Source organism: Parabacteroides sp. An277, assembly GCF_002159645.1.
Classification (GTDB): domain Bacteria; phylum Bacteroidota; class Bacteroidia; order Bacteroidales; family Tannerellaceae; genus Parabacteroides.
In genome coordinates, this window is sequence record NZ_NFJB01000001.1 from 1 (window position 1) to 57,671 (window position 57,671).

Annotated in this window: 43 protein-coding genes and 1 riboswitch (1 of these 44 running past the window's edge); of the genes, 28 read left to right on the forward strand and 15 right to left on the reverse strand. The window is 49.5% G+C overall.

What is annotated here, in order from left to right; translation table 11 throughout:
• The first annotated feature begins 244 nt into the window (after positions 1-244).
• The 9 genes from B5F77_RS00005 to gdhA all read left to right on the forward strand — a co-directional run bounded on the left by B5F77_RS00005 (position 245) and on the right by gdhA (position 14,254).
• Positions 245-1,735: an aryl-sulfate sulfotransferase gene (locus tag B5F77_RS00005; protein WP_087325950.1), complete on the forward strand. Its 1,491-nt coding sequence runs from the start codon at positions 245-247 to the stop codon at positions 1,733-1,735.
• A gap of 8 nt (positions 1,736-1,743) precedes the next feature.
• The gene (chrA, locus tag B5F77_RS00010) at positions 1,744-2,913 is read left to right on the forward strand and encodes a chromate efflux transporter (RefSeq protein ID WP_087325952.1); all 1,170 of its coding nucleotides are present in this window, start codon (positions 1,744-1,746) and stop codon (positions 2,911-2,913) included.
• A 5-nt stretch (positions 2,914-2,918) separates the two neighbouring features.
• On the forward strand, positions 2,919-3,941 hold the full coding sequence (locus B5F77_RS00015) for a sulfotransferase (RefSeq protein WP_087325954.1): 1,023 nt from the start codon (positions 2,919-2,921) through the stop codon (positions 3,939-3,941).
• Positions 3,942-4,179: 238 nt separating this feature from the next.
• The gene (locus tag B5F77_RS00020; RefSeq protein ID WP_087325956.1) at positions 4,180-7,176 is read left to right on the forward strand and encodes a glycoside hydrolase domain-containing protein; all 2,997 of its coding nucleotides are present in this window, start codon (positions 4,180-4,182) and stop codon (positions 7,174-7,176) included.
• Positions 7,177-7,320: 144 nt separating this feature from the next.
• Complete coding sequence (locus tag B5F77_RS00025; protein ID WP_087325958.1) at positions 7,321-10,485, forward strand: DUF5107 domain-containing protein; 3,165 nt, start codon at positions 7,321-7,323, stop codon at positions 10,483-10,485.
• Between the two features lie 89 nt (positions 10,486-10,574).
• Entirely contained in the window at positions 10,575-11,828 is a 1,254-nt protein-coding gene (locus B5F77_RS00030; protein WP_087325960.1) for a putative DNA modification/repair radical SAM protein, read from the forward strand.
• Between the two features lie 5 nt (positions 11,829-11,833).
• Positions 11,834-12,604, forward strand: a complete 771-nt coding sequence (locus tag B5F77_RS00035; RefSeq protein WP_087325962.1) for a TIGR03915 family putative DNA repair protein — start codon at positions 11,834-11,836, stop codon at positions 12,602-12,604.
• A 47-nt stretch (positions 12,605-12,651) separates the two neighbouring features.
• On the forward strand, positions 12,652-12,828 hold the full coding sequence (locus B5F77_RS00040; RefSeq protein WP_087326244.1) for a DUF4250 domain-containing protein: 177 nt from the start codon (positions 12,652-12,654) through the stop codon (positions 12,826-12,828).
• A 91-nt stretch (positions 12,829-12,919) separates the two neighbouring features.
• On the forward strand, positions 12,920-14,254 hold the full coding sequence (gdhA, locus tag B5F77_RS00045; RefSeq protein ID WP_087326246.1) for an NADP-specific glutamate dehydrogenase: 1,335 nt from the start codon (positions 12,920-12,922) through the stop codon (positions 14,252-14,254).
• Between the two features lie 753 nt (positions 14,255-15,007).
• On the opposite strand, the gene B5F77_RS00050 is transcribed toward gdhA, so the two are convergent.
• A complete protein-coding gene (locus B5F77_RS00050; RefSeq protein ID WP_087325963.1) occupies positions 15,008-15,568 on the reverse strand; it encodes a flavin reductase family protein in 561 nt (186 codons plus the stop codon).
• Between the two features lie 21 nt (positions 15,569-15,589).
• The gene (locus tag B5F77_RS00055; protein WP_087325965.1) at positions 15,590-16,135 is read right to left on the reverse strand and encodes a flavodoxin; all 546 of its coding nucleotides are present in this window, start codon (positions 16,133-16,135) and stop codon (positions 15,590-15,592) included.
• 258 nt (positions 16,136-16,393) lie between these two features.
• Here B5F77_RS00055 and ileS point away from each other — a divergent pair, with 258 nt between their 5' ends.
• The 3 genes from ileS (at position 16,394) to B5F77_RS00070 (ending at position 21,649) form a co-directional block, all read left to right on the forward strand.
• Complete coding sequence (gene ileS / locus B5F77_RS00060; RefSeq protein ID WP_087325967.1) at positions 16,394-19,885, forward strand: isoleucine--tRNA ligase; 3,492 nt, start codon at positions 16,394-16,396, stop codon at positions 19,883-19,885.
• A gap of 88 nt (positions 19,886-19,973) precedes the next feature.
• On the forward strand, positions 19,974-20,165 hold the full coding sequence (locus tag B5F77_RS00065; protein ID WP_087325969.1) for a hypothetical protein: 192 nt from the start codon (positions 19,974-19,976) through the stop codon (positions 20,163-20,165).
• Positions 20,166-20,314: 149 nt separating this feature from the next.
• Positions 20,315-21,649: an NADP-specific glutamate dehydrogenase gene (locus B5F77_RS00070; RefSeq protein WP_087325971.1), complete on the forward strand. Its 1,335-nt coding sequence runs from the start codon at positions 20,315-20,317 to the stop codon at positions 21,647-21,649.
• 92 nt (positions 21,650-21,741) lie between these two features.
• Here B5F77_RS00070 and B5F77_RS00075 read toward each other — a convergent pair whose 3' ends face one another.
• Positions 21,742-22,230, reverse strand: coding sequence for a helix-turn-helix domain-containing protein (locus B5F77_RS00075; RefSeq protein WP_087325972.1), 489 nt, complete (start codon positions 22,228-22,230; stop codon positions 21,742-21,744).
• 560 nt (positions 22,231-22,790) lie between these two features.
• Here B5F77_RS00075 and B5F77_RS00080 point away from each other — a divergent pair.
• From B5F77_RS00080 to B5F77_RS00090, 3 genes are read left to right on the forward strand one after another with little or no spacing between them, the layout of a single operon-like run.
• On the forward strand, positions 22,791-24,224 hold the full coding sequence (locus B5F77_RS00080) for an RNase adapter RapZ (RefSeq protein ID WP_087325973.1): 1,434 nt from the start codon (positions 22,791-22,793) through the stop codon (positions 24,222-24,224).
• Positions 24,221-24,964: a nucleotidyltransferase family protein gene (locus B5F77_RS00085; RefSeq protein ID WP_087325975.1), complete on the forward strand. Its 744-nt coding sequence runs from the start codon at positions 24,221-24,223 to the stop codon at positions 24,962-24,964. Before B5F77_RS00080 ends, B5F77_RS00085 begins: the two co-directional genes overlap by 4 nt.
• Positions 24,965-25,023: 59 nt before the next feature.
• Positions 25,024-27,981, forward strand: a complete 2,958-nt coding sequence (locus B5F77_RS00090) for a PEP/pyruvate-binding domain-containing protein (RefSeq protein WP_087325976.1) — start codon at positions 25,024-25,026, stop codon at positions 27,979-27,981.
• 331 nt (positions 27,982-28,312) lie between these two features.
• Here the strand turns inward: B5F77_RS00090 and B5F77_RS00095 are convergent, their stop codons facing one another.
• Both B5F77_RS00095 and B5F77_RS00100 read right to left on the reverse strand, forming a co-directional pair.
• Entirely contained in the window at positions 28,313-28,738 is a 426-nt protein-coding gene (locus tag B5F77_RS00095) for an amino acid-binding protein (RefSeq protein WP_087325978.1), read from the reverse strand.
• Between the two features lie 17 nt (positions 28,739-28,755).
• Entirely contained in the window at positions 28,756-30,057 is a 1,302-nt protein-coding gene (locus tag B5F77_RS00100) for a phenylacetate--CoA ligase (RefSeq protein ID WP_087325980.1), read from the reverse strand.
• 532 nt (positions 30,058-30,589) lie between these two features.
• Between B5F77_RS00100 and B5F77_RS00110 the strand changes: the two genes are divergently transcribed.
• The 12 genes from B5F77_RS00110 (at position 30,590) to phnW (ending at position 43,548) form a co-directional block, all read left to right on the forward strand.
• Complete coding sequence (locus B5F77_RS00110) at positions 30,590-32,800, forward strand: GH92 family glycosyl hydrolase (RefSeq protein WP_087325983.1); 2,211 nt, start codon at positions 30,590-30,592, stop codon at positions 32,798-32,800.
• Between the two features lie 149 nt (positions 32,801-32,949).
• Entirely contained in the window at positions 32,950-33,822 is an 873-nt protein-coding gene (rfbA, locus tag B5F77_RS00115; RefSeq protein WP_087325985.1) for a glucose-1-phosphate thymidylyltransferase RfbA, read from the forward strand.
• 123 nt (positions 33,823-33,945) lie between these two features.
• Complete coding sequence (locus B5F77_RS00120) at positions 33,946-35,094, forward strand: OmpA family protein (protein WP_087325987.1); 1,149 nt, start codon at positions 33,946-33,948, stop codon at positions 35,092-35,094.
• A gap of 116 nt (positions 35,095-35,210) precedes the next feature.
• Positions 35,211-36,608, forward strand: a complete 1,398-nt coding sequence (locus B5F77_RS00125) for an undecaprenyl-phosphate glucose phosphotransferase (RefSeq protein ID WP_087325989.1) — start codon at positions 35,211-35,213, stop codon at positions 36,606-36,608.
• Positions 36,609-36,709: 101 nt separating this feature from the next.
• Positions 36,710-36,922, forward strand: a complete 213-nt coding sequence (locus B5F77_RS00130; RefSeq protein ID WP_140392777.1) for a hypothetical protein — start codon at positions 36,710-36,712, stop codon at positions 36,920-36,922.
• A 56-nt stretch (positions 36,923-36,978) separates the two neighbouring features.
• Positions 36,979-37,401, forward strand: a complete 423-nt coding sequence (gene ruvX, locus B5F77_RS00135) for a Holliday junction resolvase RuvX (protein WP_087325993.1) — start codon at positions 36,979-36,981, stop codon at positions 37,399-37,401.
• 4 nt (positions 37,402-37,405) lie between these two features.
• Entirely contained in the window at positions 37,406-37,963 is a 558-nt protein-coding gene (def, locus tag B5F77_RS00140; protein ID WP_087325995.1) for a peptide deformylase, read from the forward strand.
• 15 nt (positions 37,964-37,978) lie between these two features.
• Positions 37,979-39,526 carry an acyl-CoA carboxylase subunit beta gene (locus B5F77_RS00145; protein ID WP_087325997.1) on the forward strand — a complete coding sequence of 516 codons (1,548 nt, stop codon included), beginning with the start codon at positions 37,979-37,981 and terminating at the stop codon, positions 39,524-39,526.
• A 12-nt stretch (positions 39,527-39,538) separates the two neighbouring features.
• A complete protein-coding gene (locus B5F77_RS00150) occupies positions 39,539-39,865 on the forward strand; it encodes an acetyl-CoA carboxylase biotin carboxyl carrier protein subunit (RefSeq protein WP_087325999.1) in 327 nt (108 codons plus the stop codon).
• A 417-nt stretch (positions 39,866-40,282) separates the two neighbouring features.
• Entirely contained in the window at positions 40,283-41,578 is a 1,296-nt protein-coding gene (locus tag B5F77_RS00160) for a DUF5690 family protein (protein WP_087326003.1), read from the forward strand.
• Between the two features lie 66 nt (positions 41,579-41,644).
• Complete coding sequence (gene phnX, locus B5F77_RS00165; protein WP_087326248.1) at positions 41,645-42,424, forward strand: phosphonoacetaldehyde hydrolase; 780 nt, start codon at positions 41,645-41,647, stop codon at positions 42,422-42,424.
• Between the two features lie 32 nt (positions 42,425-42,456).
• Entirely contained in the window at positions 42,457-43,548 is a 1,092-nt protein-coding gene (gene phnW / locus B5F77_RS00170; RefSeq protein WP_087326005.1) for a 2-aminoethylphosphonate--pyruvate transaminase, read from the forward strand.
• A 247-nt stretch (positions 43,549-43,795) separates the two neighbouring features.
• On the opposite strand, the gene B5F77_RS00175 is transcribed toward phnW, so the two are convergent.
• From B5F77_RS00175 to B5F77_RS00215, 8 genes are all read right to left on the reverse strand, one after another.
• Entirely contained in the window at positions 43,796-44,494 is a 699-nt protein-coding gene (locus tag B5F77_RS00175; protein WP_087326007.1) for a HesA/MoeB/ThiF family protein, read from the reverse strand.
• Positions 44,491-45,624, reverse strand: coding sequence for a 2-iminoacetate synthase ThiH (gene thiH / locus B5F77_RS00180; RefSeq protein ID WP_087326009.1), 1,134 nt, complete (start codon positions 45,622-45,624; stop codon positions 44,491-44,493). The genes B5F77_RS00175 and thiH overlap by 4 nt, the downstream gene beginning before the upstream one ends.
• Positions 45,625-45,816: 192 nt before the next feature.
• Entirely contained in the window at positions 45,817-47,499 is a 1,683-nt protein-coding gene (gene thiC, locus B5F77_RS00185) for a phosphomethylpyrimidine synthase ThiC (protein WP_087326250.1), read from the reverse strand.
• A 19-nt stretch (positions 47,500-47,518) separates the two neighbouring features.
• Positions 47,519-48,295: a thiazole synthase gene (locus B5F77_RS00190; protein WP_087326011.1), complete on the reverse strand. Its 777-nt coding sequence runs from the start codon at positions 48,293-48,295 to the stop codon at positions 47,519-47,521.
• 63 nt (positions 48,296-48,358) lie between these two features.
• Positions 48,359-48,559: a sulfur carrier protein ThiS gene (gene thiS, locus B5F77_RS00195; protein WP_087326012.1), complete on the reverse strand. Its 201-nt coding sequence runs from the start codon at positions 48,557-48,559 to the stop codon at positions 48,359-48,361.
• An 86-nt stretch (positions 48,560-48,645) separates the two neighbouring features.
• Positions 48,646-48,746, reverse strand: a riboswitch (TPP riboswitch).
• Positions 48,747-49,070: 324 nt separating this feature from the next.
• Positions 49,071-50,666, reverse strand: a complete 1,596-nt coding sequence (locus tag B5F77_RS00205) for an MFS transporter (RefSeq protein WP_087326016.1) — start codon at positions 50,664-50,666, stop codon at positions 49,071-49,073.
• Positions 50,667-50,672: 6 nt separating this feature from the next.
• On the reverse strand, positions 50,673-51,734 hold the full coding sequence (locus tag B5F77_RS00210) for an HlyD family secretion protein (RefSeq protein WP_087326018.1): 1,062 nt from the start codon (positions 51,732-51,734) through the stop codon (positions 50,673-50,675).
• 74 nt (positions 51,735-51,808) lie between these two features.
• Positions 51,809-53,131 (reverse strand): TolC family protein, encoded by a 1,323-nt coding sequence (locus B5F77_RS00215; RefSeq protein ID WP_087326020.1) that lies wholly within the window; start codon positions 53,129-53,131, stop codon positions 51,809-51,811.
• 189 nt (positions 53,132-53,320) lie between these two features.
• Between B5F77_RS00215 and dinB the strand changes: the two genes are divergently transcribed.
• On the forward strand, positions 53,321-54,439 hold the full coding sequence (gene dinB / locus B5F77_RS00220; protein WP_087326022.1) for a DNA polymerase IV: 1,119 nt from the start codon (positions 53,321-53,323) through the stop codon (positions 54,437-54,439).
• Between the two features lie 349 nt (positions 54,440-54,788).
• Here the strand turns inward: dinB and B5F77_RS00225 are convergent, their stop codons facing one another.
• Together B5F77_RS00225 and B5F77_RS00230 are read right to left on the reverse strand one after the other, a co-directional pair.
• A complete protein-coding gene (locus B5F77_RS00225; RefSeq protein ID WP_087326024.1) occupies positions 54,789-57,257 on the reverse strand; it encodes a Smr/MutS family protein in 2,469 nt (822 codons plus the stop codon).
• A 21-nt stretch (positions 57,258-57,278) separates the two neighbouring features.
• Positions 57,279-57,671: the 3' portion of a PDZ domain-containing protein gene (locus tag B5F77_RS00230; RefSeq protein WP_204244932.1), read on the reverse strand. Its footprint extends 1,062 nt past the window's final position; the window shows 393 of its 1,455 coding nt (coding positions 1,063-1,455); its start codon lies off the right edge, out of view; it ends in the stop codon at positions 57,279-57,281.

A 57,671-nucleotide genomic window follows, 5' to 3' on the forward strand; every position in this document is an offset into this window, starting at 1 on the left:
GTTTGGATCGTCTGTGCGTTCACGGAAGCCTGAAACACGGCGTTTGGAGCGTTTGTGCGTTCACAGAAGCCTAAAACACGGCGTTTGGAGCGTTTGTGCGTTCACAGAAGCCTAAAACACGGCGTTTGGAGCGTTTGTGCGTTCACAGAAGCCTGAAACACGGCGTTTGGATCGTCTGTGTGTTCACAGAAGTAGAAAACAAGTTTTCAGCTATTAATTTTCAAAGAGTAAAAGGACATAAGATATGAAGCGTTTGATAATAGGTTTGGCCATCGTGGCAGGTACGGTTGTAGCGGGGCTTTATGTGGCGGAACGGAATCAATTGGTCTCCGTCACGCTTACCTCTCCGCACAATACGGCGATGTACAACCAAGTGGAAGTGGTGCTGAAAAAACCGGCGCCTGTATACATTGAATATGAAGAAAAGGAAACGGGGAAGGCGTTCCGGACGCGAACTTCTCCGGCCGATACGCTTCATCGCCTGGATTTGCTGCTGCTGAAGGCGGGGACGGAATACACCTACCGCATTGTGATTGATAACTGGTTCAAGCAGGAATCGAAGGAATTATCCTTCAAGACGCGCGAACAATCGCCCTGGTTGGTGAACCATTGGCTGGTCGACGAACGTCCGCATGACGGCGAAGCATTGGGCGACGATGGGTATATCCTCGTTTGTTTCGGGCGTTTGCCGGGCTATATGGCTTTAATCGATAAGCAGGGCGATATGCGCTGGTATTGGCAGATAGACGATATCGGCGTGCGGGCCGCCTCGATTACGCCGCGGGGAACCTTTCTGGCTATGCTCCGTCCGTTTGTGAAAGATTTTGTAGACGATAAACCCATGACGCCGGAAGAAGTACGTCAGGAAGAACATAAGAAACCCATGCGGCGCGGCTCGATAGGTTTTGCGGGCGGTACGGGCATGGCTGAAGTCTCGCTCACGGGCGATATGCTTTGGCGGTTGGATTTGGACAAGATAAAGGAAGAAAAGGAATATCAGGTCATCCACCACGACGTGTTGATGGACGAAAATCATCATCTATATACGTTGTATCGCCCGAAGAAGGTGGGCGAGGTGGAAATCGACGGACGGATGGTGCGCGACACGTTGGGGGGCGACGGTATCCTTGTGCTCGACACATTAGGAAACGTTTTGGATACTTGGTCGGCGTGGTCGGTATGGGATATCGCAAAAGACCCTTACATCACGCGTTATCAATACGATCGTTTCCATATGAACGCGCTTGCCTTCGACCGGGACAGCAACTACTTGGTTTCCGTCCCCATCGAAGACCAAATATGGAAAATCGACCGGAAAACGGGTCAATTGCTTTGGCGTTTTGGGCGTGGGGGCGATTTCCAGATGGATACTACGGCCTATTTTTCTTTCCAACATTCACCGTATATCACCGGCGAGGGTGATTTGATGTTGTTCGATAACGGACTATATGCCGAGCGTTCAGGCGCTGTCGCGTTTCGTTTGGACGAAGCAAAGCGGACTGCAGAGACTACTCTGCGCGTGATGCTGCCTCCCGAACGCTATACTTCCCGCATGGGAAATGCTGAGTTGCTTCCGAACGGGAACATCCTCCAATGCAGTTCGAAAACGGGGGCTATTTTGATTACCGACCCTTCAGGAAAAGTGTTGTGGGAAAGCATTATGGCGTATGCACCATACAGAGCGATTTATGTGCCGCAGTCGTTATTTAAATCTTATTTTACGGAAATTGATTGAACAGAAAGATGAAATCTAATACCTTGGGTTATATATTTTGGACATTCTTGAAACTCGGCGCGACGGCTTTCGGGGGATATATGTCGCTGGTGGCCATCGTGAAGCGTCAATTGGTGGATATAGATCACCGGTTGGAGGAAGAAGAGCTGCTGGATGGTGTTTCGCTCGCTTCCATGTTGCCTGGTCCGATGGCGGTGAATGTGATTGCTTACGTCGGGTATTGTTTGCGCGGGGTAGGGGGTGCGGTGATGGCTTTTTTAGGCATTATCCTTCCCTCTTTCTTTTTAGTGTTGGCGCTTTCGTGGGGGTATTTCCAATATGGGAACATACCGGCCGTGAAGAATATTTTCCAAGGCATCATGCCGACGATTACTGCGTTGATTCTCACCGTGGGCATAGGCATGGCGAAGAAGTTGAAATCCCGGGTGCAAGGAGGCATTGCATTGCTTTCGGGGGTATTGTTGTGGTTTTGGGGCGGATTCACGTTGACGTTGGGCTTGATAGTCTGTAGCGGTGTCGCCGGATATTTCCTTTTCCGTACCTCAGACGCGCATTCCCTGTCCGACCGGCCGAAAGTAGAGCAGAGGCATTGGCTCTTTTCAGGAATAATTCTTTTCCTTTTGCTTTGCCTGTTACTTTGGGGAGGGAGATGGCTGGGTGCTCCACTGGATGTGCAATTGCTTACCACCTTTTCGGGTATCAGCCTTACGCTTTTCGGAGGTGGTTATGTGGTGATTCCAGCCCTCCATGAGTTGTTTGTCGACCAATTATCGTGGTTGAATGCTTCTGAATTTGCCGATGGGATTGCAATTGGACAAATTACGCCTGGGCCTATCTTCATCACGGCTGCATTTATTGGATACAAGATGGCGGGCATTGGGGGCGCGTTTTTGGCTACGGCGGGGATGTTTACGCCGCCTGCCGTATTGATGGTCGTGCTTTCCCGGTTCATGACGCAAGTGAAGCAATCCGCTTTTTGGTTGGCAGTCATGAAGGGTATCCGGGCCGCTGTAGTCGGCATGATTTTCGCTTCCGGACTGACGATTGGACAAACGATAGCTCCTTCTGTCCTTTCGGTCTTGCTGTTTTTAGCTGCATTCATATTATCATATAAGTATAACGTAAGTCCGGTTTACCTGATTTTGGGTTCAGGCATTGCGGGCTTTCTTCTTTTTTAAAACAAATGGAACGTAGAAATTCAATAGAAGGAATACAGATGATTGGGACGCAACGTTCGGGTTCCAATCTCTTGCGGGTGATGCTGGAAGAGATAGACGGGATAACTGCGCCGCATCCACCCCATATTTTACAACGTTTCCTGCCATTGTTGCCAGCTTACGGGGATTTGCAGGTAGCGGAAAATTTTCATCAGTTGGCAGCGGATGTTTGCGAATTGGTGCGTGTCAACCCTGTACCATGGGAAGGTGTTGTGCTGGATGTGGAAGAAATCGTGACGGCTTGCCGCGAAAAAAATCTCTATGAAATCTTTCGGGCGATATACGATTCGGCAGCCCGCCAGCACCACGCGGACTTTTGGGTTTGTAAAAGCATGAAAAATGTCTTTTATGCGGAGGGTATCGAACGTACGGGACTCCGTCCTTACTATATTTATCTCTATCGGGACGGGCGAGATGTTGCTTTGTCTTTTCAGAAAGCAATTGTCGGCGAAAAGCATATTTTTGCATTAGCCCAAGCGTGGCGGAAAGACCAGGAAGAGGCGTTGCGTCTCCGGGAACGGACGCCGAAGGAACGCTTCTTCAGCCTGAGTTATGAATCGCTCTTGGCCGAGCCGGAAAAAAAATTGCGCGAGTTGTGTGATTTCCTCGGTGTATCTTATTCTGCCCGTGCGCTGGAATATTACAAAAGTCGCGAGTCGAAAAATACGGCCGTGGCGGGGCGTATGTGGCAGAACGTTACGAAACCCATCCTGAAGGACAACACACATAAATTCCTGCAGGAGCTTTCTTCGGACGACATCGCGCTTTTCGAGTCTGTGGCGGGAGATGTGTTACAGGAATTGGGTTATCCGCTTTGTTCCCCCAAGTCTCGGTTGCGGAAAGACTTTTCGTCCGAAGAGTTGGCTTTATTTACGGAGGAGAATAGCCGCTTGAAACAGGCGTTTAACCGCCAAGTAGATCCAGAGGATTTGGAGCGTCGCCGTCCGCAACGGGAATTGTTGGAAAAAATCCGCGCCCGGCTTCCTTGAAATTTTTCGAGGAAAGCAGAGGTACGCAGGTTCTTTTTCTCTATTTTTGTAATGGCAAAAAGCGTTTGCGGGGCGTTTCCCAAAAATTTGGAAGGACGGCGCAGACGTGCGGGGCGTTTTCCAAAAATTTTAAAGGACGGCGCAGACGTGCGAGGCGTTTTCCAAAAATTTTAAAGGACAACAAAACGTGCGTATGAGCATGGAATTTTTTAGTAGACTTATTGAAACATAATATCTTATGAAAAACTTGTTTTTGACAGCAATCTGTATGTGTGCTACCTCTCCGGTGCTTTGGGCGCAGGAAACGCCTTCCCCGGAACTTTATGGTACAGGAACTTGGGACGCGGATTCGTTGGGGAATCATCGCGTCGTCGTGGCAGTTGATAAACCGGCGGATGCCGTATTGGCGACATTGGAATGGCGTCGTCGGGACCAAGAGCCGGAAAAGAAAAATCTGATTGTGGTGGATGCGGCAACGGGTAAACGCATTACCAATGTGGCGCGGTTTGAAATCAACCGCGAGCAGGGAAAAGTGGTGTTCCAGCCGCAGACCGTCCCTGGCGAGTATTACATTTATTATCTGAAGAACGTGCAAAGCGGGAGCAAATATTACCCGACCGTGACGTATCCGGCTTTCGAAAAAACGGCTTCCGACGAATGGCTCTCGAAGCATAAACTGACGAGCCGTGTGGCGCCGAAATTACCTTCGGCCAAGGTAGTCCAATACCAAGCTATCAACGATTTCCATAGCTTTTACCCGATGGAGGTCATCGCGACGCAAAAAGAGAAGCGGAAATTGTTGGAATCGCAACTGGATGATAAATACATTTTATTTACGGAAGACCGCCGATATCCGATTCGCATGACTTCGGACATTCCTTATCGCTGGATTGCGGAAGGAAAACAGGATGGCTTCTCCGGTACGGCCGACAAAGGTGAATATTATGTTTTCCAGCTTGGCGTATGGGCTGCACGTGCCGACGTGAACCATTTGCAGGTAAAATATTCCGCTTTGACGAATGAAAAAACGGGCGAACAAATCCCAGCCTCGGCGTTTACCTGCTTCAATACAGGAGGCATCGACGTGACGGGGACCGTTTTCGAAAAAGATTGTTCCGTGCCGAAGGGAAAGGTGCAGGCTTTGTGGATTGGTGCGCAGGTCCCGGAACAACTTTCGGCAGGTTTGTACGAAGGGACGGTGACGGTCTCTGCCGAGAATGCGGAACCCAAAGAGGTGAAAGTGCAATTGACGGTCTCGGAGAACGTCATCGCTAACCATGGGGACAACGAGCCCTGGCGGCACTCACGCCTTCGCTGGCTGAATTCCCAGATAGGATTCGACGACGAGGTTATCGCGCCTTATACGCCGGTGCAGCTCGATGGAAAACAGCTGTCGATTTTAGGACGCGACATCCAGCTTTCGAGCGAAGGATTACCTGCTTCTATCACCAGTTACTTCGAGGAGACATTGACAAATATCGGTACGGAAGGGCGCGCGCTCTTGGCAAGCCCGATGACGCTGGCGGCCGACGGCGGAGCATGGGAGAATCTCGACTTTGAAATCACGAAACATAAACCCGCTGCCGTAGCTTGGAAAACGATGAACCAGAACGACCGCTTCCTCATGCAGTTGGATGGCGAATTGGAATCGGACGGCAACCTGACGTATAAGGTCACGTTGATTGCCCGCGAAGATGGTACTATCCAAGATGTCGCCCTGAAAACATCGTTGGCTCCCGGTCTGGCGAAGTATATGATGGGGCTGGGTGAAAAGGGCGGCTATTACCATCCGCTGGATTGGAAATGGAATGTTGAGAAGAACCAAGATGCGGTATGGGCAGGCGATGTGAACGCCGGGTTGCAACTCCGTTTTTACGACAATCATTATGAACGTCCGCTGAACACGAATTTCTACCACGAGAAACCGCTCCACATGCCTGTTTCCTGGTGTAACGATGGCAACGGCGGCATTTCCCTGACGAAAGAGGCGAATGGCGCTCCGGCTATGATAAATGCCTATTCCGGGAAACGTGAGGTAAAGAAAGGCGACCGCTTGTATTATTATTTTAATGTATTGGTTACACCGTTCCGCACGATTAATACGAACAAGCAATGGCACGACCGCTATTATCATGCGTACGAGTTTATCGACGACATTGCCAACTTCGGCGCGACTGTCGTGAATATTCACCATGCGACGGGCATCAATCCTTTCATCAATTATCCTTTCTTGCGAACCCAAGAGATGAAGGCATATATTGACGGAGCTCATGCGAAGGATATGAAGGTGAAAATTTACAACACGGTACGCGAACTCTCAAACAGCTGTGTCGAATTGTTTGCCTTGCGTAGTTTGGGCGATGAAATCTTCTCAAAAGGCGAGGGAGGTGGCTATTCTTGGTTGCAGGAACATCTGGACCAGAACTACATTGCTGCCTGGTTTGCCTACACGGTAAAAGACGCAGCGATTGTCAATACAGGCGTTTCCCGCTGGCATAATTATTATATGGAGGGATTGGATTGGCTCTTGAAGCATGTGGGCATCGATGGATTGTATATCGACGATTTGGCGTTCGACCGCATGTCGATGAAACGTGTCCGCAAGATTCTGAACCGTACGAATCCGGGCGCGTTGATAGACCTCCATTCTGCCAACCAATACAATGAGCGCGATGGTTTTGCGAACAGCGCGAACCTTTATTTGGAGCATTTTCCTTATTTGGACCGTCTCTGGTTCGGCGAATATTTCGATTATGATATGCCGCCTGAGTTCTGGATGGTGGAAGTTTCCGGTATCCCTTACGGCTTGATGGGCGAGATGCTTTGGGAAGGCGGCAATAAGTGGCGCGGGATGTTGTATGGTATGACCGGCCGCAATCCGGGATATAATGTCGATAATCGTCCGCTCTGGCATTTCTGGGATGATTTTGGCATGAAAGGCAGTCAAATGATAGGCTATTGGGTATCAGACAATCCGGTGAAGACCGGCAAGGACAAGACCCTCGCCACGGTTTATCTCCACAAAGGACAGAAGGCGTTGATTTCCCTTGCGACGTGGGAAGACCAGGATGCGCAGGTGACGCTGGATATCGATTGGGAAGCCTTAGGCCTCGACCCGAAGAAGGCGACGCTCCACGCCCCGAAGATTGACAATTTCCAAGAAGAAAAGACCTGGAAGGCCGGTGAGACCATCACCGTACCGAAAGGGAAAGGCTGGCTGATTGTCGTAGAATAAGGAGCTTTTCCCTACGGGTTAAGGGAGGCATTCCCTCAGCTCGTAGGGAAAGTCTCCCTAAAGGCTGAGGGAAGGTTTCCCTTAGCCCGTAGGGAGCGTTTCCCTGAAGAAAGAAGAAACAAAACGTAAATAGATAAAGTTACCATGAAACGAGTATTGATTATTTCCTATTGCATGGCTTGTTTGGCGAACCCGATGTGGGCGCAACAAGCTACCATACAAGAGCAGCCGCGCGTGATGACGAGCTATCCGTTCTCCGACCCGAATCCGGTGGCTACACCTTCTAATCTGTATTATCCTTACTTCCGCTTCGACGGCTTTGCGGCGAAAGGCGTCCAGAAGGAGTGGAAGACGGTGGTGCTGGAGAACGATTACATCCGTTTGTCGCTTTTCCCGGAGGTGGGTGGTAAAATCTGGGGCGCGGTAGACAAGACCACCGGTAAGGAGTTTGTGTATGACAATAGCGTGGCGAAGTTCCGGGATATTGCGATGCGCGGGCCTTGGACGTCGGGCGGCATCGAGTTCAACTTTGGCATCATCGGTCATGCACCCTCGTCGAGCACGCCGGTCGATTATCTGGTGAAAGAGAAGGCAGACGGCAGCGTGAGTTGTTACATTTTCTCCTATGAATGGGTGACGCGCACGGCATGGACCGTCGAAGTAAACCTGCCGAAGGACAAAGGCTATTTCACGACGCACACGACGTGGTACAACCAGTCCTCGCTCGACCAGCCCTATTATCAATGGATGAACGCCGGTTATCCGGTGGGTAAGGAGGCGCAGTTCTGCTATCCGGGTAACCGGGGTATCGGGCATGGCGGCGAGGTGTTTGCCTTCCCGGTCGACGAGCAAGGACGGGATATTGGTTGGTACGAGAAGAACAACTTCGGCGGCTCGAAGTCCTACCATATCTTAGGCTATTACAACGATTATTATGGTGTTTATTGGCACGGCGAGGATTTTGGCTCGATTCACCACGCGGACTTCGACGAGAAGCTGGGCATGAAGATATTCCTCTGGGGTTTGTCGCGCGAAGGGGCGATTTGGGAAGACCTTTTGACCGATACAGACGGCCAATACATCGAGCTGCAGTCCGGACGTATGTTCAACCAACCGGCATCGGGCAGCGGTTACACACCTTACAAGCACTTCGCCTTCGCGCCGCAGATGACGGACGAGTGGACGGAATATTGGTATCCGGTGAAGGGGATTCAGGGTGTTTCGAAGGCGAGCCGTATCGGTGCGTTGCACGTGACGCGCGAGGCGGGAAATCTGAAACTCGCCTTCTCTCCGTTGGAAACTTTGTCTACGGAGGTGAAGCTATACAACGACGGGAAGCTGGTCGAGACGTTGCCGCTCTCCACGAAAGTATTGGAGCCGGTTTACCTCACGGCTCCGTCCATTCCAGAAGGGAAGTTGAAAATAATCATAGGCGACGACCAATTGGTTTATAGCGATAATCCGGAAGATTATCAATTGAAACGTCCGACTACTTTGCCGGAGGATTTCGATTGGGATTCGGCGTTCGGCCTCTACACCGAGGGAGAACAATGGATGAACCAGAAGGTGCTTGACAAGGCGGAGCGTTGCCTGAAGGCTTCGTTGGAAAAGGAGCCTTGTTTCGCGCCGGCGTTGGTGCGCTTGGCCTCCTTGTATTATCGGGAAGGACGGTATGCGGAATCGCTCGCGCTCTCGAAGAAGGCGTTGGCGATGGACACGTATGATGGCGAAGCGAATTACCTGTATGCGTTGGCAAACCGTGCCTTGGGGCATCTGACCGAGGCAAAGGCGGCATTCTCGATTGCTTCCTTCTCGGCAGAGGTGCGCACGGCGGCGTATGAGCAGTTGGGCGAGCTATTTGCCTTGGAGAAGGATTGGAAGCGGGTTCTCCATTACGCGGAGAAGGCGTTGACGTATAATGCAATGAATTTGGATGCGCGGCAGCTCCTGGCGGTGGCGTATCGTTATTTAGGCGATACGGAGAAGGCAGCGGAGCAGATTGGGCAGGTGTTAGCGGATTTGCCGCTTTATCATCCGGTCCGCTTCGAACAGGCGTGGCTCGAAGGGCGGAGGACGCCGGAGCAGTTGGCCTCTTTCTCCTCTTTGATTCGGAACGAGCTTCCGCAGGAGACTTACCTTGAACTGGCGGGCTGGTACGAGCGTATCGGTTTGGCGGACGAGGCGTTGGCACTCCTGGCTTGCGCAGGGGATTATCCGGTAGCGCTTTATCGCGCGGCCTATCTGTGGCACCAACAGGGGCGCGAGGAGAAGGCGCTGGCGGTGTTGGAGCAGGCGAATGCCGCGTCGCCGGACTTCGTTTTCCCGTTCCGTCCCGAATCGATGGCGGCTTTGCAATGGGCGGCCGGGGCGTCGCCTTCTTGGAAGGTGGATTATTACCAGGGATTGATTCTTTGGGCAAATCATCAGCCGGCCGAGGCGTTGGCGAAGTTGGAGGCTTGCGCGCCGACGGACTATGCGCCGTTCTACCTCTCGCGCGCGCAGTTGAAGCAGGGTGCGGCGCGGTTGGCGGATTTGCAGCGCGCGGAGCAAATCAATGCCTCCTGGCGCGTGGGGTTGGCGTTGTTGAATGAATACACAGCGGCTAAGGATTGGCAGCAGGCCGTGGAAACGGGCAAGCGATATGCCAAGAAATATCCCCATAATTATTACATAGGCCTGAAGTATGCGAACGCCCTGTGCGAGGCAGGACAATACAAGGCGTGCATCGCGCTGCTCGACAAGCTGGAGGTATTGCCCAACGAGGGTGCTTATGCAGGAAGGGCGATCTACCGCGCGGCCAATCTCTTCCAAGCGATGGAACAAATCGCGAAGAAGCAATACAGAAGCGCTGCGAAGTCTATCGAGGCTTCGAAGGAGTGGCCGGAGAATCTAGGCGTGGGTAAACCGTATGACGACCAAATCGATACCCGCGTGGAGGATTATCTCGAAGCGAAAGTCTATGCCGGGAAAGGCAACGACGTGAAAGCGAAGGAACTTTTCGGAAAAGTGGCGCAAGAGGCGAAAAAATCCTTCCGTTTCATGTCGGCCGAACTGCTTTCTGCTTTATCTTTGCGCGCGCTGGGACGGACGACCGAGGCGGACGCGATGGTGGCGGCGTGGACGGAGCAACATCCTGACAGCAAGCCCGCGCAGTGGTGCGCTGCCGTCTATCGGGGCGATTGGAACGCGGCGGAACGCCTCCTTGAAGAGCGAAACAACCCGACGGACACGACCCCCTGGGAAACCGGCTACCGGGATACTGATTTCGATTTAATCGCCCGTTTAGCTGCTCAATTGGAGCAAAAGTAAGGAATTTCTTTAGGGAAATTTGCCCGCTGAACTTCAGGAAGGGAATTGCAGTTATTTTTTAGGTTGAAAAATGGATAGCGAAGGGAAAAATGACAGAAGATGTATTGAAAAAGTTGCAGATATTGGCGGAGTCGGCGAAATACGATGTCTCGTGCGCGTCGAGCGGTACGTCGCGTTCGCATCGGGCGGGCATGACAGGCAGCGCGGCGGGGTGGGGTATTTGCCATAGCTTCGCGGAGGACGGGCGTTGCATTTCGCTCCTGAAAATCATGCTCACGAACTATTGCCAATATGATTGCGCCTATTGCATCAACCGGGTGAGCAACGACATCCCGCGCGCCACGCTTTCGGTCCGCGAGCTGGTGGAGCTGACGATGGAGTTCTACCGCCGCAACTACATCGAGGGGTTGTTCCTTTCGTCGGGCGTGGTGCGCAACCCAGACTATACGATGGAACGGCTCGTGCGGGTGGCGAAAGACCTGCGCACGGTGCATCGCTTCAACGGCTATATCCACCTGAAGAGCATCCCAGGGGCGAGCCGCGAGCTGGTGGACGAGGCCGGCCGCTATGCAGACCGCCTGAGCGTGAATATCGAGATTCCCAACGAGGCAAGCCTCAAGCTCCTTGCCCCCGACAAAGACTTCCAGCAGGTATTCACGCCGATGCGCTACATCCAGCAGGGCGTCTTGCAGCAGGCAGAGGAGCGGAAACGGTTCCGACACGCGCCGCGGTTCGCTCCGGCGGGGCAGAGCACGCAGATGATAGTCGGCGCGACGGCCGACACAGACCGCGACATCCTCCGCCTCTCCTCCGCGCTCTACCGCCGTCCGACGATGAAGCGCGTCTACTATTCCGGCTACATACACGTCAATACCTACGACACGCGCCTCCCGGCCGTCCGCCAGGTGCCGCTTGTGCGCGAGAACCGGCTCTACCAGGCAGATTGGCTGCTCCGCTTCTATTCCTTTCAGGTGGAAGAAATTGTAGACGACGCTACGCCGAACCTCGACCTCGAAATCGACCCGAAACTGGCGTGGGCCTTGCGCCACCCGGAGGTATTCCCGGTGGACGTGAACCGCGCGGACTACGAGCAGTTGCTCCGCGTGCCGGGCATCGGGGTCAAATCCGCAAAGATGATTATCGTCTCGCGCCGATTCGCCCCGCTCACTTCCGAGCAACTGAAGAAGATAGGCGTGGTGATGAAGAAGGCGCGTTACTTCATCACCTGCCGGGAACTTCCCTTCCAGACGATACACGAACTCTCGCCGCTCGGCGTGCGGAAGCTGCTGACATCCCGAAAACGGGACGACGGCCGGCAATTAACCATCCCATTCGGGGAGTGACGGAGATGGCGTGCGTGTTCCGATACGACAAAACGTTCGAAGGGCTTCTGACCTGCCTCTTCCATGCCTACAACCGGCGGCAATTCCCCGAAAGGCTCTTGAGCGCGGAGGAACCGGCCGGGTTATTCGACGACGAGGTGCTGGAGGTCACGACCGACGCCGCTCTCGCCGAGCGGGTATGGAACGGAGCGGCGCGACTCGTGAAAGGGGAATTCCTGCGGGGAATTACGTCGTGCTGGCTCTCCGAACTTCCCGGCGTGGACGAGCTGCTCTTCCGCTACCTGCGCAAACTCTTCGACACGAAAGGAAAGAACGTCTATAATCTCGCCGACCCCGATGTGCTGGAATGCTCGAAGATATGGAAGAAGGTGAGCAGTGAATGCAGCCGCGTCATCCAATTCACCCGCTTCCAGAAGACAGCCGACGGTATTTATTTTTCCGCCCTCGCCCCTATATATAATGTATATCCGCTCGCCCTGCATTATTTCACCGACCGTTTCGCCGACCAAACGTGGCTCGTCTATGATGCCCGCCGCGCCTACGGCTATTACTATGATGGAAAGGGAAAGGTAGAAGAGGTCCGGTTCGCGGAAACCCTCACGCCGCATCTTCCCCAAGAAAAACTGGCCGCAGGCGAGGAGCTCTACCAGCAGCTCTGGCAGTCCTATTTCAAGAGCATCGCGATTAAAGAACGCTTGAACCTGCGCCTGCATCGACAGCAACTTCCCGCCCGATTTTGGCCCTATTTGACCGAGAAACGGCACAATCATTCCTAAAATTCCGTACCTTTGCGCCGTAATTTGATAAAGAATAAATAATTATGATGGAATTACCTAATGACCCGATGATGTTGTTCAGCTTCGTTAATACGAAACTGCGCGACAATTACGCGTCGCTCGACGCGCTTTGTGATGATTTACACGTGAATAAAAGCACGCTCGTACAGAAACTGCAAGCGGCCGGATTCGAATATAATCCGAGCCAGAATAAATTTTGGTGATATTACTTGCATTTTGTAAGCAAAACGCTTGTTATTCTCAGACGAATCACTACCTTTGCAGACATAATGTTAAACTTAAATAGTATACATGATGAAGACAGAAGCTATTTTAGCCGCTTTGGAAGCGAAGCATCCGGGCGAGAAAGAGTATTTACAAGCCGTTAAGGAAGTCCTTTTATCGATTGAAGAGGTGTATAACGAACATCCTGAGTTCGAAAAGGCAAAAATAATAGAACGGTTGGTCGAACCGGACCGTATTTTTACGTTCCGTGTGCCTTGGGTGGATGACCGGGGTGAAATCCAAGTTAACTTAGGATATCGTGTTCAATTTAACAACGCGATCGGCCCGTACAAAGGTGGATTGCGGTTCCATCCATCTGTCAATCTTTCCATTTTGAAATTCTTGGGTTTTGAACAGACGTTTAAGAATGCGCTGACGACGCTCCCGATGGGCGGCGCGAAAGGCGGTTCCGACTTTGCTCCTCGAGGAAAGAGCGATGCGGAAATCATGCGTTTCTGCCAGGCTTTCATGTTGGAGTTATGGCGTAACGTAGGACCGGATACAGATGTGCCGGCTGGCGATATCGGTGTAGGCGGACGTGAGATTGGGTATTTGTTTGGCATGTATAAGAAACTGAAACGGGAACATACGGGTACCTTCACAGGCAAAGGTTTGGAATATGGAGGTTCTATCCTTCGTCCGGAAGCAACAGGTTTTGGCGCGTTGTATTTTGTACACCAGATGTTGGACGAACATGGTATCGATATCAAGGGAAAGACAGTGGCTATCTCGGGTTTCGGAAACGTAGCTTGGGGCGCAGCGACAAAAGCGACGCAATTGGGCGCGAAGGTAGTGACGATTTCTGGCCCGGATGGTTATGTGTACGATCCGGAAGGTATCTCAGGAGAGAAAATTGATTATATGTTGGAATTGCGTGCATCGGGCAACGATGTGGTTGAGCCTTATGTCGAGGAGTTCCCGAACGCTACATTCTACGCGGGTCGCAAACCGTGGGAACAGAAGGTAGACATCGCGCTTCCGTGTGCGACCCAAAACGAGTTGGATGCCGACGATGCGCAAAAGTTGATAGATAACCATACCTTGTGTGTGGCTGAGGTTTCCAATATGGGATGTACGGCTGAGGCTGTGGATCTCTTCATTGCCCATCGCCAACTCTTTGCGCCGGGCAAGGCAGTGAATGCGGGTGGCGTAGCTACTTCCGGCCTGGAAATGACGCAGAATGCCATGCATATTTCTTGGTCTGCTGCTGAGGTGGATGCTCGTTTGCATCAGATTATGAGCGATATTCACGGACAGTGCGTGGCACATGGCAAGGAAGGTGATTATGTGAACTATGTGAAAGGTGCTAATATCGCCGGGTTCATGAAAGTGGCACGGGCGATGATGGCGCAAGGCATTGTCTGATGTCTTTCCCTACAAAAATGCTGGGTTAGTCTGCTAAACCAGGTAAAGTAAATGATAAGATGAATAAAAGAAGGTGTGTCGTAATGCACGATGCACCTTCTTTTCAGTTACTTTCTGATAACATTTTCTTATTTATGATACACCCTCTTTTTTGTTTTTGTGCCTTTCTGCATAAACCCATAAGACTTACATTGGCGATTGCAAACCTCCTGCAATTTGCAGCAACCTTACAATTCCGATTGTAAACCTCCTACAATTTGCAGCAACCTTACAATTCCGATTGCAAACCTCCTACAATTTGCAGCAACCTTACAATTCCGATTGCAAACCTTCCGCAAGTTTGCAGCAACTTTACAATTCCGATTGCAAACCTCCTACAATTTGCAGCAACCTTACAATTCCGATTGCAAACTTCCTGCAAGCTGCAGCAACCTTGCAATCCCGATTGCAGACTTCCTGCAATTTGCGGCGACCTTACAATTCCGATTGCAAACCTCCTTTATCTACAAAAGAGGGTGTGTCGTAGTGGATATATAGCACGCAGAAAAACGCGGACTAAAGCGCAGATGACCACAGATTTTTATTTTTTGCGATACATATCGCATAGCCATAAAAGAATCTGCGGTCATCCTTTAGTCTGCGTTTTTCTGCGTCCCATTTCCTATTTCAACGCACTTTCTCTTTATCTTTTTCTGCTTTTTCAAAAAAAACGAGGCTGCACCTATTTCGACACAGCCTCTTTTTACGAATTTACTATTTGAGTAGCTTTCCGTCGGCGAATGCATTACCTACTTTTTCGCCAATCTTCAGGTAGGTGTTGTTGAAGGGGTCGAAGCAGATAGGTGCGACTTTGGCGGGGTCTACCTGGCCATGCTCGTTCAACGCCCGTTCGTCTACGCTGACATTGACGATTTCGCCCCGCAGGATGCAGGTCTCTGGATTGTAGTCTTTCAACCGGCATTCGAGGGCAACGGCCAGTTCGTCGATAAGCGGTGCGTCTACGAAACTGGATTTCGTCGCATGGAATCCGGCTTTCGTAAACTTGTCTTCTACGTGATTGCCTGACACGATGCCTACATAGTCGCAAGCGATTACATGTGCCGCATCGGCCATGCTGACGGTAAAAGCTTTCCGTTTCAAGATGTTTTTTACGGTCTTATGTCCTTCGCTTAGGCACATGCTGATTTCGTTCATTTCACTGATGCCACCCCAGGCTGCGTTCATCGCATTGGGAATTCCGTTTTCGTCGTAGGCCGCAATAATCAGCACCGGTTGCGGGTAACTGAGCGGTTTAGCTCCAAAATTCTTTCTCATATTTATATAATGTATAGTAAGTTATTTTTGTATCCAGTTTGAAATGTCAGATGGTGTAGCTCCGTTGAGGAGTTTCCCTTGTTGCCAATGAATGGACGGGTACGTCTTCTTTAGTTCTTGGACGGAGTGGGAGATACTGCTTCCGCCTGAAGTAGCAAAAGGAATGACCGTTTTCCCCGCGAAGTCCTGACTTTCAATAAACGAATTGATGATACGCGGTGCTTGGTCCCACCAGATAGGATAACCTAAGTAAATCGTCGTGTAATCCGCCCAGTTAGGTACGCTTCCGTCCAGTTCCGGGCGAGCCTTCGCGTCGTTCATTTCCACGCTCGAACGAGAGGATTTGTTATGCCAGTCCAAGTCTGCTGAGGTGTAGGCTTTTGCGGGCTGTATTTTATACAAATCTGCTTGGGTCGCGGTTGAAATCAATTTCGCTACCCGTTCCGTATTTCCCGTGGCAGAGAAATAAACTACTAATGTTTTACCTTTCATGGCTTCTGTTTTTTGTGCGGTCGCTGCGAAACAAACCAGCAGGGCGGCCGCGATGAATAATACAAATCGTTTCATATCTTATATGTTTTAATTTATTTACGCCGTAAAAATAGATATGAATCCGGAAAGAAATACTACCCAAATTACGGATATTTGATTGAATCGGTGGTTTCGGACAATGACCGAGAGTGTCGCTAGTATCCAAGGAAGGATTCGTATCGGGTACGAAAATGGGATGCTTGCGGGGAAAGTCCTGTCGTAGTTGTTCATTTCAAATATAATGACTACTTTTGCACGGTTTTTAATAGCTAAATAAATTAACATCCAAAATATATGAGTAAGAAATTTGCCGAGTATTCGAAGTTCGACTTGTCGGACGTGAATAAGGAAATCCTGAAAAAGTGGCAAGACGGCGATGTCTTCCACAAGAGTCTTGAAATCCGCGAAGGGCATCCTTCGTTCGTGTTCTATGAAGGGCCTCCTTCTGCGAACGGTATGCCGGGTATCCACCACGTGATTGCGCGCTCTATTAAAGATATTTTCTGCCGGTACAAGACGATGAAGGGTTTCAAGGTCAATCGTAAAGCCGGTTGGGATACGCACGGGCTTCCGGTGGAGCTGGGCGTAGAAAAGTCGCTGGGCATTACGAAAGAGGATATCGGCAAGAAGATTTCGGTAGCGGAATATAATGCGGCTTGCCGTAAGGACGTGATGAAGTTCACGAAAGAATGGACAGACCTGACCGAAAAGATGGGCTATTGGGTCGATTTGGAGAATCCCTACATCACCTATGATAACCGCTACATCGAAACACTCTGGTGGCTCTTGAAGCAGCTTTACAACAAAGGATTATTATATAAAGGATATACCATCCAGCCCTATTCGCCGGCAGCCGGTACGGGATTAAGCTCGCACGAGTTGAACCAGCCGGGATGTTATCGGGACGTAAAGGACTTGACCGCCGTGGCTCAGTTCAAGATGAAGAACCCGAAGCCGGAGATGGCACAGTGGGGTACGCCTTACTTCCTCGCATGGACCACTACGCCGTGGACGTTGCCTTCCAATACCGCGCTCTGCGTCGGACCGAAGATCGATTATGTAGCGGTTCAGACCTACAATACTTATACGGGTGAGAAGGAGACGGTCGTATTGGCAAAGGCTTTGCTTTATACGCACTTCAACAAGAAGGCAGAGGGCATCGCGTTAGAGGATTACAAGCCGGGCGATAAGTTGGTTCCATTCAAGATCGTCGGTGAGTATAAAGGTCCGGATTTGGTGGGCATGGAGTACGAGCAACTCCTCCCGTGGGTTAAACCGGTTGAGTTGGATGAAAACGGGAACTGGCGGGATGCTTCGGCGAAGGCTTTCCGGGTAATTCCGGGTGATTATGTAACGACGGAAGATGGTACAGGTATCGTACACATCGCGCCGACCTTTGGTGCGGACGATGCTTTCGTGGCGAAGGCTGCGGGCATTCCTTCCCTGTTCATGATAAACAAGAAGGGCGAGACGCGTCCGATGGTGGATTTGACGGGTAAGTTCTACCTGTTGGATGAACTGGATGAGAAGTTCGTGGCGGAATGCGTCGACGTAGAGAAATATAAGGAATATGAAGGCCGGTGGGTGAAGAACGCTTACGACCCGCAGTTCACGGTGGATGGCAAGTATGACGAGAAAGCGGCACAGGCGGCTGAATCGCTCGACGTGTACATCTGCATGAAGATGAAGCAGGAGAACAAGGCTTTCAAGATGGAGAAGCATGTACACAACTATCCGCACTGCTGGCGTACCGACAAGCCGGTGCTCTATTATCCGTTGGATAGCTGGTTCATCCGTTCGACGGCTTGCAAGGAGCGGATGATGGAGCTTAACAAGACCATCAACTGGAAACCGGAATCGACCGGTACGGGTCGCTTCGGGAAGTGGCTCGAAAATCTGAACGACTGGAACCTGAGCCGTTCGCGCTATTGGGGAACTCCGCTTCCTATCTGGCGCAGCGAAGCAGGCGAAGAGGTTTGCATCGGTTCAGTCGAGGAGCTGTATAATGAGATTGAGAAGGCGGTGGCTGCCGGTTTCATGACGGAGAATCCTTACAAGAAACTCGGATTTACGCCGAACGTCTATACGAAAGAGAACTATGAACGAATCGATTTACATCGACCATATGTAGATGACATCGTGTTGGTTTCTCCGACAGGCAAGCCAATGAAACGTGAGGCGGATTTGATTGACGTATGGTTCGATTCGGGTTCGATGCCTTACGCCCAGCTGCATTATCCGTTCGAGAACAAGGAATTGATTGACCAGCGGACTTATTATCCGGCTGACTTCATCGCGGAGGGTGTCGACCAGACACGCGGATGGTTCTTTACACTCCATGCGATTGCGACGATGGTGTTCGACAGCGTATCGTTCAAGAATGTGGTATCGAACGGCCTGGTGTTGGATAAGAATGGCAATAAGATGTCGAAGCGTTTGGGCAATGCCATTGACCCATTCGCTACGATTGAGAAATATGGTTCCGACCCGCTGCGTTGGTACATGATTACGAACGCTTCGCCGTGGGACAATCTGAAGTTTGATGTCGAAGGCGTGGAAGAGGTGCGCCGCAAATTCTTCGGTACATTATATAATACCTATTCTTTCTTCGCGCTCTATGCGAATGTGGACGGTTTCGACTATTCGCAGCCGGAAGTGGCGTGGGAAAAGCGTCCGGAAATCGACCGCTGGATTCTCTCGCTCCTCAATAGCTTGGTGAAGGATGTGGACAACTTCCTGAACACGTACGAGCCAACCCGCGCCGGACGTGCGATTTCCGACTTCGTGAACGACCACTTGAGCAACTGGTACGTCCGTCTAAACCGCAAACGCTTCTGGCAAGGCGGACTGACGGAAGATAAGCTCTCGGCTTACCAGACTTTGTACACTTGCTTGGAGACGGTGGCGAAGCTGATGGCTCCTATCGCCCCGTTCTATGCCGACAAGCTGTTCTGCGATTTGATTGCCGTAACAGGCCGCGAGCAGGTAGCGTCGGTTCACCTCTCCGACTTCCCGGTTTGCCACGAAGCCTTCATCGACAAGGCATTGGAGGAACGGATGCAGATGGCACAGGATATTTCGTCGATGGTGTTGGCATTGCGCCGCAAGGTGAATATCAAGGTGCGCCAGCCGCTCCATGTGCTGATGGTTCCGGTGGTGGACGCACACCAGCAGGAAAGCATCGAGGCGGTGAAGCCGCTTATCCTGAACGAGGTGAATGTGAAGGACATGAAATTCGTCGACAATACGGCGGGCATCCTCGTAAAGCGCATCAAACCGGACTTCAAGAAATTGGGCCCGCGTTACGGCAAAATCATGAAGGCATTGGCGGCGCAAATCCAGCAAATGAGCCAGGAGGACATCAACGCGTTCGAAAAGGCGGGGGTTTTCACGCTCTCGGTAGAGGGGCAAGAGGCTGTCATCGAGCGTGCGGATGTGGAAATCATCTCCGAAGATATTCCGGGATGGCTGGTTGCCAACGAAGGTCGCCTCACGGTGGCTTTGGATATCACCATCACGGATGATTTGAAGAAAGAGGGCTTGGCGCGCGAACTGGTGAACCGCGTCCAAAACTTGCGCAAGAGCAGCGGGTTCGACATCACGGACAAGGTAAATATCACCGTCGCTTCCTCCGCCGAGATGGACGACGCCATCCGTGCCTACCAGGATTACATCGCCACGCAAGTATTGGCCAACAGCATCGAAATCGTGCCGGCTCCGGTTGAGGACGCCACGGTGCTCGACTTCGAGGACTTCACTTTGGCGGTGAAAGTCGTGAAGGCATAAAATATAGAGGAAAATGAAAGTATGCACGGAGCAGAGTCGGAAAACTTTGTCTCCGTGCTTTTGTGTTTAATTTTAGTACGATAAAAAAATGGCGAAGCGAAGGTTGACCAATAGCCAGGTGGCGTGTTTGACGCTTTTGTGGGGAATATTGTGTTATATGTTGTTAGCTTACAGTTCGAAGATTACATTTGAGACGATTTTCTGGATTCTTGCGTCGGGTATCATTGTGTTTGTGCCGATTTATAAAAACGTGCGGGGTAGGAACAGTGACAAATCGTAAGTTTTAATTCAGGAAAGAAGAAAAATGACAGAAAATAGATATTTATTCTTTCATTTGTTTGCTGATAACAAAAAATACTATATCTTTGCAACCGAATCAAACGAAATAGGATTCGAATAGTAAGTATCACATTAAATATAGAAGAAAACATGAAAGCTAATGAAGTTTTAGACATGCTGAAACGCCGCTTTCCGAATGAACCGGAATATCATCAGGCAGTTTCAGAAGTATTAGGGACAATCGAAGAGGTTTACAACGAACATCCGGAGTTTGAAAAGTCGAATCTGATTGAACGCCTTTGCATTCCCGACCGGATTTTCTCATTCCGCGTGACTTGGGTAGACGACAAAGGACAGGTTCGGACGAACATGGGTTACCGCGTACAGCACAATAACGCCATCGGCCCGTACAAAGGGGGTATCCGTTTCCACGCTTCGGTAAATCTTTCTATCCTGAAGTTCTTGGCTTTCGAGCAAACCTTTAAGAACTCTTTGACTACGCTTCCGATGGGTGGCGCCAAGGGTGGTTCGGATTTCAGCCCGCGTGGGAAGAGCAACGCTGAAATCATGCGTTTCTGCCAGGCGTTCGTGACGGAATTGTGGCGTCATATCGGTCCGGATACGGATGTTCCGGCTGGTGATATTGGTGTAGGCGGACGCGAAGTAGGCTATATGTATGGCATGTACAAGAAGTTGGCACGCGAAAATACAGGTACGTTCACGGGTAAGGGCATCGAGTTCGGCGGTTCGTTGATTCGTCCGGAGGCTACGGGTTATGGTAACGTTTACTTCCTGCTCCAGATGTTGAAGACGAAAGGTATCGATATCAAGGACAAGGTGGTTACGGTTTCTGGTTCGGGTAACGTGGCTCAATATACGGTTGAGAAGTTGATTACCTTGGGCGCAAAGGTCGTTACAATGTCCGACTCGGATGGCTATATTTACGACCCGGATGGTATCGACCGCGAGAAGTTGGATTACATCATGGAATTGAAGAACCTCTATCGTGGACGTATCCGCGAATATGCCGAGAAGTATGGCGTGAAGTATGTTCCGGGCGCACGTCCTTGGGGCGAGAAGTGCGACATCGCGATGCCGTCGGCTACGCAGAACGAAATCAATGGCGACGATGCACGTGCTTTGTTGGCTAACGGTTGCTTCGCTGTATCGGAAGGTGCCAACATGCCTTCTACGCCAGAAGCTATCGACGAGTTCCTCAAGGCGAAGATTCTCTACGCTCCGGGCAAGGCTGCCAACGCCGGCGGTGTATCCGTTTCGGGTCTGGAAATGACGCAGAATGCGCAGAAGCTCAGCTGGTCGAGCGAAGAGGTTGACCAGAAGTTGAAAGACATCATGGCCAATATCCACGAGCAGTGCTTGAAGTATGGCACGCAAGAGGACGGTTACGTCAACTACGTGAAGGGTGCGAACGTGGCCGGCTTCATGAAGGTAGCCAAGGCTATGATGGCACAAGGCATTTTGTAAATTGACAATTGATAATTGACAATTGACAATTTATACTGGGGGAAGGAAGGTGTCGGATGATCCGCATCTTTCTTCCCCTATTTAATTGTCCATTATCCATTGTCAATTGTCCATTCATAAAGTTCCCGGAAGTTTGTGGGGCGATGCTGGTGGCGGTATTCTGTCGGTGTGCATCGGAGGCTTTTCCGGAAATAGTGGCTCAGCGAGGAGGCCGACGCGAATCCGCACCGTTTGGCTATCTCCGTATAACTTAAATCGGTACACGCCAACCACTCGCACGCCCGCATTTGTTGGTATTCCTTAATAAACTCTTTCAACGAGAGACCTGTATGCAAGCGGAAGAGGACGCGGAAGTCGTTGGGGTTAAGTCCCGTCGATGCGATGAAGTGGCTCGTCTCCAGCCGGCAATCTTTCGCCAACGCTTGCGCCAGGCAGTCCATCAGTTCCGAGCCCGTCGGCTCGATTTTCTTTTCCACAGGTTCCCAGCGCATCCAGCCGTTGTCGTACGTCACAAACCGTTTAGTCAGGATGGAGACGTAAATGTCTTTCACCGTTGTCTGTTTGAATTGAATGGCTTTCATTTTTTTCTTTTTGCCTGCAAGATAATGGTTTTTTCCTTAGTAAACAAGTTTTTTGTCAAATAGAAAACAAATGAACAAAGAAATTTCTATTCTTTGAATACATGGAAAGCTGCGAACAAAGCAATTTCTATTCTTTGAACATATGGAATGCTGCGAACAAAGCAATTTCTCTTCTTTGAACATATGGAAAGCTGCGAACAAAGCAATTTCTATTCTTTGAATACATGGAATGCTGTGAACAAGGAAATTTCTATTCTTTGAACACATGGAATGCTGCGAACAAAGCAATTTCTATTCTTTGAACATATGGAAAGCTGCGAACAAAGCAATTTCTATTCTTTGAACACATGGAAAGCTGCGAACAAAGAGACACCGTTTCCGGAATCTTTTTTATTTAGAGATAGAAAGAACCCTGGTTATTGCCTCTGCCGAACGCCGCAGACTTTTCGAAGAGGCTCCCTACCGATTAAATGAAAGAACCATGTAGAAAGGAGAGAAAAAGCAGGTTGCCCTTTTCTATTTTCACGATTCTTTATACCTTAGCGGGCAAAAGAACAAGTATGGGAAACAAAGAAATTTTACAAGAGATGTACCTTTCGCTCGCAGGCGAACCGCCGCAGCAGATGACGGCTTTGCCCGGCGCGGGGTCGAACCGACGGTATTATCGCCTCGAAGGGAAACGGAGGATGGTAGGTGTGAGGGGGACATCCGCGGAGGAAAACCGGGCGTTTGTGTATATGGCGCGCCATTTCCGGTCGGCGGGATTGCCAGTGCCGGAAGTTTACGCCGTATCGGACGACGGGTTGTGCTATCTCCAAGAGGATTTGGGCGATACGCTCCTTTTCGATGCCATCCGACCGGGGCGGGAGAGCGGACAGTTCTCCCCGGAAGAGAAGCAATGGCTGCGCCAGACGATACGCCTCCTCCCGAAATTGCAGTGCGCGGGAGCGAGGAATTTCGACTTTTCCAGGTGCTACCCGCAAGCGGAATTCGACCGGCGCGCTGTCTTCTGGGATTTGAACTATTTCAAATATTGCTTTTTGAAGGCGACAGGGCTGGAATTCGACGAAGGACGGCTGGAGGATGATTTCGACCGTTTGGCAGAGGTCCTTTTGGCGGAGCGGACGGATACGTTCATGTACCGGGATTTCCAGTCGCGCAACGTGATGATGCGCGCGGGCGCGCCGTGGTTCATCGATTTCCAGGGTGGGCGGCGCGGACCTGTCTACTATGACGTTGCTTCGTTTCTTTGGCAAGCGAAGGCGCACTATCCGGACGAATTGCGGGAAGAATTGCTGGCGGACTACCTGGAGGCATTGGCCCGATACCAGACGGTAGACGCCGTCCAATTCCGCCAGCGGCTGCGCCATTTTGTGCTCTTCCGCACGCTGCAGGTTTTGGGTGCTTATGGATTTCGCGGCTATTTCGAACGGAAACCACATTTCTTGCAAAGTATTCCTTTTGCGATGGCAAATTTGCGTCGCCTCTTGGAGCCGGATTTTACGGAATATCCTTACCTTTGCAAGGTCTTAAAAGAATTAACGCAATTGGAAACATTCAATACGCACAAAACAACCGAGAAGCTGCAGGTAACGATTACCAGTTTCTCTTATAAAAAAGGAATACCGGCCGACGCGTCGGGTCACGGGGGCGGATTCGTGTTCGATTGCCGTGCCCTCCATAATCCTGGGCGCTACGAACGCTATGCCACGATGACAGGCCGCGACGAGCCCGTTGCCCGATTCTTAGAAGAAGACGGCGAGGTGTATCCTTTCCTCGCACATGTGTATGCCTTGGTGGATGCCTCGGTAGCGCGTTACCAGGAACGCGGTTTTTCCCACTTGATGGTCTCGTTCGGATGCACAGGCGGGCAGCATCGTTCCGTTTATGCGGCGCAACGATTGGGGGAACATTTGCGAGACAAATATGATGTGAATATACATATTATACATAGAGAACAGAACATAGAAGAAAAATGGGAGTCTAATCAATGAAAGCACTTATCTTTGCCGCCGGAACGGGCAACCGATTGAAGCCCCTTACCGACACCGTACCTAAAGCATTGCTCCCAGTCGGCGGACGTCCGATGCTGGAGCACGTAATCCTCAAACTCAAAGACGCAGGATTCGACCAAATCACGATTAATATCCACCATTTGGGAGACCAAATCATCGATTTCCTCCGGGCGCACGATAACTTCGGTGTGGAAATCCATATCTCCGACGAACGGGAATACCTGCTCGATACAGGCGGAGGCATCAAGCACGCCGAACCTTTCCTCGACGGGACGGAACCTTTCCTGGTACACAATGTGGATATATTCTCGAACGTCGACCTTCGCCGGTTATACCAAAAACATTTGGAGGGGAACGCGCTTTCGACGCTGCTCGTCAGCCAGCGCAAGACCTCCCGCTACCTGCTCTTTGACAAAGAGAACAAACTATGCGGATGGCGCAATCGCGACACGGGCGAAGTCAAATCCTATTATCCCTATTTCGATCCGGCGCATTATACGGAATATGCCTTTGCCGGTATTCATGTTATCTCGCCGGAGATATTCCGCTGGATGGAAGAATGGACGGGCAAGTTTTCGATTATCCAATTCTACCTTTCTATTTGCGCGCGGACGAACATTCACGCTTGCGAATTTCCAGGACTCAAGTTGCTGGATATCGGAAAGCCGGAAACGTTGGCCGGAGCTGAAACGTGGATAAAGGAAAACCTGATGAATTAAAAATGAAAAGTGAGATTGGATTACTCCTTTTAATTGTGAATTGTTAATTATTCATTGCTATGAGCGGTTTACCCAATTTAAAAGATTTAGTGTTCAGGGATACGCCATTCGCGAACCTGATGAACAAACGCATATATAATGTATTGTTGATAGCCACCAAGTACGATGCCTTTATGTTGGAAGACGACGGACGGGTGGACGAGCAGATATTTAATGAGTACACATCGTTAAGCTTGAGCTATCCGCCCCGTTTTACGCAAGTAACAACTGAAGATGAGGCGTTGGCCGAGCTTAAGAACCGGAATTTCGAGTTGATTATCTGTATGCCGAATATGGACAACCGGGATATTTTCTCGGTCGCCAAGGAAATTAAGGTACATTACCCGAATATCCCGATTGTTGTCCTTACGCCTTTCTCGAAAGAGGTTTCCAAACGGTTGGCCAACGAAGATTTGAATGCTATCGATTATGTATTCAGTTGGCTCGGAAACGCGGAATTGCTCTTGGCCATCATCAAGTTGATAGAGGATAAGATGAATGCTCCACATGATGTGGCGAGTGTCGGTGTGCAGATTATTCTGTTGGTCGAAGACTCGGTACGCTTCTATTCATCGGCACTTCCTCACTTATATAAGTTTGTGTTGGAACAAAGCCAAGAGTTTTCGAAGGAGGCGTTAAATGCGCACTTGCAGAAGCTCCGGATGCGTGGGCGTCCGAAAATCAAACTGGCGCGTACCTACGAGGAGGCTGTTCGCATCTTTGAGCAATACCAGAACAATATCCTGGGTATCGTGTCGGATATGAGTTTCATGCACAATGGGGAGAAAGATCCGTACGCAGGATATAAGTTTGGGCAATATGTTCGGAAGACGGGTAAAATCGTTCCTTTTATCTTGGAATCTTCGGAGACAAAGAACGTGATTTATGCAAACGAGTTAGGCGCTTCGTTTATTGATAAGAATTCGAAAAGTTATCCGCAGGATTTGCGTCGTATCATTACCGACCGCTTCGGGTTCGGGGATTTCGTCATCATCAACCCGCAGACGAAAGAGGAAATCATGCGTATCAAGGATTTGAAAGATTTGCAGAAGAAGGTCTTCATGATACCGGATGATTCGCTCGTTTACCATTTGAGCCGGAACCACTTTTCGCGTTTCTTCTACTCTCGCGCGATGTTCCCGCCTGCCGAGGTGCTGAAGAACGTAGACGTGAGTGATTATACCGACATGGACGAGGCGCGCAAGTTGATATTCGACCTCATTGTCCAGTATCGCCGGATGAAGAACGCCGGTGTCGTGGCCGTGTACCAGAAAGACCGCTTCGACGAATATAGTAACTTTGCCCGTATCGGCGACGGTTCGCTGGGCGGGAAGGGGCGCGGCTTGGCTTTCATTGGCGCGATGATTAAGCGTTATCCCAAATTGGAACAGGATAATTTCACGGTGAATATACCGAAGACCGTCGTCATTTGTACCGATGTTTTCGACGAGTTTATGGAGACGAACGAATTGTATCCAATGGCTTTGAGCGAACAAGAAGACGAAACTATTTTAAAGTATTTCCTCCGTGCCAGTCTTCCCAAACGTTTGATTGAAGATTTGATGGCTTTCTTCGATGTCGTCAAGGGACCGATTGCCATTCGTTCGTCAAGCCTCTTGGAGGATTCGCATTACCAGCCTTTCGCCGGAGTGTATTCTACGTATATGATTCCTAAATTGGAGGATAAGTATGAAATGCTCCGTACGTTGAGCGATGCGATTAAGGCCGTATATGCTTCGGTCTTTTATCGGGATAGTAAAGCCTATATGACGGCTACTTCGAACCTCATCGACCAAGAGAAAATGGCCGTAGTGCTCCAGGAGGTCGTGGGGACGAAGTATGGCACACATTTCTATCCGACGATTTCCGGTGTGGCACGTTCGCTCAATTTCTATCCGATTGGAAACGAGAAGGCGGAAGACGGAATTGCCAACATTGCCCTCGGATTGGGAAAATACATTGTGGATGGGGGCGTGACGCTTCGTTTCTCGCCTTGTCACCCGCACAATATCCTTCAGATGAGTACGCTGGATTTCGCCCTGCGCGAAACGCAAACCCGCTTCTATGCTCTGGACCTGTCGGACGAAAAGGTGGCAGACAAATTCTCTGTGAACGATGCATTCAACCTCTTGAAGTTGAATCTGAAGGATGCAGATGCCGACGGTGCCTTGAAATACATCGTTTCGACCTACGACCCTTACGATATGATTATCCGAGACGGTTATTATCCGGGTGGGCGCAAGGTGCTTTCGTTTGTCAATATCTTGCAGCATGAAGTTTTTCCGCTTTCTGATACGTTGGACCAGCTTTTGAAGATAGGGCAGAAGGAAATGGGACGGCCCGTGGAAATTGAATTTGCCGTCAACATCAGCAAGGAGGATCCGAAAAAGGCGGCGTTCTATCTTTTGCAAATCCGTCCGATTGTAGATAATAAGGAGGTCATCAACGAGGATTTGACGCTCGTCCCCGACGAAGACACGATTCTTTCTTCCAAGAATGTATTGGGCAATGGCATCATTAGCGATGTACAGGATATTATTTATGTGAAGAGCGAGACTTTCAATGCTTCCAATAACCAACTGATTGCTTACGATATCGAAAAGATGAACCGGCAATTCACGGGAACGGACCAAGGTTATATTCTCGTCGGGCCGGGACGATGGGGGAGCAGCGACACGTGGCTGGGCATTCCCGTTAAATGGCCGCATATTTGCAATGCGCGGGTCATCGTAGAGTGCGGGTTGGAAAATTATCGCATCGACCCGAGCCAGGGGACGCATTTCTTCCAGAATTTGACGTCGTTTGGCGTCGGTTATTTTACGGTCAATCCTTTCAATGGCGATGGTTGGTTCGACGAGGCCTATCTCAATGCGCTGCCCGCTGTTGAAGAGACGGAATATCTCCGGCATGTCCGGCTCGAAAAGCCCGCCGTAATTAAGATGGATGGGAAGAGGAGCCTGGGCGTTATCTTGAAATAGGGTAGGCTTGCAGAATGGCATGAAGGTTATAGCACGCTGACGGCGCAGACTAAAGCGCAGATAAACGCAGATTTTTATTTTAGGGTGGTAAATATCGCGTAGCCATTAAAAAATCTGTGTTTGTCTGCGCTTTAGTCTGCGTTGTTCTGCGTCCCATTTTCTATTTCGACACCTCCCGCCATCGGCAGGAGGGCTCAGAAAATTTGCGGAAGGTTCTCGCCATCGGCAGGAGGGCTCAGAAAATTTGCGGAAGGTTCTCGCCTTCGGCAGGAGGGTTTAGAAAATTTGCGGAAGGTCACGGCTTCATGCCGCGTACCTCCGCAAAAATTTTTTATAGCTTATACAAATCGCTTGCCGCCAAAAGTTCGAGTTTGTTGGCAGTTAATACTTCGGCACAGCGTTCGAGGTTGTCCGGACGGATAATGACGTTTGCCACATCGCCCTCCGAAAAGGCATACATGTATTCCACGAAGATGCCGGCTTCCGTGATGATTTCCATGGCCTTCGCCAAGGCGCCCGGTTGATTAGGGCAGTGCAGACAAATCACTTCGGCGATGCTGACGGCATACAGATGCTCGCGCAAGACGGCGATGGCTTTGTCTGGGTCAGATACGATCAGACGTAAAATGCCGAAATCGGAATTCTCGGATACGGTGAAAGCAGACATGTTCACGCCTGCCTCTCCCAGCAGTTTGGCTACTTCCGTAAAACGTCCTTTCTTATTCTCCAAGAAAATGGATAATTGTTTGATTAACATGGCTTGTTTCTCCTTTCTTATATTAATTTACGATTATCTATCACATGCTTTGCTTTGCCCATGCTTCGTTCGATGCTTCGCGGCTCTACGATGCGGATATCGGGCTGAAGTCCGATGACGCTCTGGATGCGATTCGCGATTTTCTTCTTCAATGCCAACATCTTGTTCATCTCGTCCGTATAATATTCCGGGCGTACTTCGACTTGAATCTGGAACGTATCGGTATTGTTCACACGGTCTACGATAATTAAATAATGGGCTTCGAATTCCGGCAGTTCGAGGATGACAGATTCTACCTGCGACGGGAATACGTTCACGCCTCGGATAATCAGCATATCGTCGCTTCGTCCGAGGATGCGGCCCATGCGCACCGCCGTACGTCCGCAGGCGCACTTTTCATAAATCAGATGGGTCAAATCGCGCGTCCGGTAACGTATCATCGGCATGCCTTCTTTCGTCAGCGTGGTGAAGACCAATTCGCCCGTTTCGCCTGGCGCTACGGGCTGGAGCGTCTGCGGGTCTACAATTTCTGGGAAGAAATGATCTTCCCACAGGTGCGTCCCGTTTTGGCATTCGCATTCGCCCCCTACGCCCGGACCGGAAATTTCCGTCAAGCCATAAATGTCATACGCCTTGATGTGCATCTTTTCTTGCAACTCTTTGCGCATGTTCTCTGTCCAAGGTTCTGCGCCAAAGAAACCGGCGCGGAGCTGGAATTCTTCGAGCGGTATGCCCGAGTTGTGTATCGTCTCTGCCAAATAGAGCGCATAAGAGGGCGTACAAGCCAACGCCTTCGCCCCGAAATCGTGCATGAGCTGGATTTGCTTTTGCGTATTGCCGCTACTCATCGGAATCACCGTGCCACCGATATTCTGCACGCCGTCGTGCAATCCTAATCCCCCGGTAAAAAGGCCGTATCCGTACGATACTTGTACCGAATCGTTTCGCGTAATGCCTCCTGCTGTAAGGACGCGGGAGACGCATTCCGCCCAGATGCCCAAGTCTCGGCGCGTATAACCTACCACAATCGGTTTGCCTGTCGTTCCCGACGACGCATGTAAGCGCACGATTTCCGACATCGGTACCGCCATCAATCCGAAAGGATAGTTATCTCTTAAGTCTTGCTTTACCGTAAAAGGAAGTTTTACAATATCATCAATCGACTGAATATCTTCCGGTACAAGTCCCATTTCTTGCATTTTCTTGCGATAAAAGGGAGAATTATGGTATACATGTTCTACCACCCGTTTCAATCGTATACTCTGCAATTTCCGCATTTCTTCGCGGCCCATGCACTCCATTGTTTCGTTCCAAATCATCGTTTTTCTATGTATTGTTTGTTAGTAATGAATTTAAATAGACCACAAAGTAATAACTTTTTTGTGAGAATTACTCACATTTGGGAAGCGAAATGTGGATTTTCATTCATTTTTTCTATGGGGAGTACTCTTTTTTCTCTTGGCTATCGGAACTCGAGGTTCCGAAAGAAGCATGTGGTCGGAGCAGATTGTGGACGAGCTGCCAACGTTGTGGAGAGTTCGGAGCAGATTGTAGACGAGTCGCCAACGTTGCAGGGAAGTCGGAGCAGATTATGGACGAGTCATCAACGTTGCAGGGAAGTCGGCGCAGATTGTGGACGAGCTGCCAACGTTGCAGGGAAGTCGGCGCAGATTGTGGACGAGCCGCCAACGTTGTGGGGAGTTCGGCGCAGATTGTAGACGAGTCGCCGACGTTGTGGGGAGTTCGGCGCAGATTGTGGACGGGAGGGTGTAAATTTCTCTTCATGTTGCCATATTTGCAAATAATCCTTATATTTGCAATCGAAAGTAACTAACAAACAACGAACAACACATGAAACACAAATTGTCTTTTGTATGCGCTGTGTCTTTATTGGCTGCAGTGTCTTGTGCGCCGAAACAAGAGGCGGGCGAGGAGATGGGATTAGTGGCATACACCAATCCTATGATTGGTACTGATTTTACGGGAAATACATATCCGGGAGCGCAAGTCCCCTTTGGCATGGTGCAACTGAGTCCAGACAACGGATTGCCGGGTTGGGACCGCATCGCGGGGTATTTTTATCCTGATTCAACGATTGCCGGATTTAGCCATACACACCTTTCGGGTACCGGAGCCGGTGATTTGTATGACATTTCGTTTATGCCCGTGACGAATCCTTACAAGAAGGCGGAGGCGCCATTGGGTATTTATTCTACTTTTTCGCACAACGACGAGCAGGCATCGGCCGGTTATTACCGCGTATGGCTGAAAGACTATAATATTAATGTAGAGTTGACCTCCACGGAGCGGTGCGGTATCCAGCGATATACATTCCCCGAGGCCGATGCTTCCATTATATTGGACTTGAAAAAAGCGATGAATTGGGACTTTACCATGGATTCGCATGTAGAAGTGGTCGATTCGTGTACGATTCGGGGATATCGCCATTCGATGGGATGGTCGCCCAAGCAACAGGTATATTTCCAAACCCGCTTCTCCCGGCCGTTCGACTCTTATACGCTGGATACGACAGCAATCGAAACGATGGACGCCGGGCGTATAGGTACTGCCACGATAGCTACGTTTAACTTCAAGACCGCGAAGGATGAAGAAATATTGGTCACGACAGCTCTTTCGGGTGTGAGCATGGAGGGAGCGGCTAAGAACTTGAAAGCCGAAGCGCCGAAAGATGATTTCGATTATTACCACCAACAAGCCGTACAACGCTGGAACGAAGCATTGGGAAAAATAGAAGTAGAGACAGACGATGCGAACCTGAAGACCATCTTCTATACGGCGATGTATCATGCCATGTTGGCACCTACGATTTATTCAGATGTAGACGGCATGTATTTCGGCCCGGATGGAAAGACGCATCAAGCGGATGGATGGACAAACTATTCTACCTTTTCGCTTTGGGATACGTATCGTGCCTCTCATCCTTTATTTACCTATATTCAACCGAAACGGGTGAATGATATGGTGGAATGTTTCCTTCATTTCTACGAACAAAGTGGCGCATTGCCTTTATGGAATTTGTATGGTTGGGAGACGAACATGATGATTGGTTATCACGCGGTACCTGTCGTTGTGGATGCGTATTTGAAGGGTATTGGAAACTTTGATGCAGAGAAAGCTTTGGAGGCTTGTATGGCTTCGGCCAATCGTGATGACTATCGTTCGATAGGTTTCTATAAAAAGCATGGATATGTACCGTGCGACGCGGAAAACTGGTCGATGTCTAAGACAATGGAATATGCCTACGATGATTATTGTATCGCCCGTATGGCCGAAGCGATGGGTAAGAAAGATATAGCTGCCGAGTTCGACAAGCGGGCGCAGAACTATCGCGCTGTGTTTAATCCGGCTACTTCGTTTATGCAACCTCGTGATTCGAAAGGGAAATTCATCCCGAATTATGACCCTGAAGAGTATATTGAGGACATTTGTGAGAGTAATGGATGGCAATACTATTGGTCTGTACAACATGATATAGAGGGATTAATCGAATTGACCGGAGGCGAGGAACGTTTCGCCCAACGATTGGATAGTATGTTTACGTTCAACCCGACCGACCCCAAGAAACTTCCTATCTTCAGTACGGGTATGATTGGGCAATATGCGCATGGCAACGAACCGGGTCATCACGTGATTTACCTCTTTAACCGGACGAAAGAACCGTGGAAGACGCAACAGTATGCAGCTCAGGTGATGCATACTTTATATACCAATGCGCCCGACGGACTTTGCGGGAACGAAGATTGCGGGCAGATGTCGTCGTGGTATGTATTTAGTGCGATGGGTTTTTATCCAGTAGACCCTGTAAGTGGACGATATGAAATAGGTACGCCACTCTTTCCTGAAGTGAAAATGCACTTAGATAATGGAAAAACTTTTACCATACAGGCGAAAAATGTAAGCCGGGATAATATCTATATCCAATCGGTAAAGGTAAATAGCCAGCCCTATACGAAGAGTTACATTACACATGAGATGATTATGCAAGGTGATACGTTGCAATTTGAAATGGGTAATCAGCCAGGGCCGGTTTGGTATGAGTAAATAGAGAAAGTAGAGAGAAAAAAGTTTAAAATGCGTCTAAGCTGAGGGAAAAATAGGGCTAAGCAGAAAAAAATAGGCGTTTCTTTAAACTTTTTCCTCTATATCTTTTTATATATACAAAGGTTTTTAATCTAAAGGCAAAGAAAACAATGAAAGGCATTGTATTAGCAGGCGGTTCAGGAACTCGTTTGTATCCGATAACGAAAGGCGTATCGAAGCAATTGCTTCCGATTTACGATAAGCCGATGGTATATTATCCCATCTCCGTATTGATGTTAGCTGGCATTCGGGAGATATTGATAATTTCTACTCCGCAAGACTTGCCGGGTTTCCGTCGATTGTTGGGGGATGGAAGTGATTATGGCGTACGTTTCGAGTATGCCGAGCAACCTTCTCCTGATGGTTTAGCGCAAGCTTTTTTGATAGGAGCAGACTTTATCGGAAATGATTCAGTATGTTTGGTCCTGGGCGATAATATCTTTTATGGACAAAGTTTTTCTGCTATGTTGAAAGAAGCTGTATTGGAAGCTGAAAGTGGAAATGCAGCCGTATTTGGTTATTATGTAAATGATCCAGAACGATATGGTGTGGTCGAGTTTGATAGGGGAGGCAATGTGATAAGCCTCGAAGAGAAACCTTGTAAACCGAAATCCAATTATGCGGTAGTGGGGCTTTACTTTTATCCACACGAAGTAGTTGAAGTAGCGCGCGGCATTAAGCCTTCAGCACGAGGAGAGTTAGAGATTACATCTGTTAATCAGGAGTTCCTGTCTCGTGGTAAATTGAAAGTTCAAATATTAGGGCGAGGATTTGCTTGGTTGGATACAGGTACGCATGATTCTCTTTCTGAAGCATCTACTTTTATTGAGGTTATTGAGAAACGACAAGGTTTGAAGGTGGCCTGTCTGGAAGAGATTGCCTATCGTAATGGTTGGATAAATGCAGAACGTTTACGGCAAATAGCTCAACCGATGCTGAAAAATCAGTACGGACAGTACTTAATTCAATTGACGAAGGAGTAAAATTTTGCATAAAAGAAAACAATTTAGATTTTTTGTTTGTTATATGGGTATAAAACATTAATTTTGCATTGCTTTTGCAGTAAAATGAATGTAGATTGTTTAATTTAAAAATGTTGATAGATTATGAAAGTGAAAGCATTATTGTTAGCAGTGTTGTCGGGATTTGTATTATCGGCCACAGCACAAGAGTACCAACCTCAGGTAGGTTTTAGTACTGAAAAAGGTTATAAGACCAACTTTAAGAAGAATAAAGCAAAAGACAATTGGTTTATTTCTATTGCTGGTGGTGTAAGTACTCTATTTGGAGATCAGAATGGGGAAGCTGATTTCAAAGATCGTTTGAATTTTGCGCCTCAGTTCTCGTTTGGTAAATGGTTTAATCCTTACTTAGGATTCCGTATTCAGGCAAATGGTGGTATTTTGCATGGTTTTGTAGGAGATAACGCAGAATTGATGCAACATAACAAGTATTTCGCAGCTCATGCGGACTTTCTGTGGGATGTAACGAACTTCTGGGCTCCTTATAATGAAAAGAAGGTATTCCGTTTGATTCCGTGGGTTGGTCTTGGATACGCACAACGCTTCAAGACGACAGAATCTGCTGAATTTGCAAGAACAGAGTCTCCGACGGTGAACTTTGGTATTTTGACAGCTTTCCGTTTGAGCAAACGTGTGGATTTGAACGTAGAAGTTCAAGGGTCATTGTTGAACGAGCAATTCAACCGTGTATCTATGTACCATTTGACAGATGGAATCGGTCAGTTGACAGCTGGTTTGACATTCAAATTGGGTAAGACTGATTTTGAAGTTTTGGAGCCGATGGATTACGACTTGTTAAACGACTTGAACGACCAAATCAATGCATTGCGTGCTGAAAATGAAGAACTGAGCAAGCGTCCAGTTTCGTGTCCGGAATGCAAAGAGACAGTTACTGAAGTGGTCAATAACGTAGTAGATAATGTAGTATTCTTTCGTCTGAATAGTGCGAAGATTGATAAGAATCAGCATATTAATATCTATAATACAGCGGAATATATTAAAGCAAACAATGTACCTATCAAGGTGATTGGTTATGCTGATAAGAAGACCGGTAAAGCTGATTACAACATGCAATTGTCTGAAAAACGTGCGAAAGCCGTTGCAAAAGAATTGACAGAGAAATATGGAATTTCTTCTAATCAGATTACGGTAGAATGGAAAGGTTGTGAAGAGCAGCCGTATAGCGAAAACAGCTGGAATCGCGTAGTTATTATGCGTGCAGACAACAAATAATCATTCTGCATAATACTAAAAAATAGCAGAGAGGTGCACAAATACGTGCACCTCTCTTTTTTATTAGAAAATTTGCGTATATTTGCATTTATCAAATGCAGGATATATAAGTTGAGATGGAATTTGACAAGAAACATGGATATCTGATCCAATGGCTTATTGGGATAGGCGATTTAATCGTCTTGAACTTGATGTTTATCGTCGTTTATAATTTGTTGGGACCGCTCTATACGCGTGCCATTTCTCATAATTTGAGAGAAGTTTTGTTGCTGTTGAATTTTTGCTACTTCTTTTCTCTCTATTTTGTGCCTATCCAATTACATCGCTCGATTGTTTATTTGGATAAAGTGGTGCAACGGGCATTTTCTGTGATTACTTTATTGATATTTTTGTTTGCAACTTGTTTGATATTTCTGAATGTCGGCGATGTATTGGCTACGTTTCTATTGGTTTATTACGTATCCACGATTGTCATTTTTTCTTGTTGGCGAGTATTAGTTCGTATGATGTTGAAGTTTTATCGTCGTAAAGGATATAACTTTAAAAAAATCATTATTGTCGGGGCAGGAAAAAATGGAATGGATTTGTATCGGGTTATGAAAGATGATATTTCTTCCGGCTTCAATATTTTAGGTTTCTTTGATGATAATCAGGTGTTGAAGGATGTATTGCCTAATTATCTGGGAACAACGGATAAAGTAGAAGAATATGCCTTGGCGCACGATGTGGATGAGATATACTGTACGCTTCCGGGGACGAATGGCGATAAGATTCTCCGCTTGTTGGATTTTTCGGAAAAACACATGATTCGTTTCTTTATTGTCCCTGAATTTTACCGGGATGTGAAGAAAAGTATGGTAATGGAAATTATGGAATCTATTCCTATTATTACCGTGCGGCGTGAACCTTTACAGGCTTTTTACAATCGGGCGTTGAAACGGCTTTTTGATATTGTCTTTTCTTCGGTCGTCTTGTGTACCGTTTTCCCCATTTTGTATGTAGTGGTGGGATTTTTGATAAAGAGAAGTTCTCCGGGTCCTATTTTCTTCAAGCAGAAGCGAACCGGATTGTATGGAAGGGATTTTGAGTGTTATAAATTCCGTACGATGCGTGTCAATGCGGAAGCGGATACGAAACAGGCCGAAAAAGATGACCCGCGGAAAACTAAAATAGGGGATTTCCTGCGGCGAACGAACTTGGACGAGTTTCCTCAGTTTATTAATGTGCTGAAGGGAGACATGTCGGTTGTGGGGCCGCGTCCGCACATGTTGAAGCATACGGAACAGTATTCCAGTTTGATTGACAAATATATGGTGCGCCATCTGGTGAAGCCGGGCGTCACGGGTTGGGCGCAAGTAACGGGCTATCGCGGGGAGACGAAAACGCTGGAACAAATGGAGGGACGTGTCAAACGCGATGTCTGGTATATCGAAAATTGGTCTTTCTTTTTGGATTTGAAGATAATCGTCGTGACGTTGCTGAACATGTTCCGGGGCGAAAAGAATGCCTATTGAATCTTGGAAGTATGGCTTTTAGAATTTGTGATTAGACAAAAAGATATTAAAAAGACGCTTTTTCTATCAGAAAGAAGCTGGAAAGTATTAAATGAATCATTTTGAAGTTTCCAGCAGCTGGAACATGCAAAATTGTCGTTTTTTATTATTCCAGCGGCTGGAAAGGTTTAAATCAAGGATTTTACGTTTTCCAGCGCCTGGAAGGGTCCAAATCAAGGATTTTGCGTTTTCCAGCGGCTGGAAAGCTGAAAATTGGAGATTGGATGTTTTCCAGCACTTGGCAACTCGAAAAAACACCTTTCAGGGGAAAATGAAATAAAATTGAGTTCCCATTCATCTTCTTATTTATAAATGTCGTATCTTTGCGGTCATGGGAAGAATTTTAGCGATAGATTATGGGCGGAAACGGACTGGAATCGCGGCGACGGACACGTTGCAGCTGATTGCAAATGGAATCGGTACGGTACCAAGCAGCGAGGTAGTTTCCTTTCTCTCGGATTATGTAAAGAAAGAACCGGTCGATTTGTTTGTGGTAGGGCTACCGAAGCAGCTGAACAACGAACCCTCGGAGAACATGAAGCGCGTAGAAGCGTTTGTAGCCCAACTTAAGCGAGCCGTGCCTTCTGTCCCTATTCAATATTATGACGAACGTTTTACCTCGGTGATGGCGCATCAGGCGATGATTTTGGGCGGATTGAAGAAAAAAAAGCGCCAAGAGAAAGCGTTAGTGGATGAAATTAGTGCTGTAATTATACTTCAAGCCTATTTAGAAAGTAAGAAATATCAATTATAAAAATATGATTTTACCTGTATATTTATATGGCCAGCCTGTTTTGAGGCAAGAGGCCGAAAAGGTTCCTCAAGATTATCCGGATTTGAAACAATTGGTGGTGAATATGTTCGAGACGATGTATCATGCAGATGGCGTCGGTTTGGCGGGTCCGCAAGTCGGGTTGTCATTGCAGATATTGGTGATCGATGCAAGTGTCATTAGCGATGATTACCCAGAGTGTAAAGATTTTAAAAGGGTAATGATTAATCCTGTTTTCTTGGAAAAGAGCGAAGAAACGGTTTCAATGGAAGAAGGATGCTTGAGTTTGCCGGGAATCCACGAGAAAGTGGCTCGTTCGAAGCGCATTCGGATTCAATATTGGGATGAGAATTGGGAAGAGCATATCGAAGAACTCCATGATTATGCAGCGCGTGTTGTACAACATGAATGTGAGCACCTGACGGGGCATGTTTTCATCGACAATATTTCGGCTATCCGTCGGCAATTGAATAAAGGTAAGTTGAACAGTATTATTAAAGGGACAGCTCGCTGTGCTTATCGGGCGAAGGCTGTTGGGAAATAATAAAATAAGTAAGTTATGACAGATTTAAGTAAAAACATTCTGGCTCTCAGAGAGAAGAAAGCCGTTGTAGAGATGGGTGGTGGCGAAGCGGCCATCGAGAAGCAAATCGCGATGGGCAAGATGACAGCCCGCGACCGTATCCTGTCGCTGCTGGACAAGAATTCTTTCCACGAGTATGATTTATTTGTAAAACATGACGGGCGCGATTTTGGTATGGACAAGAAAGACCTGCCGGGCGATGGCGTTGTGACGGGTACAGGTACTATTTTTGGTGCTCCGGTATGTATCTATGCGCAGGACTTTACCGTGGCTGGCGGTTCGTTGGGATTACAACATGCCCGCAAGATCACCAAGATTATGGACCATGCGCTGAAGATGAAGTGCCCCATCATCGGCATCAACGATTCGGGTGGTGCGCGTATCCAGGAAGGTGTCGGCGCATTGGCAGGTTATGGCGAGATTTTCTATCGGAACACGATTGCTTCGGGTGTGATTCCGCAGATTTCATTGATTTTGGGTCCGTGTGCCGGCGGTGCGGTTTATTCGCCTGCGTTGACAGACTTCGTTTTCGTAGTAGAAAATATTTCGAAGATGTTTATCACGGGTCCGAACGTTATTAAGACAGTATTGGGCGAGGATATTTCGATGGAAGACTTGGGCGGCGCGCGCGTTCATGCTGAAATCACGGGTAATGCACATTTCTATGCCAAGAGCGAGCATGAATGCTTCGAGCAAGTGAAACGTTTGGTAAGTTTCATTCCATGGAATAACGAACATCGTGCGAAAGCCTTCGAACCGAAAGAGCCTTCTGCGATGTTGAATATCGAAGAGGTGGTTCCTTCAGACCCGAAGCAGCCGTATGATGTGCGCGACGTGATTAAGTGTATCGTGGATGATTCTGATTTCCTCGAAATCCAGCAGTTATGGGCGGCGAATATCGTGGTAGGTTTCGGTCGCATGGGCGGCGAGACGGTCGGTTTCGTAGCGAACCAGCCGATGGTATTAGCAGGTGTGTTGGATTGCGACAGTGCGGACAAGGCAGCTCGTTTCATCCGTTTCTGCGATTCGTTCAACATTCCTATCATCACGTTGGAGGATATGCCGGGTTATCTGCCGGGCGTAGATCAGGAACATGCCGGTGTGATCCGTCATGGTGCGAAAGTGTTGTATGCTTATTCGGAGGCTACGGTGCCGAAGATTACGGTCATCTTGCGTAAAGCGTATGGTGGCGGTTATATCGCAATGAACTCCCGTCACTTGGGTGCCGACTTTGTCTTTGCTTGGCCGAGTGCTGAAATTGCCGTAATGGGTCCGGAAGGGGCTGCGAACATCATCTTCCGCAAGGAAATCATGGCGGCTGAAGACCAGGAAGCAATGCGTCAGGAAAAAGTAAAAGAATATACCGAGAAGTTTGCTAATCCGTATGTGGCTGCTTCGCGTGGATTCATTGATTCGGTTATCGAGCCGAAAGAAACGCGTTCGTTGTTGCTCCATGCGTTGAAGTTCTCTATCTCGAAAGAAGAATATCGTCCGGCTAAGAAACATGGTTTGCCTCCATTCTAAATCGTTTGCATTATGGAAGAAAATAAGCAAGAATTGGTTGATTTTGCGGTTACAGCACGTAAGTATAAGACGACGTTGACCGAGAAATTCAAGAATCGTCACGCCTGGCACAAGCCTTATGCAGGCGATGTCATTTCACATCTTCCGGGAACGATTGTTGAATTGGAAGTAAAAGAAGGTGATGAAGTACAAGCTGGTCAGCTGTTGTTGATTCATCAGGCTATGAAGATGTTGAACCGTGTGGTAGCTCCTGTTTCCGGTATAGTGGAGCAGGTAAATGTCCATGCTGGCGAACAAATTCCGAAAGACCATTTGATGGTCCGCATTGCCGTGAAGTAACGGTACATAAACTTTATATACAGAGACGCGAAGGTAATATGCGATTGATCGCATTCCTTTGTGTCTCTTTTTTTTATGCCCAATGGAAATCGATTTACGTCCGAGGAAAAGTTGGAAACCTCCGAGGAAAGTTCTATCTTTAACCTGCAGATATATATCTTTAGGTTGCAGATATGCATCTTTAACTTGCAGATATGTATCTTTAGCCTAAAGATAGAACTTTCCTCGGAGGTTTTGACTTTTAGGTCGGGCCTCCGCCAGTTTAGGTAAGGCATCTTGGGATTTTGGCAAGGTCTTTCTGTAGCAGAAATGAAACAGATTCGTCACGTCTCCTTCACGTCGGCTACATTTTTCAGAAATATAGGCATACTACTTTTGCGGCCGGAAACAGGACAAAATAGCGTAAAATCTTAGAAAATGGAACGAGGAAAGTTATCCAATATTTTGTTTATCTTATGGGCTGGCGGTGCCGCTTTGCTTTCTTATGCGTTGGTTTATGCACTCCGAAAACCGTTTACGGCGGCTACGTTCGACGGTATGGAATTCTTGGGTATGGACTACAAAACAGCTGCAAGCATCGTGCAGATTGCAGGCTATGTATTATCTAAATTCATAGGTATCAAATTGGTTTCGGAAATGAAGCGTGAACATCGTTTCCGTTTTATTGCCGCTTCGGGTCTATTGGCGGAAGTTGCTTTGTTAGGCTTTGCGATGTTGCCGGCACCATATAATATTCTGGCTCTATTTTTTAATGGATTGGCATTGGGTTGCATGTGGGGTGTCATCTTTAGTTTTATCGAAGGACGTCGAGTGAGCGGCATTTTGGCGAGTATCATGGGAATAAGTATTGCTTTTAGCTCTGGTTTTGCGAAGTCTGCCGGATTATATGTGATGAATAGCTGGGGAGTGAGTGCGTTCTGGATGCCAGCTGTAATAGGCGGCATAGCGTTGGTGTTTCTCATCGCACTGGCGTATGCGCTCAATCGTTTGCCTGAACCTACGGTTGAAGATGTACGTTGTTGTTCTGCTCGTGTACCTATGGATGCCCATCAACGTCGCGACATTTTAATTCGTTTTGCTCCTGTTTTGGGAATGTTGTTTATCGCGAATCTATTTATTACCGTCGTGCGTGATATCAAAGAAGACTTTTTGGTCAATTTAGTAGATACTTCGCAGTTTTCGGCATGGGCCATTAGCGGTGTGGATGGCATCGTGACGCTGCTAATCCTAGGTCTATTTATTTTGATTTCACTGATTCGCAATCACGAAAAAGTTTTATATTTGCTGCTCGGAATGGTTATTGTAGGTAGTGCCGCATTGGCGGGCGTAGCGCGGTTCTACGACGAGTTGCAGCTCTCGCCTTTGGCGTGGATGTTTTCGCAGAGCTTAGGTTTATATATCGTCTACCTCAGTTTTCAGACATTGTTCTTCGAACGGTTCGTCTCTTGTTTTCACATCCGTGGAAATGTGGGATTCTTTATCGTAACGATTGATTTTGTGGGGTATGTAGGAACAGTAGCCGTGTTGGTGTTCAAAGAACTTTTTGTGGCGGAATTGAACTGGATTGAATTCTATAATACGATGGTGACGGTGCTTTGCGTGACATGTTGCCTGCTTTTCGGAGGAGCCTTGGCTTGGTTGGCGCAACAACGCGTACGTCGGCGGGAAGCCTTGCACGAAGTGGAAGGTTCTGCGGCTCTCTCTTATGAATAATGAATGTTAGAATAATAGAGTGAATAAAACGATATAATAACAGATTTAATTGAAGAAAAAATGGAGATGAAAAAAATCAAATGTATCATCATGGATTGGGCCGGTACGACGGTCGATTATGGCTGTTTTGCTCCGGTAGCCGCCTTTATTGAAAGCTTTAATGCAATTGGTGTCCCGGTAACAGCGGCGGAAACCCGTATGTATATGGGCCTTACTAAAATAGAAGAGATTCGCGCTTTGTTCAGCTTGGAGCGCGTGCGAGAGGCTTTCCGAGCTAAATATGGCCGCGATTTCAATGAAGAGGATGTCCAAGGACGTTATGTTGATTTCCAACAAATCCTGTTTAATACGTTGGCGCAATATTCCGACCCAATTCCGGGTGTCGTAGAGACCGTAGAGAAACTGCGCGCTGCAGGCATTAAGATTGGTTCGACTACAGGTTATACGCGCCAGATGATGGACATCGTCATCCCGGCAGCCGAGGCGAAAGGTTACCACGTAGATAATTGTGTGACGTCCGACAATCTTCCCGGAGGCCGCCCCAACCCGTATATGATTTATCAGAATATGATTGATTTGGCTATTCCCTCTGTCGATTACGTCGTTAAGTGTGGCGACACGATTGCTGACATCAAAGAGGGCGTGAATGCAAAAGTGAAGTCGGTCGGCTTTATCTTGGGAAGCAACGAGATGGGATTGACCGAGGCCGAGACGAAAGCATTAGCTCCCGAAGAGTTGAAGCGTCGCATGGACGAGGTTCGTAGCCGTATGTTGGCAGCGGGTGCCGATGCTGTATTGGATAGCATCATGGAGCTCCCCGCCTACATTGAATCGTTAGAAAAATAATAAACTATAAAGTCATTAAAAGTAGATATATCATGGAGAGAAATTATTTATTGTTGACACCCGGTCCGCTGAGTACGTCTGAAACAGTTCGTCAGGCGATGTTGCAAGACTGGTGCACATGGGATAAAGATTACAATGAAGGTATTGTTACACCGCTTCGCCACGATTTGTTGGCTATTGCTGGTCTAGACGAATCAGAGTACACGACTGTGCTTCTTCAGGGGAGCGGTACCTATTGCGTGGAAGCTACGATTGGAGCAGCTGTCCGTCCGGAGGATAAATTGTTGATTTTGGCCAATGGTGCGTATGGCAAACGCATGGCGCAGATTGCTGACTACTATCATATCAATTATGTCATGGTTTCGCTCAGTGAAACGGAATTGGTAACGGGTGAAGTGGCGCGTCGGGCGTTGGAGGAAAATCCTGACGTAACGCATCTCTCGATGGTACATAGCGAGACGACAACCGGTTTACTGAACCGCATCGAGGAAGTGGCCGACGTGATTCGGGGCAAAGGAATTACTTTCATTGTGGATGCCATGAGTAGTTTCGCGGGTGTACCTATCGACATCAAAGGTTTGGGTATCGACTTCCTGGTTAGCAGCGCGAATAAGTGCATCCAGGGCGTGCCGGGATTCGGCTTCATCATTGCGAAGAAGGACAAAATGTTGGCGACAAAAGGAAATGCCCGCTCGCTCTCTTTGGATATTTATGCGCAATGGGAAACGATGGAGAAGGGGCATGGCAAATGGCGGTTTACGTCGCCGACCCACGTGGTACGTGCTTTTTTCCAAGCTATGCAGGAGTTGAAGGCCGAGGGAGGAATTGAGGCTCGTCACCGCCGGTATGTGGAGAATCACCGTGTCTTGGTAGACGGTATGCGCGAACTGGGCTTCCAGACGTTGCTTTCCGACGACAAGCAGGGTTGCATTATCACTTCGTTCTATTATCCGGAGGCTACGTTTGACTTCGCCGACTTCTACAATAAATTGAAGGCAAAGGGATTTGTGATTTATCCGGGCAAGATTTCGGATGCGGATACGTTCCGTATTGGAAATATTGGCGATATTTTCCCAGACGATATTCGTGCGTTGCTGAAAGCTATTCGGGAAGTGCGCGGATAAACCGGTTGTTAATGGAAGGATATAATCCAGTTAGGCAAGGCAACCCATCGAGGCGGATGGGTTGCTTTTTTCTTTTCCAGGTATCCTCTTTCCTCTTTTTTCTTTTGTTCTCGTGCCAAAACTTGCTTGCGGGAGCCCCGCAAGCTTCTCCGTGTTCAAGGAATGACTTGTGGAGTTCCCGCTAATTTGTTTTCAAGCATTGGTCATGAAAAAATAAATACAGGTACAAATTGGGAGTGGCCTAGGTTTAATATTCAATTACCTGGGTCTGCATGGTGAGCAGGTTGATAGTCCAGAGGCGACCGTCGAGTAGTTCGCCGCAGCCTGTTATCCATTTGATGACTTCCGAAGCCTCCATGCAGCCTATGACCCCTGGCAAGACACCCATCACACCCTTCGGCGGCACGCCGCCCATCTCTTCTTCGGGGAAAAGGGTGCGGTAGGTGCGACCAGGGGAGATGTTGAAGACCGAAACCTGTCCTTCAAACTCGCGGATGGCGCCATAAACGTAGGGTTTCCCTAGCTGAGCCGTTACATCGCCCAAAAGATAGCGCGTCTGGAAATTATCCGTCCCGTCTACCACGATATCGTACGCCTTGACGATGTGCCGCGCGAGGGGAGGAACCAGTCGCAACGGATATTCATCTACTTGGAGTTGAGGATTCAACGCTTTTAGCCGGCGGGCGGCGCAGCGGACTTTAGGTTGTCCTATCTCGTCGTTCGTATAGAGTACTTGCCGTTGAAGATTGCTCTCGCTCACCACATCATTGTCTATCAACGCCAGGCAACCCACGCCGGCCGCTGCCAAGTAGAGCGCGATGGGGGAACCCAATCCTCCGACGCCGACGAGCAGCACGCGGGCATCGCGGAGTCGTTGCTGGCCCGCCACCCCGATTTCGGGAAGGATAAGTTGGCGGGCGTAGCGTTTTGCATCCGAGCTGTTCATACGCAGGGTTTCATTAAGTCGAAAGACTGGTCCCAATCCTTCCAGACTGGCTCGATGCCGATGCCCTTCAGCGCCTTCGTTACCTCCTTCGCCGTGCGCTCGTCGCTGACGTGGAATTGCTCCAGCGTTTGTGGGTAAGAGAAATAACCACCCGGCTCGGTCTTGCTTTCCGCGCTCATGGTGGTTACGCCGAGGCGAGCCATGTTGTCGCGAAACGATGCGCTCTCGCGGGTAGAATAAGAGATGTCCACGTCGTGGTCGAAGATGCGGGTGGCGAAGGTGACTTGCGCCAGCTCGCGGTCGTTCACCACCACGTTTGGCTGGAAGCCGCCGTTTTCCGACGGGCGCATCCTTGGGAAGTTGAAGCTGTACTTCGTCTTCCAATAATGCTTTTGCAGATAGCGCAAGTGATAAGCCATCATCGTAATATCGGTGCGCCACTCCTTCTCCAAGCCCAAGAGCACGCCCATGCCGATGCTATGCACGCCCGCCTGCCCCATGCGGTCGAAGCCGTTCACGCGCCAGTCGAACTTGGACTTCATTCCGCGCGGATGATAGATGTTATAGTTCGCCTTGTGGTAGGTCTCCTGAAAACAAATCACACCATTCATGCCGTGGTGCGTGAGCTCGCGGTATTCCTCGGCAGAAAGGGGCATCACCTCTATTTTCAGATTCGAGAAGTAAGGCTTCGCCAAATCCAGGGCGCGGGCGATGTAGGGGACGCCCGCCTTCGCCGGATTCTCGCCCGTCACAAGTAAGAGGTTCTCGAAGGGCGCCAGCTTCTTGATAGCCTTGTATTCGTTTACAATTTCCTCCTCGGTCAGAATTGTTCGCTTCATCGGGTTGCTGACGTGGAAACCGCAGTAAACGCACGAGTTGGTGCATGAATTCGTGATGTAGAGCGGAACGAACATCGACATCGTGTTGCCGAAGCGTTCGCGTGTGTATTTGTAGCTGAGTTGCGCCATTGTCTCCAGATGCGGTTCGGCCGCCGGAGAGATAAGAGCCATAAAATCGTTCACATCCAAGTGTTCCTTCGATAAGGCGCGACGCACGTCGGCATCGGTCTTGGAGGCGATGAGGGAGGTGGTTTCGCCCCAGTCTATTTTTTGTAATTCTTCTGAAAACATAATCTATACCTATTTTTTATATCCTAATTATATCGTAATGTTTTTTTCGGACGCAGATTACGCAGACGAACGCAGATAAACGCAGATTTGTTTTATTGATTTATACGCAAAATAAATCTGCGAAAATCTGCGTCGTCAGCGTCATCTGCGTCCAATATATCCATTATGTCACATTCTCCTACGAACAATGATTCATTTCTTCAAATCGCGCGAAATCCTCATCGCACAAAAATTCGGCCCGCACATCGTGCAGTACTCCCCATCTTCGTGCTTTCCTTCCTTGTAATATTCAAGGGCGCGGTCCGGGTCGAGGCTCAGATGGAACTGGTCGCGCCAGCGGAACTCGTAGCGGGCTTTGGAGAGGGCGTTGTCGCGGACCATCGCGCCGGGATGACCTTTCGCCAAATCGGCTGCGTGCGCGGCAATCTTGTACGTGATGACTCCCGTGCGGACATCCTCCCGATTGGGCAAGCCGAGGTGTTCCTTCGGCGTAACGTAGCAGAGCATCGCCGTTCCGAGCCAACCGATTTGCGCGGCTCCGATAGCCGAAGTGATATGGTCGTAACCCGGTGCAATATCCGTCACCAACGGGCCGAGCGTGTAGAATGGCGCATCGTGGCAAGCCGAAATCTGGCGTTCCATATTCTCGCGAATCTTGTGCATCGGTACGTGCCCCGGTCCTTCGATGAAAGCTTGGACGTTCTTTGCCCACGCGCGTTGGACTAACTCGCCCAGCGTATCCAGCTCAGCAAACTGCGCCTCGTCATTGGCATCGTAAATGGAACCGGGACGAAGACCGTCGCCGAGCGAGATGGCAACGTCGTACTGAGCCAGAATATCGCAAATATCATCAAAGTGCTCATACAAGAAGCTCTCTTTATTATATAATGTACACCATTTACTGATGATACTTCCGCCGCGACTCACGATTCCGCACAACCGCTTATCCGCCAAATGTACGTTCTTCAGCCGCACACCCGCATGGATGGTGAAATAGTCCACGCCTTGCTCGCACTGCTCGATGAGGGTGTCGCGATAGATGTCCCACGTTAAATCTTCTACTTTTCCGTTCACCTTTTCCAGCGCCTGATACATCGGGACGGTTCCGACTGGGACGGGGCAGTTTCGGATAATCCACTCGCGTGTTTCGTGGATGTTCTCGCCCGTGGAGAGGTCCATCAGCGTGTCGCCGCCCCATTTGCAGCTCCACACGGCTTTATCGACTTCTTCTTCGATGGACGAGGTGGTTGCCGAGTTTCCTATGTTCGTATTTATCTTAACGAGGAAGTTCCTGCCTATAATCATCGGCTCGCTCTCCGGATGATTGATGTTTGCGGGGAGAACAGCCCTTCCTGCCGCTATCTCATCGCGCACGAACTCCGGCGTGATGTGCGATTCGATGCCCAACTCCTCGCAATTCATGTTTTCGCGGATGGCCACGTATTCCATCTCCGGCGTCACGATGCCTTGCTTGGCGTAGTACATCTGCGTGATGTTTCGTCCCGCTTTGGCACGATACGGCAGCGCGATGTGTTCAAAACGCAGATGGTCGAGGCTCTTGTCATCGCGGCGCATCTTTCCGTATTCCGATGTAATAGAATCGAGCTGTTCCACATCGCCGCGAGCGGTTATCCACGGTTCGCGCATCCGGGGCAAGCCTTTCTTCAAATCGATGGTGACGGACGGGTCGCTGAACGGGCCGCTCGTGTCGTAAATATAGACCGGAGCGTTCGGCGTCAGCACGCGTTGGCCGTTTTCTACTGTGACCGTCGGGGTGAGGTTCACTTTCTGCATCCCTACGCGGATGAACGGGAAGAGCTTTCCTGTCATGTACGCTTTTTCGCGTTGCGCATACGCTTTCTTTTCTTTTTCCATATAATATATAGGTATAAGATTATTCATCCAAAAATGCTGTCAAGGGTGAAGAGGCTACGGCTTCCAACGTAGGTGTCGTTCCTTCCAATCCGGCTTCGTAGGCTTCGCGTCCGGCTTCGACTGCCTGTTTGAAGGCCTGCGCCATGCGAATCGGGTCGCCTGCTACGGCAATCGCTGTATTGACCAGTACGGCTGATGCTCCCAGTTCCATCGCTTCAGCAGCATGGCTCGGTGCGCCGATTCCGGCATCCACTACGACCGGAATGCCCGCTTGCTCGATAATGATTTGCAGGAACTCGCGCGTCCGGAGTCCTTTGTTCGTGCCGATAGGTGCGCCGAGCGGCATCACTGTAGCGGCTCCAGCTTCTTCCAATTGTTTACACAGGACCGGGTCTGCCTGGCAATAGGGTAACACGACGAACCCTAATTTTACCAATTGCTCTGTGGCTTTGAGCGTCTCGACCGTATCCGGCAGGAGATAGCGTGGGTCCGGGTGGATTTCCAGCTTCAGCCAATTCGTGCCGAACGCCTCGCGTGCCATCTGCGCAGCGAATACGGCTTCCTCTGCATTGCGCACGCCCGACGTGTTCGGTAGCAATTGAATATGCGGATGCACGATGTGATGCAGCATGTCGTCCTCTTTATTTTCCAAATCGATGCGCTTCATTGCCACCGTTACCATCTCCGTACCCGATGCCAAGATAGCCTTTTCCATCCATTCGTTTGATTTAAACTTTCCCGTTCCTAAGAACAAGCGCGAATTAAATTCTTTTCCTGCTATGATTAATTTATCCATTGAATTACGAATTATGAGTTACTTTTAATTGTTCCTTGTCAATTCTCCATTGTCCATTGAAATTCATCCTCCGCAAGCCGCTTTGATGACTACGATTTGGTCGTTTTCTTGCACGGAGTAGGTCGCCCATTCCGTACGCGGGACGATGCGATTGTTTACAGCCACGGCCACGCCCTTATCGGGAAGTTCCAATGCCTGCGCTACCTGTTGGAGGGTATTTGCTTCCCCCAGCTCCATTTCCTTGTTGTTTACCTTTATTTTCATCTGCTTATTACATTAATAATACTTGGATTCAAGGGGGAGATTCCGCAGCGGGGGAAGAAGGAAAGAATAAATCAGTTGTCGGGCTCAAAGCCTCTCCAAACAATCCCTACGTCAGCATTACCTGCATCAGGTGAAGGGTATAATCTCAGCTTCCCCGCTTCGGGCGAAAGCACCCCTTTGTTTCCGTTCGCAAAGGTACGAAAAAATATCTTGGAAAAACAATACCCCGGAGGGATAAGTTGCCGGTCCGACACTGTCGGAAAGTCTCCCAGCCTGCCGGGGAAGGATTCCGACACTGTCGGAAAGTCTCCCAGCCTGCCGGGGAAGGATTCCGACACTGTCGGAAAGTCTCCCAGCCTGCCGGAGAAAGATTCCGACATTGTCGGAAAGTCTCTCAGCCTGCCGGGGAAGGATTCCGACATTGTCGGAAAGTCTCTCAGCCTGTCGGGGAAGGATTCCGACATTGTCAGAAAGCCATCCGTCCTGCTTGCCACACCAGCGGGAGGGGGCGTCAACCCATATCGTCGCCCGTCTTGACCACATCCACCTTGACGGTCTTATGGAAGGGAATGAAACGCGAGACGATGGCCAGTATGATTGTCGCAATCAGGAGGTAACCCAAAAGCGTCTTCAGGGCGAGCAGGAGGCTCTGCTGCTGGACGAGGGAGTAGAGCGTGTTCGTCGCCAGTTGTTGTGCCTCGTCGAAGCCATGCCCCGAAGCGAGCGATGATTGCAGCGACTCGTGGTAACGTCCGGCGGCCAGCGGGTCGGCCAGCGAGATACCGTCGGAAAGGCGGTGGAGGGCTTTCAAACGCAAGGAATAGAGCATATTGTTGTAGAACGAAACGCCAATCACCGGGGCGAATGCCGAGCGCACGGCGATGACGAAAAAGGCGTTCGTGAGCATGATTTTAGGTTCCAAATCCTCGACGACGAAGAGGCCGAACGCGATGACCAGTATCATCATGCCCAAGCCGCGCAGGAACATCGGCACGTAGAGCATCTCGTAAGTACTGGAGGGCGAGATGCCGAAATATAAAATGCCGAAATAGAGCGCATAGCAGGCCATCCCTCCCGCAATGAGGAAACGGAAACGCCAGCGTTGCCAGCGAAACCACCAGAAGCAAATGAACCCGCCCACGATAAAGCCCGGAATCAGAAAGAGGCTCAAACGGTTGGTATGTACGCTGTCAATATTGAGTACCGAATTCAGGTAGGTCGTGGTCAAGGTGCTGGACGCGCTGAAAAACATGGTCAGGAACATGTAAAAATAGCCCAGCACGGATTTGGGGCGGTGTAGGATACGCAGGAAGATGTGCGGCTTTTCGGCCGTGAGCTGCTGCCAGGCGAAAAGGGCTATCAGCAACGGGGCCACGAAGAGGTAAATCACAATCTTCGGCGACGCGAACCAGTCGAGTACGCGCCCATACGTGAACACGTAAAGCAACATCAGCATGGCTGTGGAGATGATGAGCATCCCCCGGAAATCGATGTCGCGCAACGGGAGGTCCGCTTTTACCTTGGCATACCGGAAGCAGACGAGAATCGCGATGATGGCTACCAGAATACCCAGCATCATGAAGTAATACATGTATTTCCAGTCGTAATAATAGGCTAACTGTGCCGTCACCGCCATCGAGATTTGCCCCATGCCGAAAACCAAAGGAAAGAAGTAGGAGTAAAACTCGCTACGGACGTTGTTGGGTGTAAATAGCGGTTGGATTTGGATGATGCACCAAAGCATCACGAAGGCTTTCAAAATGCCGATGAAGAAGCTGCAGACGATAATGAGGTCGATATTGTTCGTCGATGAACAAAAGAAACTGAGCAACGCCTGGAGCGGGAGGTCACCAAGCAAAAGTGATTTCGGCGGAACCGCATCCAACACTTTGCGGACAAGTGGGTAAGCTACCGCCATGCCTACGGAGGTCGCGTAATATCCCATCGAAATATCCTCGCTAAAAACGCCCAGCGAGTTGGATAGTTCCAACATGCTGCCCGTATAAGCCCCGTTGAGCATGGAGGTCGGGAGGAAAATAAGGAAAATAGTCAGCACCCCCAACCATTGCGGCACCCACGGACGGAGAGGTAGATTCAACGTCTTCATGTTGTTTTATTTCTTCAACGCTTCGGTGATGACCATCATGCCCGCACGAAATTGCGCTATGTCCTCTTCGTTGACGTCTTCCAAGTCGATGCGCACCGGGATGCGTTGCTGTACCTTCACGAAATTGCCGGCCGAGTTGTCCGTCGGGACAAGTGAATATTTCGAACCAGTCGCTTCCGAAATGGCCGTCACTCGCCCGTGGAAGGTTTTACCGGATATGGCATCCACGCGGATGCGTACCTCCTGTCCGATATAAATATTTGCGATTTGCGTCTCCCGGTAATTGGCCGTAATCCACTTGTCTTGGCTCCGTACCAGATAAGAGAGGGTTTGCCCGGCTGATACGTATTGCCCGGACTCAAGCGTGCGCCGGCCCATATATCCGTCGTAAGGGGCGGTCACGATTGTATAGGAGAGATTCAACTTGGCAAGGTCGAGGTCTGCTTCCCGCCGGAGGATATTCGCCTCCGCTCCGGTCTGCCGTTTGGTTGCTTCCGCATATTGGGAAACGACGGCCTCTTTCTGTTCCAGCAGAGCTTGATAACGGGCTTGGGCAGCCTCGTACGTAGCTTTTACCTGTTCGAATTGTTGTTCGGCCACCGACTCGTCCTTCAATAACCGTGCATATCGATGATAGTCCTGTTCGCTTTGCCAAAGGCGGGCTTTTGCTTCGGCAATGTTCGCCTCCTGTACTGCGATATTGGCGTGCGAAGTCTGTATGCCTGAATGCAATACATCCTTGGAACCTTCCGCATCCAACAGGGCGGCTTCCGCTTCTTTTACACGAATTTTGTATTCCCGGTTGTCGAGGATGAGCAACGTATCGCCCTTGTGCACATATTGATGCTCGCGGAAACGGATTTCTTGGATATAACCCGCCACGCGTATGTTGATAGGAGCGATGTATTGGTCCACGTACGCATCGTTCGTTATTTCGTAATTCACGTATCGCCAGAAATAGTGTATCGTCCAGCCGATTCCGGTCAAGGCCAGAAGGATGCAGACGGTGTTTAAGATTGTATTGCGGAGTTTTAACCGGAATGTCTTTTTCGTATCGAGTGTCGTCATAATTATGCCTATATTTAAAATGAAAATAAACGATAATCCCAATGGAATGTAACTATAATCGAAATGGATTGTAACTATAATTTCCCGCTCGCATGCTGTAATTCATAATAGGTATATACGACTTGCGTGCGGGCGGTCGTGAGTTGCAATTCCGCATCCAGCAGGACGCTATTTGCATCCAAGAGGTCGGTAAGGATAGCGAGCTGGCTCAAGTATCGGTTTTGCACGATGCGATAATTCTCTTGCGCTTGCCGGACGGAGAGTTTCAGTGCCTCTACGCGGTCGATAGCCTCTTGATGCCGCAGATAAGCTGTGCGTATCGTGAGCCGGGAAGATTGCTTGAGTTGCTCCTCTTCGTTCTGGCGGAGATGCACATTCAGGCGGGCGGCGTTCAGACGATGCTTGTTTTTATAGAAAGACGAGAGCGGATAAGCGACCGACAAACCGATATTCCAGGTGTTGTTGTACATATCCGCCATGGTTCGCTGCACGGGGCGGGCCAGCGTATTTCCGGCATGGAGCGAGATGGTGGGGCGGTTGTCTGCCTTGGTCAGCTCTACCTCGTTTTGGGCGAGCAGGGTTTGCTGGCGGGCGAGGAGCATGGCCGGGTCGTTTGCATAGGCTTCGTCTACGTACTGCATGTAGCTGTCCGTGGGTGTGGGATGGCTCAAGAGTGAAGTGTCGGGGATGATGTACAGGTGTTCGTCCAGTCCTAATAGAATATCCAGTTGTTGGGAAAGCAGGATAAGCGTGTTTTCGGTTTCTTGGAGGGCGAGCCTGTCGGTGGTGAGCTGGAGTTCGCTCCGTAACACGTCGTTGTTGGTGATGACGCCCTCTTCCTTCAGTCGTTTGATGTCTTTCAACCTGCGTTCGGACTCTTCGATGTTCCGGGTCAATACCTCATGTTGCTTGTAGTAACTGAAGAGGTTCATATATTGCTGGAGGAGTCCCAGTTTGATGTCCGCTTGGTCGGTGCGTGTCTGGAGGAGGGCAATCTGTCGTTCGATATCCGCTTGCTTGATGCTATGCTTGATGCGTCCTCCTTGATAAATGGGTTGCGTGAGGTCGAGTGCATAATTTTGCGACCAATCCGGTGATTCGGGGCGCGTCGGGTGGCTCAATCCGCGTTCGAAGAGGATAGGTTGGCCCACATATCCGCCGTTCAATCCGATTTCGATATCGGGGAGTTGTGCTCGGCGGGCCGTTTGGCTTTGTTCTTTTGCTTGTCGTTCCCGTATTTTATCGGCTTGGATAGGCAGGCTGTTTTCCATACCTAACTCGAAGAGTTGCCCGACTGTGAGGAAAAGGGAATCCGTCTGGGCGGATAAGGGGCCATAACTCAAGAATGCGCCCAAGCCTATTTGTATACATTGATTAATAACCTTCCTATATACCATAGTGTGATAACCTTTCAAATCTAATCTGTATGCCCCGCTGTTTGCATACAGTGCTAACTTATTTTCTTTTGCCTCTGCAAAGTTACGGATTCTGCGCGAGATGGTCAAGTGTTTTTCCGGGATGCAAGGGATTCGTATAAGCCTTTGCTTTTTCTTAGCTATTTACGGAAAGTTGATTATTTTTGCCGCATGGAACCGATGCGGAAAATCATACATATCGATATGGATGCCTTCTATGCTTCTATCGAACAGCGGGATAACCCGGAATTGCGGGGGAAGCCGATTGCCGTGGGGCATGCCGAAGAACGGGGTGTCGTGGCGGCTGCCAGCTATGAGGCGCGGAAGTTTGGCGTCCGTTCGGCCATGCCTTCGCTCCGGGCGAAGAAGCTTTGTCCGGAATTGGTCTTCGTACCGGGAAGGATGGAGGTGTATAAGGCGGTTTCGGCTGAGATTCATGCCATTTTCCATGAGTATACCGATATCGTCGAACCGATTTCGCTGGACGAGGCTTTCCTCGACGTGACGGAAAACAAGCCGCATATCGAATGGGCTGTGGAGATCGCCAAGGAAATCAAGGCTAAAATACGCGAACGATGTCATTTGGTGGCTTCGGCAGGCGTGTCGTATAATAAGTTCTTGGCCAAAATCGCTTCCGATTACCGCAAGCCAGACGGGCTGTGCACGATTCATCCTTCGCAGGCGTTGGATTTCATCGCCCGCCTTCCGGTAGAGGCTTTTTGGGGCGTCGGTCCGGTGACGGCCCGCAAGATGCACCAGCTGGGCGTCCACAACGGGGCGCAACTGCGCGATTGCTCGCTGGAAATGCTGACGAGGCAGTTCGGCAAAATGGGCGCGGTCTATTTCCATTTTGCGCGGGGAGAGGACGACCGTCCCGTAGAGGCCACCCGCATCCGGAAGTCTATTGGTTGCGAACGGACGCTCGAGCGCGACATCACTGCCTCGTCCAACATGATTATCGAGCTTTATCATGTGGCGGTCGAGCTGGTCGAACGTATCGCGCGCAAGGATTTCAAAGGAAATACATTGACCCTCAAGATAAAGTTCGGCGATTTCGAGCAAATTACCCGCAGTCTCAGTACCAAACAGCCGCTCGTGCGCCTCGACGACATCCTCCCCTTGGCCAAGAAACTGCTGACGCAGGTGGATTATGCCCGTCACCCGGTGCGTCTCATCGGATTGGCCGTTTCGAACCCCGCTGCGCCTGCTCCTGCCGCCGGCCAATCCCTTGGGAAACAGCTTTACCTACCGTTTGGCGACGATTTTTTCCTTCCGAACCGCTTTGATTGAGCTCCCAGCCTCGCTTTACCCCTTGGGAGACCCGCCGATAGCTCTCTTTACCCTTTCCAGGTATGTGTTTATATCAATTGGGTACTGATTTTATATGAATTGGCTTGCATTTGTTTGAATTGAGTAGTCAATCTATATGGATTCAGTTGCGTTTATAGTTATTGAGTAGTCAATTTATATGAATGCACGTGTGTTTATATAGATTGACTACTCAATTCAAACAAACGCAGTGGTGTTTGTTTAGATTGAGTAGTCAAACAGGTAAAACGCATCCTTTTTTGGTGCCAAGAAAAAGCGCTTAGCCTCGCCGGAGACACCGGACATGGCTAAGCGCGTGGAGGGCGGACCGTCAATCGAACTCGACGACCGTAATACCAGCCCCTCCGAACTGAACGTGCTCATCGTGGAAGCTACGCACGCCAGGGACGCCCTGCAGGTATTCGCGAATCAGTTGGCGCAGGATGCCGGTACCCGTCCCGTGGAGGATACGCACCTGTTGGGCACCCACCTGGATGGCATCGTCGATAAAGTAGGTGACGGCTTGGATAGCTTCGTCGCCCCGCATGCCGCGCACGTCGATTTCCTGTTTGAAATGCAAGCGTTTCTGGTGCATTTCCTCGGAGGTCTGCTCGCTGATGAAGGTACTCTTCTGAATGTCGCGCTTGATTTGGTTCTTGCTGACTTTTTCCAGGCGGTCCAGTTTGACGCTACTCTTGATCATGCCGAAAGCCACTACGGCCTGCTTGTCTTGTACCTCCAGCACCTCGCCCACAGAGGTCTGCCCTTTGATGCGCACCGAATCGCCCGCCTCGATGATGTCCGGGTTGAACGCCTGCACCGAGGTGTTTTTGGCCTTTTGCTTCTTCCGTTCCTTGCGGGCCTGGAGTTTCTCCATTTTGCGGGCGATGCGTGCATCCTCTTCGCCGGGCGCGTGGAGGTTGTCTTTAAAATCTTGCAGCTCTTGACGTGCCTGCTTGGTACGTTCCTTTTCGGCCTGGGCCTCTTTGATTTCGCGGATGGTATTCTCAATTTTGGCATTGGCCTCAGACAGGATACGGGCGGCTTCCGTCTGGGCGTCGCGCAAGATGTCTTTGCGTTGGCTGTTCACCTCGTTCAGGTCTTTTTCATATTTGGCGATGACCTCTTCGAGGCGTTTCTCCCGCTGGTGGATGTTCTGCCGTTTATGCTCCCAATAGCGTTTGTCGCGGACAATATCTTGAAGGTATTTGTCCATGTTGATGTAATCCTGTCCCACCTTTTCCGAGGCTTCGGCAATTACATCTTCCGGCAGGCCGATTTTGCGCGCGATTTCGATGGCGAACGAACTGCCCGGATTGCCGATGGCAAGGCGGAACAGCGGTTGCATCAAATGGCGGTCGTAGAGCATGGCACCATTGACCACGCCCGGCGTATCTTCGGCAAAGTGCTTCAGATTTTGGTAGTGGGTCGTGATGATACCATAACTTCCCCGTTCGTTGAAACGGTGCAAGAGTGCTTCCGCGATGGCACCACCGATTTGCGGTTCCGTGCCGCTGCCGAACTCGTCGATGAGGAGGATGGTGCGCGGGTCGCAGTTCTTGACGAAATACTTCATGTGCGTGAGGTGCGAAGAGTAGGTACTGAGGTCGTTCTCGATACTCTGCTCGTCGCCTATGTCGATGAAGAGATTATCAAAGATGCCCATCCGCGAAGATTCGTGCATCGGTACCAGTAATCCGCATTGCATCATATATTGCAACAGCCCTACTGTCTTGAGGCAAACAGATTTACCCCCGGCATTGGGACCGGAGATGAGGAGGATGCGGGTACCTTCCGCCAGCGTGATGTCGAGCGGCACGACCTCTTTGTGTTGCTTTCGGAGCGAGAGGTAGAGAAGCGGATGGACGGCATGTGCCCAGTCGATTTGTTGCTTGTTTTCCACCACGGGATAGATGCCGTTTATATCCAAGGCGAAGAGCGCCTTCGCGCGGATGAAGTCGATATCGGCCAAGAATTCGTAGGATTGCAAAATATCGGGCACCAGCGGACGAATCTCGTCGGTAAAGGCCGTCAGGATGCGGATGATTTCACGCTTCTCTTCCCCCTCCAGTTCGCGGATGCGGTTGTTGGCTTCCACGACGATTTCCGGCTCGATGAAAACCGTCTTCCCGCTGGCAGATTCATCATGGACAATGCCCTTGATTTTCCGCTTGAAAGCCGGAGCCACAGGAATCATCAAGCGACCGTCGCGCAGGGTAGGGGCTACGTCCTTATCGACCACGCCCTCTTGTTGCGCGGTACGCAAGATGGTTTGCAAGCTGCGCGAGATGTTGTTCAGGGTGAGGGTCATCTCGCGTCGAATGGATTGGAGTTTGTCGGAGGCGGTATCTTTCACTTTTCCGAATTTGTCCAGTATGGTGTCGATTTGCGTTATCAGGCGGGGAAACACTTGGATGTCGCCCGCCAAAGCCGTCAGTGCTGGATATTTGATTTCCCCCTCTTCATCCGGACGAAGGAAGCGTACGATGTCTTGGATGGTCTGTAGCGAACGTTTCAAATCGAATACTTCCTTTTCGTCCATCCATGTCCCTTCCGGGCGGATGCGTTTGAGCGAATAGCGTACGTCGAGGAAATAATTCGCAGGAAATTCATCCTCTTCCTGGGTCAGGCGGACGAACTCGCGGGTCTGTTCCAAACGTTCGCAAAGGGTCGGATAATCGGCAGTAAATGTCATGTCGCTAACCCGTTCTTTCCCCAGCGTGCTGAGGCATTTGTCGGCAAGCAAAAGGCGGACTTTGTCGAAGCCCGTCTTTTGTTCAAAATTGGATGGGTATGTCATATCTCTTTTTTATTCCTTAATTTATTTAGAAGTACGCCCTGCTACGGTGAGCGAGACGCTGCTTCGTATCGTTGGGCGGATGATGATTTTACGTCGCTCCTTACCTTGCTTCACGTAGAACGTGATGGCGTTGTTGCTCGTCGGGTTGACGTAAGGAGCGAAATAGTATAAATAAGCGAAGGCCGTTAGGTTGTTCGCATTCTGGATAGCTTTGTTCACTTCCGGATATTTGAACGTGTCCCAATACATGCAGCGGTCGAATCCATTGGCATCGGTGAAGCGGGTCGAGGCGTCGCGATAGACCATGGTGTTCATGATGAATTGGCGGTAAGCGGCGGTGAACTCGTCGATAGTGTAATCGGTACTCAAGCCTTCGATACCTTCCACCACGTCGCCTGCTTGGATGCCGGCCTC

Excerpts from the sequence above, each read along its gene's own strand:
- B5F77_RS00005 (WP_087325950.1), top strand. The coding sequence starts at position 245 with ATGAAGCGTTTGATAATAGGTTTGGCCATCGTGGCAGGTACGGTTGTA.
- chrA (WP_087325952.1), top strand. The coding sequence starts at position 1,744 with ATGAAATCTAATACCTTGGGTTATATATTTTGGACATTCTTGAAACTC.
- B5F77_RS00015 (WP_087325954.1), top strand. The coding sequence starts at position 2,919 with ATGGAACGTAGAAATTCAATAGAAGGAATACAGATGATTGGGACGCAA.
- B5F77_RS00020 (WP_087325956.1), top strand. The coding sequence starts at position 4,180 with ATGAAAAACTTGTTTTTGACAGCAATCTGTATGTGTGCTACCTCTCCG.
- B5F77_RS00025 (WP_087325958.1), top strand. The coding sequence starts at position 7,321 with ATGAAACGAGTATTGATTATTTCCTATTGCATGGCTTGTTTGGCGAAC.
- B5F77_RS00030 (WP_087325960.1), top strand. The coding sequence starts at position 10,575 with ATGACAGAAGATGTATTGAAAAAGTTGCAGATATTGGCGGAGTCGGCG.
- B5F77_RS00035 (WP_087325962.1), top strand. The coding sequence starts at position 11,834 with ATGGCGTGCGTGTTCCGATACGACAAAACGTTCGAAGGGCTTCTGACC.
- B5F77_RS00040 (WP_087326244.1), top strand. The coding sequence starts at position 12,652 with ATGGAATTACCTAATGACCCGATGATGTTGTTCAGCTTCGTTAATACG.
- gdhA (WP_087326246.1), top strand. The coding sequence starts at position 12,920 with ATGAAGACAGAAGCTATTTTAGCCGCTTTGGAAGCGAAGCATCCGGGC.
- B5F77_RS00050 (WP_087325963.1), bottom strand. The coding sequence starts at position 15,568 with ATGAGAAAGAATTTTGGAGCTAAACCGCTCAGTTACCCGCAACCGGTG.
- B5F77_RS00055 (WP_087325965.1), bottom strand. The coding sequence starts at position 16,135 with ATGAAACGATTTGTATTATTCATCGCGGCCGCCCTGCTGGTTTGTTTC.
- ileS (WP_087325967.1), top strand. The coding sequence starts at position 16,394 with ATGAGTAAGAAATTTGCCGAGTATTCGAAGTTCGACTTGTCGGACGTG.
- B5F77_RS00065 (WP_087325969.1), top strand. The coding sequence starts at position 19,974 with ATGGCGAAGCGAAGGTTGACCAATAGCCAGGTGGCGTGTTTGACGCTT.
- B5F77_RS00070 (WP_087325971.1), top strand. The coding sequence starts at position 20,315 with ATGAAAGCTAATGAAGTTTTAGACATGCTGAAACGCCGCTTTCCGAAT.
- B5F77_RS00075 (WP_087325972.1), bottom strand. The coding sequence starts at position 22,230 with ATGAAAGCCATTCAATTCAAACAGACAACGGTGAAAGACATTTACGTC.
- B5F77_RS00080 (WP_087325973.1), top strand. The coding sequence starts at position 22,791 with ATGGGAAACAAAGAAATTTTACAAGAGATGTACCTTTCGCTCGCAGGC.
- B5F77_RS00085 (WP_087325975.1), top strand. The coding sequence starts at position 24,221 with ATGAAAGCACTTATCTTTGCCGCCGGAACGGGCAACCGATTGAAGCCC.
- B5F77_RS00090 (WP_087325976.1), top strand. The coding sequence starts at position 25,024 with ATGAGCGGTTTACCCAATTTAAAAGATTTAGTGTTCAGGGATACGCCA.
- B5F77_RS00095 (WP_087325978.1), bottom strand. The coding sequence starts at position 28,738 with ATGTTAATCAAACAATTATCCATTTTCTTGGAGAATAAGAAAGGACGT.
- B5F77_RS00100 (WP_087325980.1), bottom strand. The coding sequence starts at position 30,057 with ATGATTTGGAACGAAACAATGGAGTGCATGGGCCGCGAAGAAATGCGG.
- B5F77_RS00110 (WP_087325983.1), top strand. The coding sequence starts at position 30,590 with ATGAAACACAAATTGTCTTTTGTATGCGCTGTGTCTTTATTGGCTGCA.
- rfbA (WP_087325985.1), top strand. The coding sequence starts at position 32,950 with ATGAAAGGCATTGTATTAGCAGGCGGTTCAGGAACTCGTTTGTATCCG.
- B5F77_RS00120 (WP_087325987.1), top strand. The coding sequence starts at position 33,946 with ATGAAAGTGAAAGCATTATTGTTAGCAGTGTTGTCGGGATTTGTATTA.
- B5F77_RS00125 (WP_087325989.1), top strand. The coding sequence starts at position 35,211 with ATGGAATTTGACAAGAAACATGGATATCTGATCCAATGGCTTATTGGG.
- ruvX (WP_087325993.1), top strand. The coding sequence starts at position 36,979 with ATGGGAAGAATTTTAGCGATAGATTATGGGCGGAAACGGACTGGAATC.
- def (WP_087325995.1), top strand. The coding sequence starts at position 37,406 with ATGATTTTACCTGTATATTTATATGGCCAGCCTGTTTTGAGGCAAGAG.
- B5F77_RS00145 (WP_087325997.1), top strand. The coding sequence starts at position 37,979 with ATGACAGATTTAAGTAAAAACATTCTGGCTCTCAGAGAGAAGAAAGCC.
- B5F77_RS00150 (WP_087325999.1), top strand. The coding sequence starts at position 39,539 with ATGGAAGAAAATAAGCAAGAATTGGTTGATTTTGCGGTTACAGCACGT.
- B5F77_RS00160 (WP_087326003.1), top strand. The coding sequence starts at position 40,283 with ATGGAACGAGGAAAGTTATCCAATATTTTGTTTATCTTATGGGCTGGC.
- phnX (WP_087326248.1), top strand. The coding sequence starts at position 41,645 with ATGAAAAAAATCAAATGTATCATCATGGATTGGGCCGGTACGACGGTC.
- phnW (WP_087326005.1), top strand. The coding sequence starts at position 42,457 with ATGGAGAGAAATTATTTATTGTTGACACCCGGTCCGCTGAGTACGTCT.
- B5F77_RS00175 (WP_087326007.1), bottom strand. The coding sequence starts at position 44,494 with ATGAACAGCTCGGATGCAAAACGCTACGCCCGCCAACTTATCCTTCCC.
- thiH (WP_087326009.1), bottom strand. The coding sequence starts at position 45,624 with ATGTTTTCAGAAGAATTACAAAAAATAGACTGGGGCGAAACCACCTCC.
- thiC (WP_087326250.1), bottom strand. The coding sequence starts at position 47,499 with ATGGAAAAAGAAAAGAAAGCGTATGCGCAACGCGAAAAAGCGTACATG.
- B5F77_RS00190 (WP_087326011.1), bottom strand. The coding sequence starts at position 48,295 with ATGGATAAATTAATCATAGCAGGAAAAGAATTTAATTCGCGCTTGTTC.
- thiS (WP_087326012.1), bottom strand. The coding sequence starts at position 48,559 with ATGAAAATAAAGGTAAACAACAAGGAAATGGAGCTGGGGGAAGCAAAT.
- B5F77_RS00205 (WP_087326016.1), bottom strand. The coding sequence starts at position 50,666 with ATGAAGACGTTGAATCTACCTCTCCGTCCGTGGGTGCCGCAATGGTTG.
- B5F77_RS00210 (WP_087326018.1), bottom strand. The coding sequence starts at position 51,734 with ATGACGACACTCGATACGAAAAAGACATTCCGGTTAAAACTCCGCAAT.
- B5F77_RS00215 (WP_087326020.1), bottom strand. The coding sequence starts at position 53,131 with ATGGTATATAGGAAGGTTATTAATCAATGTATACAAATAGGCTTGGGC.
- dinB (WP_087326022.1), top strand. The coding sequence starts at position 53,321 with ATGGAACCGATGCGGAAAATCATACATATCGATATGGATGCCTTCTAT.
- B5F77_RS00225 (WP_087326024.1), bottom strand. The coding sequence starts at position 57,257 with ATGACATACCCATCCAATTTTGAACAAAAGACGGGCTTCGACAAAGTC.